Here is a 50,975-nt window from a genome sequence, read left to right as displayed (position 1 = left end):
CGCGGCGCTTCTTCCCGTCCAGCTCGTCCCACCACTCGTCCGACTGCGGATCCCCGGACGGGTCGTCCCACCAGCGGTCCTCCGGGCCCCGCCGGTTCGCGATCATCGCGGCGACCGGCGGGATGACCATGGCGACGACGCACATCCCGATGGCCACGGGCATCGAGAACAACCGCACGACGGCCCAGGCCCCGACGAAGAGCGCAATGCAGGCGCCCATCATCCAGAAGTAGACGTGCCGCCGACGCGCGTACATACGTCCAGCGTAGGCCCGCCCGGCGCCAAGTCCAGCCGGGCTTCGTCGCTTCTGGATCAGTCGGTCCGCAGCGGGCGCACCATCACCGCGTACATGGGTGAGTCGTCGGAGGGCTTGGCCTCGTCCTGCTTCACGTAGCCCCACTTCTCGTACAGGGCCTGCACCCTGGAGTGGGTGGAGTCGACGAGGAGCGTCACGAAGTCGACGTCGGCCGATTGAACCAGCGCGTCATGGATATGCCGTGCCCGGCCGGTGCCCTGCCACTGGGGCACCACCATCAGCTCGGACAGGGCGAAGATCCGCCCGCGCACGCCCCCGGGCCGATCCGTTCCCTTCCACCAGCCGCCCGGTTTGAACTTCGAACCGTACGCGTACCCGACCGGCCCACCGCTCTCCCACCCGGAAACGCACCGCCAGTCCTCACGCCCTGACCACAGGTCGACGAAGTACGAGAACCTCTCCCGCGAGTGGAATGGATCGGGATCATCCGCGTACACCTCATCGTGTATGTCCAGGAGCAGGGAACGGACATCCCGTGCGTCACCGTGCGTGTACCACTTCAGGTCCATCGGCGTGACTCCTCGATCCAGCTCACAACCTCGGGCGCCTTCGTGCCCGTGGCCTCGATGACTTGGCGCGTTCTGGCAAGCGTGTTCGTCGCGCGCTGGGACCCCGACGCCGGCAGCAGCATTTCGTAAGCCTGCCGTCCGGTTGCGCACGCCAGTGCCACCTCCCCCTGCCTTGCCTGGCACAGCGACAGGTGCGCCGTGTAGAGCGCCGTATCGCGGACCATGTCGCCGGGAATGGCGGCGAGGGTACGGTGAAGGCAGGACTCGGCCCGCTCGTGCTCCCCGAGCGCCGTCCAGACGTACGACGACAGGGCGTCGAACTCGGCCCGGCCGTAGAACGCGATCCACGCCGGCGGCCGCTCACCTCGGGTCCGTCCGAAAGCCCTCTCCGCGAGGTTCAAGGCCCGCAGCGACTCCACGGGCTGGCGCAGCCTGGCCGAGGCGTTGGCGTGCCGCATGTGCCCCAGCGATGCGTACAACGGGTCACGCCGTGCCACCGACGAGCGCTTCATCACCTCCGCACCGGCCGCCGCCTCGGCATGGTTCTCCCGCTGGCTGGAGGTGAGCATCAGATGATCCCAGACCCGGTACATGGTCTCGCTGTCGCGCGCGAGGCCGGCGAGGGTGAGAGCCGTATCCAGGTGGGCGCGGGCGCGCTGCGGCGCGCTCGCGTCAATGGCGGCGAAGGCCGCCAGGCACGTGACGTCGGATGCGAGCCTGTACATCTGACGCCGAACGCGGTCCGAGGCGCCGCCGGCGGCGAGCGAGGACTGGATGCGAGCCGCGAGCTCGACGGCCTTGTTCTCGGTCCGCCGCGCTCCGCCGCGTCGGTCATCGCGCAGCAGTTCGGTGTACTCCCGGTGAAACCGGTCGACATCGGGCTGTCCCAGCTGCGAGCGGCCGGCCGGGGTGGCAGCGGCGACGGCAGTCCCGGTCGCTGCGACAAGGAAGGTACGGCGGTGCACTGGGCCCTCCGCTTGTGCGGCAGTACGTGGTGGGTCGAACCCTAAAGCCGACACGGGGCAACCGAACACCGCTTCCAACGCAGCGCAGGTGCGACCGATCGGCCTGCGGGTGCTCCCGTTGAGCAGATTCCGCACCGTCCGCGCGGACACATCACCCGGCTTACCCCCGAGCGCTTCGAGGGCGACATTCATCTGACGTGCTAATTCGTCCTGTGTGAGGCCGAGTTCGCCCATCCGGGCTTTGAGGATGACGTTCGCTCCCATGCCACGGAACGTAGCCAGGTCCGTACTGGCCGAACCAGCCGCCGGGTAATACGGACGCAAAGTCTTCCGGTTGGCTGCGAGCAGGTCGACGGCAACCCTTCCTGTCCGCCGCCGCCACAAGGTCGTTGACTTGTCATGCGCCCCCGGAGGGCGAAGGACCCCCCGGGCGGCTCCCGCCGATGCGCGGGCCGCGCCGTGCCCCGTCCGAACTGCGGCCCGCTATTGCCCCGTCCGAGAGGAGCGACCACGTGACAACCTCCGAACTGCCACGCAGGAACCCTGGTGCCAGCGGCCGTACGTACACGCCGCCGGAGCCCCGGCCGGGTGCGCCGAGCCGAGCTCTGCGGGTACGGGCGGCCAGCGGCTGGGAGAAGTTCATGCGCCGCAACGAGACCTGGCGGGAGACGAAGACGTGAACCCTGTCGGCCACGACGGATACGAGGAGCACCCGCTCCTGAACACAAGCGTCCGCGACGTCGCCTCGCGCGGGGAGGGTGTTCTCGTCGCCGTCACGCACGAGCTCCACAGCCACGGCACGGTCCGGGTCGCGCACATCCGGCCCGAGAGTGGCGTCGAGTGGACGACCTCAGCCGACAACATCCAGACCGCTCACCTCTGAGCCGGTGTCCACGGATCGCCTTCCGCACTCCACCGGCGCGGACGGAGAAGACCGAAGGGCCGCACCTCAAGTTCCGAGCGGCGTCCAACCCCCAGAAAAGGTGCGGCCCTTCGGCCGGTAGGCGGGGCTTCACGCTGCGCCGGACTCCGGCGGCCGGAGGCCGGCGCAGCGGCGCGAAGCCCGTGAGGCGCCCCCGCGCCGAGCGGTGCGAGGGGCGCGTCGGGAAATCAGACCGCGATCGCGACCTCCGCGAGGCCGCCCTTCTGGGCCACGACCTGGCGGTCGGCGGTGCCGCCGGGGACCAGGGCGCGGACGGTCCACGTGCCCTCGGCCGCGTAGAAGCGGAACTGGCCGGTGGCGGAGGTCGGGACCTCGGCCGTGAACTCGCCGGTCGAGTCCAGGAGGCGTACGTAACCGGTGACGGGCTCGCCGTCCTTGGTCACGAAGCCCTGGATGGTGGTCTCACCGGGCTTGATCGTCGAGGCGTCGGGGCCGCCGGGCTGGGCTCCACACATGTCTTGAGTCCTTACGTCCGTTTGCGTCCGGGTGGTCTTACTTGTTGGCGCCGAGCTCGATCGGCACACCCACGAGGGAGCCGTACTCGGTCCACGAGCCGTCGTAGTTCTTGACGTTCTCGACGCCGAGCAGCTCGTGCAGCACGAACCAGGTCAGCGCGGAGCGCTCACCGATACGGCAGTACGCGATGGTGTCCTTCGCCAGGTCGACCTGCTCGTCCTCGTAGAGGGCCTTGAGCTCGTCGTCCGACTTGAAGGTGCCGTCGTCGTTGGCGTTCTTCGACCACGGGATGTTGCGGGCGCTCGGCACGTGGCCGGGGCGCTGCGACTGCTCCTGCGGGAGGTGCGCCGGGGCCAGCAGCTTGCCGCTGAACTCGTCGGGCGAACGGACGTCCACCAGGTTCTGGGCGCCGATCGCGGCCACGACATCGTCGCGGAACGCGCGGATGGAGGAGTCCTGGGCCTTGGCCTTGTACTCGGTGGCCGGGCGGGCCGGAACCTCGGCGACGAGGTCGCGGGAGTCGAGCTCCCACTTCTTGCGGCCGCCGTCGAGGAGCTTCACGTCCTGGTGGCCGTAGAGCTTGAAGTACCAATAGGCGTAGGAGGCGAACCAGTTGTTGTTGCCGCCGTAGAGGACGACCGTGGTGTCGTTCGCGATGCCCTTCGCCGAGAGGAGCTTCTCGAAGCCCTCCTGGTCGATGAAGTCGCGGCGGACCGGGTCCTGCAGGTCCTTGGTCCAGTCGATCCGGATCGCGTTGCGGATGTGGTTCTTCTCGTACGCCGAGGTGTCCTCGTCGACCTCGACGACGGCCACCTGCGGGTTGTCGAGGTTCGCCTCGACCCAGTCTGCGTCGACCAGGACGTCGCTGCGGCTCATGTGTTTCTCCTCCGGGGCAGTGTTCGGCGGTGTGATGCGGTGCTGCGGGTGTCGCACGGGGTGGTGCGGGTACGCGTCGGTGCGTGGTGCGTACGGCTACACAGGGTGGCCCCGACCGGAGGTCGAAGGGCCTGAGGAATACGGGACTCGGACGTCCCGCTCAGACGGAGCGACAGAGCATGGCGGCGATGCGGCACAGGTCTACTGCCCGCCGCTTCGTGAGATCCGCCTGTCGCTTCATGCCCACGATCGTAGGGACGGACAGGTGGCCGTGTCACCGGTGTGTCGTATTTTGAGACGCGATCGTCCGAGATGTGGGACGGGGTCGAGGGTGAAGGGGGTGGCGAGGGTGTTGTGGATGGGTGGTGGCGTGGTGTTTCTACGGGTCGGACGCGGGTGTCTCACCATGTGGCCGTACAGGTGTCCAGGCGACGTCGTCGGCCTCCCGCCCGCCCCACAGTGGTCCGCGCCGCCTCCAGGCTCCCGCCGTACGGGGCCCGCACGCCTCGGGGCTCCCGCCGTACGCGGCCCACGCGCCTCCGGGCTCCCGGCCGTACGGGTGCCACCGGTGCCGTCAGCCCCCAGGGACGCCCGTGCCCGTCCGTGCCCGACCGAGCCCGTCAAGCCCGCCCGGGCCCGTCCCTGCCCGTCAGCCCGCCAGGGCCACGTCCGTGCCCGTTACCGCGATCGCCACGCCGTCCTCGCGGGCCTCGACCTTCTGTAGCTCCAGGCCGGGCGGCAGGCCGCCGATCTCGCGGTCGAAGTCGGTCCGCCGGCGGATCAGGGACTCCAGGCCCGGGATCCCCTCGCCCGGCACCGCGTCGGCCCGGACCCTGATCGTGTCGCCGTCGACCAGCGTCACCGACGAGACCACGCTGCGCGTCACCGTGCGGCCGAGGATCTCGATCCCGCCGGTGACCTTCACCTTGCCGTCGCCGCCGTAGGCGATCTTCACGTCACGGTCCGCGGCCGCCGTCAGGTCCGCGTACGAGATCAGCGCCGTCCCCGTCGCCGAGCGGGCCCGGGCGCTCGTGAACGCGTCGTTCACCGTCACGTCCCGCAGCGCCGCGGACATCTCGCTGATCCGGATCTTCCGGTCGCCCGCCGTGGCCTCGACGCCGGTCAGCACCACCTCGACCTCGTCGAGCCGCTTGCCCATGACCTGGGTCAGGAAGGGGAAACCCTTGATGTCGACGTCCGTCGAGGCGGCCCGCGCGGGGCCAAGGCGCACCCGGTCGGCGGCCTCGGACTCGGCGTACGAGACGGCGAGCCGGTCCACGCCCACGAAGATCCCGCCGAGCACGACGGCCACAATCAGCAATACGCGCAGTGCTCGCACGGTCTGCTCGCCCCCCAACAAGAATGACTCCGGCCCCCCGACACGAAGATCGACGTGTCCTGGGGCCGGATGGTTCCCGAGCGCCTGTTCCAAGGGGCGAAGGCCCGTCAGGCGAGCGCCCGCCCCAGGAGGTAGACGGCCGGGGCGGCGAGGGTCAACGGGAGGGCCACACCGGCGGTCATGTGCACGAAGCGCGACGGGTAGTCGTAGCTCGCGGCCCGCAGGCCGACCAGCGCGCCCACCCCGGCCCCGAGGCCGAGCAGGGCCCCGGAGGAGCCCAGGTCGGTGAGGGCGCCGGCCGCGATCCCGGCGCCCGCGGCGGCGAGAAGGGCCACGACGACCGAGGCCGGGCCCGGCAGCGGCAGTGCGCGTGCGACGACGGCCGCGGCGACCGCGAGGCCGCCGACGACCACGGCGTCCGGCGCGGCGCCGAGGTGGCCCGCCGCGACGATCGTCAGCGCGGCCGAGGTGACCGTCGCCATCAGCCCGTACATCCGCTCGTCGGGATCCGCGTGGCTGCGCAGCTGGAGGACGAGCGTGAGCAGCACCCAGACGCCGAGCGTGCCCATGATCGCGGCGGGCGCGTTCTCCCGGCCGGCCGCGAGCAGCGCGACGTCGGCGGCCAGGCCGCCGGCGAAGGCCAGGGCGATGCCCTGCCGAGCCGGCCACATGCCGTTGAGCCGGAACCAGCCGGCGGCGGTGACGGCCTGGAGCAGCACGAGCGGGACGAGCAGCCCGTACGGACCGAGGGCCGCGCCCCCGGCGAGCAGGACACCGAGAGCGGCGGTGAGCGCGGCCGGCTGGAGCCCGGGCGCGATGATCGGCGACCGGCCCTCCGCCCGCGCCCGCTGGGCGTCCGTCAGTCGCGTGTGACCGGAGGTGGTGGGCGACGTCCACTCGGGCCCGGCGGGCGCCGCCACCGGGGCCGCGGGGGTCTCGTACGCCTCCGGCGGCAGCGGATACGCCGGCTGCGGCGGCAGGTACGCCGCGTCCGCCGCGAGCGGCTGGGGCTGAGCCTGGACCACCGGCTGGTACTGCGTGTCCCAGGTCTGGCCCTCCCACGTCTGCGTGACGTGAGGGTCCTCGTACCCGTACGACTGCTGCCCCTGCGCCTGCCCCTGCCCGTACTGCTGCTGGTGCTGCCGCTGGTGCTGCCCGGCGTACGGGTCGTACGGGCCCTGCTGCTCGTACGGCTGTTGCTGATCGCTGCTCATGCTGTGCGGTTCACCCTCCTGCGAACGGCGGGAGCACCTCGACCGTGCCGCCCTCGGCAAGGCGTACGGTCTCATGCGCGCGGGTCCCGACGGGGTCACCGTCGATGAGGAACGAACACCGCTGGAGTACGCGGACCAGCTCGCCCGGGTGCTTCGCGCGGGCGGCGTCCAGCGCCTCGGCCAGGTTCTCGGCGGTGTACGGCTCCTCGGCGACACCGGCGGCGGCCTTGGCCGCGGCCCAGTAGCGGATGGTTCCCGCTGCCATAGCGGCGCTCCCTTCGTTCGTGTGCGCGCCGCTGTCCATCATGGGCTATCCGCGCGTGAGCCAGTCGCCCAGACGGCGCAGCAGCTCCTCGCCCGCCGCGTTCTCGGCGTGCCCCATGCCGCGCTCCAGCCACAGCTCGCAGCCGGCCGCCGCGGCCAGCATCCGCGGGTGGTCGAGCGGGAAGTACGGGTCGCGGTCACCGTGCACGATCAGCAGCGGGGTCGGCGCGATCAGCGGGGCCGCCTCGACCGGCGACAGCGGTACGGGGTCCCAGTCCCGGTTGTCGATGCGCGTCCGCAGGCCGTAGCGGCCGACCAGGCGGCCCATCGGGCGGGTGATCACCCAGTGGACGCGGCGCATCGGGGGCGTACCGCGGTAGTACCAGCGCGCCGGGGCGCTCACCGCCGCGACGGCGTCCGCGTGACCGCCGGTGTCCCGCTCCAGGGCCGCGTGGCGCAGGACGATCGAGCCGCCCATGGAGAAGCCGACCGTCGCCACGCGCGCGTGGCCGAGCTCACGGGCCCAGCGCACCGCCGCCGCGAGGTCGAGGACCTCCCGGTCGCCGACGGTGGAGCGGCCACCCGATCGGCCGTGTCCCCGGAAGGAGAAGGTGACGACGGCGGCGTGTGCGGAGAGTGTGCGGGCGGCGCGGCGCACGGCGGGCCGGTCGGCCGACCCGGTGAACCCGTGGGCCAGGACGACGGCCGTATCGGTGACCCCGCGCGTACAGGGTTCGTAAACAGCTTCGATACGGACACCGTCGTCGGTGACCAAAGTGGCACGCTGGGAGCCGGAAGTGATCGAGGAGACATCCACGATGTGAAATCGGCCCTCTGCCTCGGAACTCATGTGAGCTATTCTGCTTGGCAGAGGATCCGGGCGATGCAGCCCCCGGGTCCTTTTGCGTTTCCGGACCGTTGTTACGGACGGATGAACAAAAGCTCTCAGGGCGCGAGAGCCGGTAGTGAGACCGAGCAGTGAGCAAGTGCCGCAGTAGTCCTCGCAGGGACCGAGGAGGAACCGACGTCATGGACGAGCGAACCGAGCACGACCGACCGACGACCCAGGCGGCCCAGCCGACCCAGTCGACTCAGCCGATCCAGTCGACCCCGTGGGCGGCAGGTGGGGTGCGATGAGTTCTCTGCTGCTCCTCACCAACGCCCTCCAGCCGTCGACCGAGGTGCTCCCCGCACTCGGCCTGCTGCTGCACAACGTGCGGGTGGCCCCCGCCGAGGGCCCGGCCCTCGTGGACACCCCCGGCGCGGACGTCATCCTCGTCGACGGCCGGCGCGACCTCCCCCAGGTCCGCAGCCTCTGTCAGCTGCTGCGCTCCACCGGGCCCGGCTGCCCGCTGATCCTCGTCGTCACGGAGGGCGGCCTGGCGGCCGTCACCGCCGACTGGGGCATCGACGACGTACTGCTCGACACCGCAGGTCCCGCCGAGGTCGAGGCGCGGCTGCGGCTCGCCATGGGGCGGCAGCAGATCGTGTCCGACGACTCCCCCATGGAGATCCGCAACGGCGATCTCTCGGTGGACGAGGCGACGTACAGCGCCAAGCTGAAGGGCCGGGTCCTGGACCTGACCTTCAAGGAGTTCGAGCTCCTGAAGTACCTCGCGCAGCACCCGGGCCGGGTCTTCACCCGCGCCCAGCTCCTCCAGGAGGTCTGGGGGTACGACTACTTCGGTGGCACCCGTACGGTCGACGTCCACGTACGGCGACTTCGCGCCAAGCTCGGACCCGAGCACGAGTCGCTGATCGGCACCGTCCGTAACGTCGGCTACCGCTTCGTCACCCCCGAGAAGGTGGAGCGGGCGGCAGCGGAGGAGCGGGCGAAGGAAGAGGCCCGGGTCAAGGCCACCACGCGGGACATCACCCCCTCGGAGGACAGGAACGTGGCAGAGGCCACAGCGCGACCTGCCGGTAGGTAGGTCACCCCGCGTAGACTGCCGCGCGTGGCCAAGGTGACGCGGGATGACGTAGCGCGACTGGCGGGTACTTCGACCGCGGTCGTGAGTTACGTCATCAACAACGGACCCCGGCCGGTCGCCCCGGCCACGCGCGAGCGTGTCCTCGCCGCCATCAAGGAGCTGGGCTACCGCCCCGACCGGGTGGCCCAGGCGATGGCGTCCCGCCGTACGGATCTCATAGGCATGATCGTCCCGGACGCGCGCCAGCCGTTCTTCGGCGAGATGGCGCACGCTGTCGAACAGGCGGCCGCCGAGCGCGGCAAGATGGTCCTGGTCGGCAATTCGGACTACCGGGACGAGCGCGAGGTGCACTACCTCCGCGCCTTCCTCGGGATGCGGGTCTCCGGGCTGATCCTGGTCAGCCAGGGCATGAGCGAGCGGGCCGCGACCGAGATCGAGGCCTGGGACGCGCGCGTGGTGCTGCTGCACGAGCGGCCCGAGGCACTGGACGACGTGGCCGTCGTCACGGACGACATCGGCGGCGCGCAGCTCGCCACCCGGCACCTCCTGGAGCACGGGCACGACTATGTGGCGTGTCTCGGCGGCGTGCCGAACACCCCGGCGGTCGGCGACCCGGTCGCGGACCACGTGGAGGGCTGGCGGCGGGCGATGCTGGAGTCCGGGCGGTCGGTCGAGGGCCGGCTCTTCGAGGCTCCGTACAACCGCTACGACGCGTACCAGGTCGCCCTGAAGCTGCTCTCCGGCCCGGACAGGCCGCCGGCCATCTTCTGCTCCACCGACGACCAGGCCTTCGGCGTGCTGCGGGCGGCCCGCGAGCTGCGGATCGACGTGCCGACGGAGCTGGCGGTGGCGGGCTTCGACGACGTGAAGGAGGCGGCGCTGACGGACCCGCCGCTGACGACGATCTCCTCGGACCGCCCGGCGATGGCCCGGGCGGCGGTCGATCTCGTCCTGGACGACTCGCTGCGGGTGGCGGGGTCGAAGCGCGAGCGGGTGAAGCAGTTCCCGTCGGCGCTGGTGGTCCGCCGGTCCTGCGGCTGCCACGGCTAAGGCTTTATATAGGGCATACGGGCTTCTGTCGGGCTTCTCAGGTCGTCCTCAGCGTGCTCTCATCTACGGCTCCGAGAGTCGTAGCCATGACGGACTACCCGCAGCAGCCGCAGCAGCCGTACTACCCGCCGCAGCCCCCGCGTCCCCCGTACGACCCCACGCAGCCGGTCACGACCGACCCGGGTACGACGATCTGGCCGTCCGGCGGTCACGTACCTCCGACCCCCGTCGCTCCCCCGCCCGCGCCCCGTCGGCGAGCCAAGCGAGGGGTCGGTCTCCTCGCCGCCGTCGCGATCGCCGCGGCGGCGATCGGTGGCGGTACCGCCACGCTGCTGCAGCAGCAGCTCACGGACGAGGGCACCCCTACGGCTCGCGGCGTCAGCGGTACGAACGTCTCCACGAGCAGCAAGGGGACGGTCGCCGGGGTGGCCGAGGCGGTCTCGCCGTCGATCGTCGAAATCTCGGCGACCTCGAACTCCGGCAAGTCCACCGGTTCCGGTGTGATCATCACGGGCGACGGCGAGATCGTCACCAACAACCACGTGATCTCCGGGGCCTCCTCGATCAGCGTGCAGCTGTCGAACGGCAGGTCCTACGAGGCGAAGGTCGTCGGCACCGACCCCGACAAGGACCTCGCCCTGATCAAGCTGGAGGGCGCGTCCGGGCTGGAGGCGGCCACGCTCGGGAACTCCGACAACGTGAAGGTCGGCGACGAGGTCGTGGCGATCGGCTCCCCCGAGGGCCTGACCGGCACCGTCACCAGCGGCATCGTCTCCGCGCTCGACCGCGATGTGACGGTCGCCAAGGACGAGAGCCAGGGCGGCCAGGGCCAGGACCGGCAGCAGCCGCAGTACGACCCGCGGCAGGGCTGGCCCTTCGAGTTCGGTGGGCAGGAGTTCAACGGCGACACCGGCACGTCGAAGACGACGTACAAGGCGCTCCAGACGGACGCCTCGCTCAACCCGGGGAATTCCGGCGGCGCGCTGATCAATATGAACGGCGAGATCATCGGGATCAATTCGGCGATGTATTCGCCGAGTTCTTCGAACGGTTCTTCGGCCGGCAGCGTCGGCCTCGGATTCGCCATCCCGGTGAACACCCTCAAGGCCGATCTGGACAGCCTCCGGGACGGCGGTTCGAACTGAACGCGTGCGAGGCTGGGCCCATGACTGGCCCGGAGAACGCAGGCGACCGCATCCTCATCGTCGACGACGAGCCCGCCGTACGCGAGGCGCTGCGCCGCAGCCTCGCCTTCGAGGGGTACGGGACGGCGGAGGCCGTCGACGGGGTCGACGCGCTCGCCCGCGTGGAGTCGTACGCCCCCGATCTGGTCGTGCTCGACGTGCAGATGCCCCGGATGGACGGGCTGACGGCGGCGCGCCGGATCCGGGCGTCCGGCTCGACCGTGCCGATCCTGATGCTGACCGCGCGGGACACCGTCGGCGACCGGGTGACGGGGCTCGACGCGGGCGCCGACGACTATCTGGTGAAGCCGTTCGAGCTGGACGAGCTGTTCGCCCGGATCCGGGCGCTGCTGCGGCGCCGCTCGTACGCGAGCGCCGCCGGGGCGCCGGCCGAGGACGGTGACGTGCTGAGCTTCGGGGACCTGCGGATGGACCTGGCGACGCGCGAGGTGACGCGGGCCGGGCGGGCGGTGGAGCTGACGCGCACCGAGTTCACGCTGCTTGAGATGTTCCTGGCGCACCCGCGCCAGGTGCTGACCCGTGAGCAGATCCTGAAGGCGGTCTGGGGCTTCGACTTCGAGCCGAGCTCGAACTCGCTCGACGTGTACGTGATGTATCTGCGGCGGAAGACGGAGGCGGGCGGCGAACCCCGCCTGGTGCACACGGTGCGGGGCGTGGGGTACGTCCTGCGCGGCGGAGGTCCGGAGTGAGTGGTCCTGTCACCTGGTTCCGGTCGCGGCCGCTGCGGTCCCGGCTTGCACTGCTCACGGCGACGGCGGTCGCGGTGGCGGTCGCGGCGGTCTCGCTGGCCTGCTGGTTCGTGACGCGGGCGCAGCTGGAGGCGGAGCTGGACTCCTCGCTGCGCAGCAGCCGGCTGGACGCGCGGTCGGTGCAGGCGCTGCTCGCGACGTGCCAGGACCAGAGCGATCGGCCGGTCCCGACGGCCGGCTCGTACACGGTGCAGATCGTCCTGGCGAACGGGACGGTCTGCTCGTCCGGGGCGTCCCCGGTGCCCGCGCAGGAGAGCGACCTGGCGGTGGCGCGCGGCCAGTTGCCGTACACGCTGCACACGACGAACGCCGACGACGGCACCGAGATGCGGGTGTACACGTACGCCGCGCAGGAGGGTCCGATCGCGCTCGCGGTGTCGGTGGCCCGGCCGCTGTCCGAGGTCGACAACTCGATGGCCACGCTGCGCTGGGTGCTGCTCCTGGTCTCCGGGATCGGGGTCGTCGGGGCGGGCGCGGCCGGGCTGTGGGTGGCGCGGACCGGGCTCGAACCGGTGAACCGGCTGACGGGCGCGGTGGAGCACGTGGCTGCGACGGAGGATCTGACGGTGCGGATCCCGGCCGAGGGCGAGGACGAGATCGCGCGGCTCTCGCGCTCCTTCAACGCGATGACGGCCGCGCTGGCCGTGTCCCGGGACCGGCAGGCGCAGCTGATCGCGGACGCGGGGCACGAGCTGCGGACGCCGCTGACCTCACTCCGTACCAACATCGAGCTGCTCGCCCGCAGCGAGGAGACGGGGCGTGCGCTGCCGCCGGAGGACCGGCGGGCGCTGATGGCCTCGGTGAAGGCGCAGATGACGGAGCTGGCGGCGCTGATCGGCGACCTCCAGGAGCTGGCCCGCCCGGACGCGGCGCAGCCGGGACCCCTGGAAGTCGTACCGCTCCACACGATCCTGCGCTCGGCGCTGGACCGGGCGCGGCTGCGCGGTCCGGAGCTGACGTTCGTCACGGACCTGGCGCCCTGGTACGTCCGGGCGGAGCCGGCGGCCCTGGAGCGGGCCCTGGTGAACGTCCTGGACAACGCGGTGAAGTTCTCGCCGGCCCGGGGCACGGTCGAGGTGACCCTGATGCGCGGCGAGCTGACGGTCCGCGACCACGGCCCGGGCATCGCCCCCGAGGAACTCCCGCACGTCTTCGACCGCTTCTGGCGCTCCCCCTCGGCCCGCAGCCTGCCGGGCTCGGGCCTTGGCCTGTCGATCGTGGCCCGCACGGTCCAGCAGGCGGGCGGCACGGTGACCCTGAATGCGGCGAAGGACGGCGGCACGACGGCGGTCCTACGACTGCCGGGCGCGCCGACGCCCCCGCCCCCGTCAGTTGTGGCGGATGAGGGACTCGACCAGGCCTGAGCGGGTGTTGGGGTAGTCCATCACCGTGATTCCGAGGCCCTTCCAGCCGTTCGCCGTGCCGTCGAGGAAGCTGTGGACGCGCGGGTTGAGGTTGTCGGAGTTCCAGCGCGGCGGCAGGGATGCGGACGTGCTGACGAAGTTGATGTACAGCTTGCCCGGCTGCTCGACGGCCTTGCGGAAGTGGGCCTCGATCTGGGGGTACTTGGCGTTCGGCAGGGCGTTCCAGTCGTCCTGGAGCGCGATGGCCCCGCCGTCCCACCACTTGAGGCCGGGCAGGCCGCCGTTGTCGGCGATGAGGACGACCTTGCCGCGGGCCTCGCCGAGGGAGGGGACCGAGTCGCCGATACGGAAGAGGGAGCGCCAGCCCCGGTTGTCGAGGTAGTCGTTGAAGATCGCGCCGAAGGTGGCGTCGGAGTCCGACGAGTACTCCTGCTTGACCCGCATGAGGACGGTCTCGGAGGGGCGCGCGGACAGGAAGTCGCGGCAGGCGACCAGGACGTCGCCGAACATCATGTTCTGGTAGGACGCGCCGTGGTGGATGGCGAAGGAGCCGCCGGTGACCCGGCAGCGGACGTCGAGGAAGCGGATTCCGGCGGCGAGCTGCTGCGCGATGGTCGTGTTCTGGCACTCGGACCAGGGGCCGCCGAAGCGGGCGCCCGAGTCGTGCGTGCCGGGGATGGTGAGCCGCTGGAGCGGGGTGGAATCGCCGTGGCCGGCCATCCAGTCCTGGGTCGTGAGCGCCCGCGCGGGCGGGGCTCCGACCAGCAGGACGGCGCCGGCCGCCGCGGCACCCGTGAGGAATCGTCGTCGGTCCATGACCCGGAGTATGACGGGTACGCGTCAAACAACACCAGGGGTTCCGGGTTACGCGAAAGGGGCGGCGGACCGTCGAAACGATCCGCCGCCCCCACCCGGTTCTGCGTGACTACTTCACGACCGTGATCCGGCCCGTCGCCGGCGGGGCCAGCGGCGCGCTCGCGGAGGAGTGCGCCCCCAGGTAGCCGGTGAACAGGTCCAGGTCGGACGCGCCGACCAGCTTGTTCTTGTGCTCCTTCAGGACGGGGAAGCCGTCACCGCCACCGGCCAGGAACTCGTTCATCGCGACCCGATAGGTCTTCGCCGGGTCGATCGCGTCGCCGTTCAGCTTCACCGAGGACGTCACGATCCGGTCGGCGCCGGTCTTCGTCATGTCCAGCGTGTACGTGAAGCCCTTCGACACCTGGAGGATCTTCGGCGCCGCCTGGTTCGGGCCGCTGACCTGCTGCTGGAGCGCCGTGATGAGCTGCGCTCCGGTCAGGTCGACCGCCGTCATCATGTTGGTGAACGGCTGGACCGTGTACGCCTCGCCGTAGGTCACCACACCGTCGCCCTCACCGGCCGACGCCTTGTGCACCAGCGGCGCGCGCACGCCACCCGGGTTCATCAGCGCCAGCTGCGCGCCGCCCTTGTCGGCCGGGGCCATGCCCTCCAGCTGCGCGTCGGCGATCAGGTTGCCGAGCGGCCTCTCGGGCGCGTCGATGGGGTTGTCGACGTCACCGGAGATGTAACCGACGGGACGGCTCGCGATCGGGGCGGCCAGCGTCTTCCAGCGGTCGATCAGCCGGGTCATGTCCTGGGCCTTCGGCACGTCACGGGTGACGACGTGGTTCGCGGAGGAGACGGCCGTACGGACGATGTCCTTCGAGCGACGGTCGTACGTGAGCGTCGTGTCGGTGTACAGCTTGCCGAACGAGGCCGCCGAGGTGACCGTACGCGGCTTGCCCGACGGGTCCGGGATCGTGCACGCGTACGCCTGGTGCGTGTGGCCGGTGACCAGCGCGTCGACCTGCGGGCTGACCTTCTTCGCGATGTCCACGATCGGGCCCGAGATGCCGTCGCCGGGACCCGGGCTGTCGCAGTTGTAGTTGTACGAGCCCGAGGCGGGCATGCCGCCTTCGTGCAGCAGCGCGACGATCGACTTGACGCCCTTGCGCTCCAGGACCTTGGTGTACTTGTTGATCGTCTCGATCTCGTCGCCGAACTTCAGGCCCTTGATGCCCTCGGCGGAGACGACGCCGCCGGTGCCCTCCAGGGTCACGCCGATGAAGCCGACCTTGACCCCGTTGCGCTCCCAGATGAAGTACGGGTCGAGCATCGGGCGGCCGGACTTCTCGTCGGTCACGTTGGCCGCGAGGTAGGGGAAGTTCGCCCCCTTGAAGCGCTTGCCCTCCTCGAAGCAGCCGGCGGTCGGGTGGCAGCCGCCGTTCTGCATCCGGGCCAGCTCGCGGGCGCCCTCGTCGAACTCGTGGTTGCCGACCGAGCTCACGTCGAGCTTCAGCCGGTTCATCGCCTCGACGGTCGGCTCGTCCTGGAAGAGCCCGGAGACCAGCGGGGAGGCGCCGATCATGTCGCCCGCGGCGGCGGTGACGGAGTACGGGTTGTCCTGACGCGCCTGGCGCAGGTGCGTGGCCAGGTACTCGACGCCACCGGCGTCGATCGTCTTCGTCGTGCCGTCCTCGTTGGTGTGGGTGACCCGGCCCGCCGAGCCGGTCGGCGGCTCCAGGTTGCCGTGCAGGTCGTTGAAGGAGAGCAGCTGCACGTCGGCATAGCGCCCGTACCCGTGTCCCTGGCCGTCGCGGTCGCCCTTGGTGCCCGAGGCGCCCGCGGGCAGCGCGACGACGAGCGCGCCGACGGTGGCGAGCCCCGCGCCGACGGCGAGTATCCGCCCCGCTGTCCTCTTCTTCTTCGGTGTCGCTGCCATCGTTCCCCTTGTCCCCGCGCCCCTCAGGGGCGCCAACTCGACTGCTGACCAGCCAGCGCAGCCTAGAGTCAACGCGCGTAGCGCAACAGGGGGTGCCGGGTTACAACTAGGTTGATTCCGTAGGCTCGGGAGCATGACTCCTGACGCGGCACCGGCCATCGAACCCGGCCGGCAGATCCACACTCTCGACGAGCTCTCGCCCGAGCAGGTGAGTGACGTCCTCGACCTGCTGGAGGCGGCCGACCGCACCGACGGCGTCCACGCCGTGTCCGAGCAGGGCCGGCTCTATCTGCGGCACGGCAGTCGCGAGGGCGTACGGCACTTCCTGCTCACCGTCGGCTCGAACCTCTACGGCTACGCGCAGCTGGAGGACACCGACCCGGTGGAGGCCCCGGCGGCCGAGCTGGTGGTCCACCCCTCGCACCGCGGCCGGGGCCACGGGCGGGCGCTCGGCAGCGCGCTGCTCGCCGCCTCGGGCAAGCGGCTGCGGGTGTGGGCGCACGGCGGGAAGTCGGCGGCCCGGCACCTGGCCCAGGTGCTCGGGCTGACCCTGTTCCGCGAACTGCGCCAGCTGCGCCGCCCCTTGGTGCCGCTCGACGTCGCCGAGCCCGTACTGCCCGAGGGTGTCACCGTCCGTACGTTCGTGCCCGGCCAGGACGACGCGGCGTGGCTGGCGGTCAACGCGGCGGCCTTCGCCCACCACCCCGAGCAGGGCTCGCTCACCCAGCGCGACCTGGACGACCGGATGTCCGAGCCGTGGTTCGACCCGAAGGGATTCTTCCTCGCGGAGAAGGACGGGCGGCTCGTCGGCTTCCACTGGACCAAGACCCACGCGGAGGACCAGCTCGGCGAGGTGTACGTGCTCGGGATCCTGCCCGACGCGCAGGGCGGCGGCCTCGGCAAGGCGCTGACGGCGATCGGCCTGCGGTACCTGGCGGCGCAGGGGCTGCCGACGGCGATGCTGTACGTGGACGGGGACAACACGGCGGCGCTGCGGGTGTACGAGGGGATGGGCTTCGCCACGCACGAGGTGGACCTGATGTACCGCACGGAGTCGTGAACTAGCCGGTAGAGAGGGGGCGGTTGACATCGCCCCCTCTCTTGCACCACCCTTTCACTACTTGATTAGTGAAAGGGTGGTGAAGGGGAACATGCTCGAGTACCGGATCGACCGGCGCAGCGGGGTCGCCACCTACCTCCAGATCGTCCAGCAGACCGAACAGGCCCTCCGGATGGGCCTGTTGGAGCCCGGCGACCAGCTGCCGACCGCGCGCGAGGTGGTCGAGACGACGGCCATCAACCCGAACACGGTCCTCAAGGCCTACCGCGAGCTGGAGCGCGCCGGCCTCGTCGAGGCCCGCCGTGGCCTGGGCACGTTCGTCCGCGCGACGCTCGGAGCCGCCCCCGCCGAGTCGCCCCTGCGGGGCGAACTCGCCGACTGGGCGCGCCGGGCCCGCGCGGACGGCCTGGAGCGCGAGGACGTGGCCGCGCTCTTCACTTCCGTACTGAAGGAATTCTTCGAGGGGGACGCATGACCAGTGGTACGGCCCTGAGCACCGAGGGCCTCGGCAAGCGGTACGGCGGGCGGGGCGGCGGCGGGTGGGCCTTGCGGGACTGTACGTTCGCGCTCCCCACCGGCCGGGTCTGCGCGCTCGTCGGCCCCAACGGCGCGGGCAAGTCGACCCTCCTGGCCCTCGCGGCGGGCCTGCTCAAGCCCACCGAGGGCACGATCCAGGCCCCCGCCCGCGAGCGCCTCGCGTACGTCGCCCAGGACAAGCCGCTCTACCCGCAGCTCACGGTCGCCGACACGCTCAGGATGGGCCGCGAGCTCAACCCCGACAGCTGGGACGGGTCCGTCGCGGACCGGATCATCAAGGCCGGCCCCCTGGACCCCCGGGCCCGGATCCGCACCCTGTCGGGCGGCCAGCGCACCCGCGTCGCCCTCGCCCTGGCCCTCGGCAAGCGCCCGGAACTCCTGCTCCTGGACGAGCCGATGGCCGACCTCGACCCGCTGGCCCGCCACGAACTCATGGGCCTGCTGATGGCGGACGCCGCCGAGCGCGGTACGACGGTCGTGATGTCCTCGCACATCCTCACCGAGCTGGACGGCGCCTGCGACCACCTGCTCCTCGTGGACGACGGCCACGTCCGCCTCGACGGCGCGATCGACGACCTGCTCGCCGCGCACGTGCTGCTCCGCGGCCCGGTCGCCGACCTGGCCCCGCACACGGTCGTCGACTCCCGCACGACGGGCCGCCAGCTGACGGCCCTGGTCCGCCGGGAGGGCCGCGTCGAGGGCCCGTGGGAAGCCACGCAACCCACCCTGGAGGACCTCCTCCTCGCCCACCTCCGCGCCGCGAAAACCCCCGAAGGAGCCTCCGCGTGACCACGATCAGCCTGAAGGGCCCGTACTGGGTGACGGTCCGCCAGCACCGGCGGGTGCTGATCCTCGCGGCCGCCGCCGTGGCACTGAGCCTGGTGTCCATGGCCTGGCTCCGTTACTGGGACTCCCGCACGGTCGGCCTCGACCGGGACCACGGTCACGCGCTGCTGCGCGCCGGCATGGACTGGGCCGCCACCGGGTTCCTCTTCGTGCCGCTGCTCGTCGGCGGTTTCGTGGCGGGCCCGTTGATCGCCCGCGAGCTGGAATCGGGGACGTACAAGCTCGCCCTGACCCAGTCCGTCACGCCGAGCCGCTGGCTGGCGTCGAAGCTGCTGGTGGCGGGCGCGGTGACGCTCGCCGGCACGCTCGTGCTGGTCGGCACGTTCCGGCTCGGCTGGGGCAACGTCGGGAGCAGCTACCGGTTCCAGTGGTACGACCAGGGCGTCTTCGAGGCCTCCGGGCCCGTCCTCGTCGCCTACGGCCTGCTCGCCCTGGCCGTCGGCGCCGTGCTCGGCCAGCTGATCCGCCGTACCGTCGTCGCCATGGCCGCGGCCGGCGCCGTCACCGGTGTCGTCCTGCTGGTCCTGAGCACGCTCCGCTGGGACTGGCTGGCCGTCCGGACCGCCACCGCACCGTTCACGTCGGGCAACAGCGCCATGGCCCTCGTGCCCGCGGACGCGCGGCTGGCGGACACCGGGCTGCTCACCAGCTCCGGCGAACGCCTGGAGGGCTGGTTCTGCGCCGAGCCCTTCGACCCCGCCCTCTGCCGGGACGACGTGACCGTCGCCAGCTACTTCGCGGACTACCAGCCGGCCTCGTACTACTGGCCCCTCCAGCTCATCGAGACCGGCATCGTGCTGGCCCTGGCCGCCCTCGCCCTCCTCGCCGCCTTCCGGATCCTCCGCACCCGCCACGGATAACCGCCCCCGCGCGCCCCGCCCCCATAGCCGGGGCGCGCCCCGAGGCCGTACCGTACGGATTCGGCCACGGAAATCGGCCGCCGCAGCCCTCCAGGGGCCCCGCCTCCCGATTCCCGCCACGCCCACGAGTGAACCCACCACCCACACCGGCCCACGACGCCACCGGCACAGGTTGCCCACGGACGCCCGCACGTCATGTCGTCGTCACCGGCCATTCAGATGCGCTTGCGACGCTCACGCAATGAAGCCCGCCGTGCCTCCTCCCGCCCAGGCGCTCCCGAAAGGGAGGCTGCCCGTGCCCACGGCCCGCTCCGACGCGCCCGACCGGCCGTTCGCGCGGAAGAATGGGGCCATGAGCAAGCAGCCCGCCGAGGTCCCGGTCCAGCCGTCCGCCACGTCCGCCGCCACGCCGTCCGCGTCCGCGTCACCGGCCGCGAAGAACGCCAAGGCGTCCGCCAGGACGACCGGGAAGAAGTCCGCGACCGGCACCGACAAGGGCGGACCGGCCGGCCAGCCCACCGTCGGCTCCATAGCCGCACACCGCCCGCACACGGTCAACACCGCCGGCGAGGGCTCCAAGCTCGACCCCGACCTGGACTCCGACCTCGACGCGTACGAGGACGACGGCACCACCGGCGAGCTCCCCCAGGGCCGCTTCCTCGACCGCGAGCGCAGCTGGCTCGCGTTCAACGAGCGCGTGCTCGAACTGGCCGAGGACCCGACCACACCCCTCCTCGAACGGGCTAACTTCCTCGCGATCTTCGCGTCGAACCTCGACGAGTTCTTCATGGTCCGGGTGGCCGGTCTCAAGCGCCGCATCGCCACCGGCGTCGCCACCCGCTCCGCCTCCGGCCTGCAGCCCCGCGAGGTCCTGGAGCTGATCTGGACCCGCTCGCGCGAGCTCATGGCCCGGCACGCCGCCTGCTACCAGCAGGACGTCGCCCCGGCCCTGGCCGACGAGGGCATCCACCTGATCCGCTGGCCCGAGCTGACCGAGAAGGAGCAGGCGCGCCTCTTCACCCTGTTCCGCCAGCAGATCTTCCCGGTCCTCACGCCGCTCGCCGTGGACCCCGCGCACCCCTTCCCGTACATCTCCGGCCTCTCCCTGAACCTGGCCGTCGTCGTGCGCAACCCGGTCAGCGGCCACCGCCACTTCGCCCGCGTCAAGGTCCCGCCCCTGCTCTCCCGCTTCCTGGAGGCCTCCCCGCAGCGCTACGTCCCGCTGGAGGACGTCATCGCCGCGCACCTGGAGGAGCTCTTCCCCGGCATGGAGGTGCTGGCCCACCACATGTTCCGGGTGACCCGGAACGAGGACCTGGAGGTCGAGGAGGACGACGCGGAGAACCTGCTCCAGGCACTGGAGAAGGAGCTGCTGCGCCGCCGCTTCGGCCCGCCGGTCCGGCTGGAGGTCGAGGAGTCCATCGACCCGTACGTCCTCGACCTGCTCGTGCGCGAGCTGAAGGTCTCCGACGCCGAGGTCTACCCGCTGCCCGGCCCGCTCGACCTCACCGGCCTCTTCGGCATCGCCGGCCTCGACCGGCCCGAGCTGAAGTACCCGAAGTTCGTCGCCGGCACCCACCGGGACCTCGCCGAGGTCGAGTCCGCCTCCGCGCCCGACATCTTCATGGCGCTGCGCGAGCGGGACGTCCTGCTGCACCACCCGTACGACTCCTTCTCCACCTCCGTCCAGGCCTTCCTGGAGCAGGCGGCCGCCGACCCGGACGTCCTCGCGATCAAGCAGACGCTGTACCGGACCTCCGGCAAGTCCCCGATAGTCGACGCCCTGATCGACGCCGCCGAGAGCGGCAAGCAGGTCCTCGTCCTCGTCGAGATCAAGGCCCGCTTCGACGAGCAGGCCAACATCAAGTGGGCGCGGAAGCTGGAGGAGGCCGGCTGCCACGTCGTCTACGGCCTCGTCGGCCTGAAGACGCACTGCAAGCTGTCGCTGGTGGTCCGGCAGGAGGGCGACGTCCTGCGCCGGTACTCGCACGTCGGCACCGGCAACTACCACCCCAAGACGGCCCGGCTCTACGAGGACCTCGGCCTGCTCACCGCCGACCCGCAGGTCGGCGCCGACCTCTCCGACCTGTTCAACCGGCTGTCCGGCTACTCCCGCCGCGAGACCTACCGCCGGCTGCTCACCGCGCCGAAGTCGCTGCGCGACGGGCTGGTCTCCCGGATCCACAAGGAGATCGCCCACCACCAGGCGGGCCGGCCGGCGTACGTACGGATCAAGGTCAACTCGATGGTCGACGAGGCCGTCATCGACGCCTGCTACCGGGCCTCGCAGGCGGGCGTCCCGGTCGACATCTGGGTCCGCGGCATCTGCGCGATCCGTCCGGGCGTCGCCGGACTCTCCGAGAACATCAGGGTCCGCTCGATCCTCGGCCGCTTCCTGGAGCACTCCCGGATCTTCGCCTTCGGCAACGGCGGCGAGCCCGAGGTCTGGCTCGGCAGCGCCGACATGATGCACCGGAACCTCGACCGCCGTATCGAGGCCCTGGTCCGGGTCGCCGACCCGGCCCACCGGGCGGCAATGACCCGGCTCCTGGAGACCGGAATGTCCGACACCACCTCCTCCTGGCACCTCGGCCCGGACGGGAACTGGACGCGGCACGCGACCGACCCCGAGGGCCAGCCGCTGCGGCACGTCCAGGAGATGCTCATCGACGCGCGGAGGCGCCGGCGTGCACAACCCTGATCACCTTTCGGCCACCGCGGGCGTCACCGCGGGCGTCTCGGCGGGAGAGGTCCTCTCCCCCTACCTCCAGGCGCGGGCCGGGGACTTCCTGCGCGCCCTGCGCCTGCACACGGAGGCCGGAGCGGACACGACCGGTTCCGAGGAGGCCGCCCGCGCGCTGCGGGCCGCCGCCCGGCGCATCGGCGGAACGCTGCACACCTTCCGGCCGCTCCTGGACGCCCCCTGGGCCGACCAGCTGCGTACGGAGCTGGCCTGGCTCTCCGGGACGCTCGCCCTGGAGCACGCCTGCACCGCACGGCTCATCCGGCTGGTGGACGCGCTGTCCCGGCTGTCGAGCGCCGGCGGGAGCGGCGGGCCCGTGCCCGCCGCGCGCGGCGCCGAGAGCTCCGGCCTGACGGTCGGCGCCGCCCGGGCCGGCGCCCTGCTTGAGCGCCAGCTCACGCTGGCCCGGACCCGTGCCCACTCGGCGGCCCTCCAGGCCCTCGGCTCCTCCCGCTTCCACGCGGTCGCGGACGCCGTCGCGCTGCTGGCCTCCGAGGTACCGCTCGGGCCCGCGGGGGCGGCCCAGGCGACGGAGGTCCTCGACGCGCCGGCCGCGGTCGTCGAGCGCCGCCTGCTCGACGCGGTGGCCGTCCTGCCGCTGGCCCGCGCGGCCCACCCGTACAACGCCGACGCCCTCGCGCTGGCGGCCGGCGAGACCCAGGACGCGCCCTGGCACCAGACCCGGCTGCTGCTGCGGCTGCACCGGTACGCCTGCGAGGTGCTCCAGGGCGACGCCCCCTCGGACCCGGTACTGGACGAGGCCGGCCGGGCCCTGAACCGCCACCGCGACGCCTCCGAGGCCGCCGCGGCCGCCGCGGGGGCGGCCCGCACACCCCGGATCGCCCCGGCGACGGCGTACGCGCTCGGCGTCCTCCACGCGGACCAGCGCCACGAGGTCGAGGCCGCCCGCTTCGCCTTCCAGCGCGCCTGGCAACACGCGACGGCCCCGGTCCCGTGAACGAGCCCCCGGTCCTCGCGGCGGGCTGCGTCCTGTGGCGGCCCGCCTCCTCGGGCCGGGGCATCGAGGTGGCCTTGATCCACCGGCCGAAGTGGGCAGATTGGTCGCTCCCTAAGGGCAAGCTGAAGCGCGGGGAAGGAGCCCGGGACGCAGCCATCCGCGAGGTGCTGGAGGAGACCGGCATGACGTGCGACCTGGGCCCTGAGCTGCCCACGCTCCGGTACCAGGTCCAGGGACGCCCCAAAGAGGTCCGCTACTGGGCAGCCAAGACCACCGGCGGCGCGTTCGAACCGAATCGAGAAGTGGACCAGATGATCTGGCTCCCGCCTGCGGCCGCCCGGCATCGGCTCACCCGGAGCCAAGACAGGCCCCTCGTCGCCGCTCTCCTGCGCGTGCTGGGCATGTCCGGCGAATCAGCACGAGAGCGCCACCCCTGACCGGACCGTCACCGTGCATCTGGCGCCGACGGCAGGCTTGACGTTCAGGTCAACCGCGACCGGCGGTCGCCAAACGTCCCCCGGGCCGAGACAGCCACTGCGCATCCGCCCTGCCTGCCTGCCGCTACGAAACTCGGGGCAGCTCATCTCGCCACGAGACCTTGAGGAGGCTGGGGTCGAAAGGGGCCTTGCTGCTGACACCTCGCGGGATGGGCAGAACAACGACCGGCGCGAGTACTTGGACGATCGCTTCGCGCTTCTCGTCCAGCTCCATTCGCTCCCACTTCTCTCTGCTCCAGCCGCGAAGCAGGTTCTTCCTGGCCTCATCCTTCAGGTGCTCCCGCTCATCACCCTCCAAGGCTTCGATGGTCCGGTTCAGCCGCGCGAGGAGGCGGGACACGTCATGCCACTCCACTGCGCCCGAAGCGACGGACGCCTCGACGTCCCCTCGCTGCTTACGCAAGTTCGTCAGTTTTCCCCTGCCACGCCAAGGAGTGGTTTCGACCTGGGTGCCGGCGAAGTGCTCGTCGAGGTAGTCGAGCACCTTGCCTTCCAGGAACTCGTCCACTGGTGCCACCCGTCGACCGATGCCCTTGCAGTTGGCATCCCCACACCGGTAGTAATCCCCGTACTTGGCGTTCTTTCCCGTGGACCTGTTACCGGAGAGCTTCGCTCGGCAGACCTCTCCGAGATCGTTGATCCGCCCGCACCGCAGGATTCCGGAGAACAGATAGGTCCGGGTCCGCAGCTCCTCCACCAGCGGACTCGCTTCCGGGCCACTCTTCATCCCCCGGTGCAGGCGGTTCGCCTGGACCCCGATCATGATGCTCTTCCAGGTCTCATAGTCGACACCGTCGGTCTCTTCGTCCGCGTGATCCCACTCACCGATCACGGGCTCGCCCGTCCTTGCCTCCGTCACGAGCTGACCGCCGAGAATGCGGCCTCCCCACCACGCCGGATTGGTGACCACCCCCTTGACCCCTTGCTCAGTCCAGCGTCCGCCCCTCGCCGTCGTCACACCGTTCTTGTTCAGCTCGCCGGTGATGCCGCGCCACGACCTACCGTCAGCACGCGCCTTGATCATGGCGATCAGGTGCGGCCACTCCTCTTCGTTGCGGTGCTTGTTGACGAGCCGGTACGGCTGCTTGGACGCCCCCATCCAGCCGAAGCGGCGAGGTCCGCCGTAGACCCTGCCTTCCTCGGCTCGGTCTGCCGCACTCCGTGTGGTACGCCTGCGCTGTCTATTGGCCTCGGATTCGCCAGGCGCCAACGAGACGAGTTCCACCAGCGCGCTCTCCTCGTCGTTGACCAGGTCCACGGAGTCTTGGCCTTCGATGAAGACCCCGTCACCAGCCATCACCAACGCGTCCTGGAAGGCGACGAAGTCGCGGGCCAGCCGGTACACCCGGTCTCGCTCAACAGCGATGCAGCCCCGGACCGCCAATCCTGTCTCCCCCTCCTGGCCGTACGTCATGTCGCGGCACATCTGCAGGAACGCGGGGCGTTCGACATCGCGCTTGGCGGCGGTGATGTTGTTGTCCTCGTAGTGAAGGACAACCGCGCAGCCATGCAGTCCCGCGTTCCTCGTGTTGTGCCGGTGCTGGCGGGCGACGCCGATGCCATCGCCGTCCAGCCGGTCGGCGGAGATACGTGCATACGAGATCAGGGGGATGCGCCCATCCAACCACTCTTCAGCCTTGCCTCCGCCGTCGAGCCATGCCTGAAGGTCGGGGGCACGGTACGTACGGGAGAACGTCTTGGATTGCCTCGCCGGGCTCCGTGTGTCGATCACGCTTCGAGACTACGTCCACCGCTATAACAAGTTATAGAAAACTAGAAACACCCCAAGGGAAACTTGCAGGGCGCGCGCTCCGCGAAGACACTCTCCGGGCACGGTGAACGCCTCCGGGGACGCCCGCAGCCGTCCCCACCCCAAGGCCCCGCACGCGCGCCGGCGGCCCACCCCAGGCCCCGCCCCGAGGCCCCCACCCAGGCACCCGCACCCGGCCTTCCGGCACGGTTCACTTTCCGTTCACCCGCCCCCGTCGGCCGCTTCACCTGTTCTGCCTAATTTCGGCTGTACAAGGTGCGCAAGCACAGCGCTGCACCCACAACCCCGACACACGCCGCCGTAAAACGTTCAGGACACCCGGTCCGCGGCTGGCGGCTTCTGGAAGGAACACCCGAAAGTGAAGCTTTCGCGCATGAACGGGCTTCGCGCCTCCGCGATCGGTGCCCTCGTCGTCTCCGGCGCCCTCGTCCTCTCGGCGTGTGGCTCGGACAACAACACCGGCACCACGCCGGACGGCGAGAAGACCTCGGCCGCCGCGTCGAACATCAAGTGCGACGGCGCCAAGGGCCAGCTTCTCGCTGCGGGCTCCTCCGCGCAGAAGAACGCCATGGACCTCTGGGTCAAGAACTTCCAGGCCGCGTGTGAGGGCGTCGAGGTCAACTACCAGGCCATCGGCTCCGGCGGCGGTATCACCAAGTTCAACCAGGGCCAGGTCGCGTTCGCCGGCTCCGACTCCGCGCTGAAGGAGGAGGAGGTCGCCGCCTCGGCGAAGATCTGCAAGACCGGCAAGGGCATCAACCTGCCGATGGTCGGTGGCCCCGTCGCCATCGGTTACAAGCTGGACGGCGTGGACAACCTGGTCCTGGACGCCTCCACGATCGCCAAGATCTTCAACACCGACATCAAGAAGTGGAACGACCCGGCGATCGCCAAGCTGAACCCGGGCGCCAAGCTTCCTGACACCAACATCCAGGCGTTCCACCGCTCCGACGAGTCGGGCACCACCCAGAACCTGGGCAAGTACCTCTCCACCGCCGCCCCGGCCGACTGGAAGCACGACCCGAAGACGAAGTCGTGGCCCGCCCCGGGTGGTCAGGCCGCCAACGGCTCCTCCGGTGTCGCCACCGCGGTCAAGGACGCCGAGGGCGCCATCGGCTACTTCGAGCTCTCCTACGCGACCGCCAACAAGATTTCCACCGTCAAGGTGAACACCGGTGCCGCCACCCCGGTCGAGGCCACCCCGGAGAACGCCTCCAAGGCGATCGCCGCCGCGAAGGTCAAGGGCACCGGCTCCGACATGGCCCTCTCCCTCGACTACGCAACCAAGGCCGAGGGCGCCTACCCGATCATCCTCGTCACCTACGAGATCGCCTGCGACAAGGGCAACAAGGCGGAGACCCTGCCGACCCTGAAGGCGTTCCTCAACTACACCGTCTCCGAGGAGGGCCAGAAGGTCCTCTCCGACGCCGGTTACGCCCCGCTCCCGGCCGACATCGCGACCAAGGTCCGCGAGATCGTCCCCACCCTGTCCTGATCCCCGGCCGGGCCCGGTCCGTCGCCTTCACGTGACGGACCGGCCCCGGCATCCGGTGCACCGCCGCCAGGAGCCGTACGCACGTACCGGCTCCGCAGACCGGAGAGACCCGATGGTTACGACAACCACACCACCCATACGAAACAGCCGCCGCGCCAAGAACGCGACGCGCGCGGGAGACCGCGTCTTCCTCGGACTGTCCAAGGGATCCGGCATCACCCTCCTGGTGATCATGGCCGCGATCGCGGGCTTCCTCACCTACCGCGCAGTCCTCGCGATCTCCAAGGACTCCACGAACTTCTTCACCACCTTCGAGTGGAACCCGGCCGGCGTCCCGCCGGTGTTCGGCATCGCGGTCCTCGCCTTCGGCACGATCGTCTCGTCGATCATCGCGATGGCCATCGCCGTGCCGGTCGCGATCGGTATCGCGCTCTTCATCTCGCACTACGCGCCGCGCAAGCTGGCCAAGCCGCTCGCGTACGTGGTCGACCTGCTCGCCGCCGTCCCCAGCATCATCTACGGCCTGTGGGGCGCGATCTTCCTGGTCCCGTACCTCGACGGCCTGAACAAGTGGCTCGACGAGTACCTGGGCTGGACGTACATCTTCGACAAGGCCAGCGACGGCGTCGCCCGCAACCTCTTCACCGTGGGCATCCTGCTGGCGATCATGATCCTCCCGATCATCACCAACGTGACCCGTGAGGTCTTCCTCCAGGTCCCGCAGATGCAGGAGGAGGCCGCCCTCGCCCTCGGCGCCACGCGCTGGGAGGTCATCCGGATGTCGGTCATCCCGTTCGGCCGCTCGGGCATCATCTCCGCCTCGATGCTGGGCCTCGGCCGCGCGCTCGGCGAGACGATGGCCGTCGCCGTCGTGCTCTCGCCCAGCTTCGTCCTCTCGGGCCACCTGCTCGACCCGGGCGGCGGCACATTCGCCCAGAACATCGCGGCGAAGTTCAACGAGGCCGACGCCTTCGGCCGGGACGCCCTGATCGCCTCCGGTCTGGTCCTCTTCGTCATCACGCTGCTGGTCAACGGCGCCGCCCGGTGGATCATCGGTCGCCGCAAGGAGTACTCGGGGGCCAACGCATGAGCCACAACGCCATACAGGATCGTCCGCCCGTCACCGTCACGGTGAAGCGCGATCCGCTCAGCCACTCCCGGCTCCCCAAGTGGACCCCGTTCGCCACCGCCATAGGGTCGATCGCCGCGGCCGTCGGTCTCGGCCTCGCGGCCGGCTGGCACAGCCGCATCCAGTGGGGCCTGATCGCCGCGCTGTTCTTCGTCCTCGGGACGTACGCGATCACCTCCAAGGTCGAGGGCAGCCGTCAGGCCAAGGACCGGGTCGCCACCAGCCTCGTCTGGGTCTGCTTCGTCCTGGCCGTCATCCCGCTGCTCTCCCTCGCCTGGGTCACGATCAGCAAGGGCCTGGAAGTCCTCGACCCGTACTTCCTCTCCCACTCGATGAACGGCGTCCTCGACGCCGAGGCCGGCGGCGGTATCTACCACGCGCTGCTCGGCACCATCGAGCAGGTCGCCATCGCGACCCTGATCGCCGCGCCGATCGGCCTGCTGACCGCGGTCTACCTCGTCGAGTACGGCGGCGGGAAGCTCGCCAAGGCGGTCACCTTCTTCGTCGACGTCATGACGGGCATCCCGTCGATCGTCGCGGGCCTCTTCATCCTCGCCACCTGGAATCTGATGCTGGGCTTCGGGCCCTCCGGATTCGCCGGCGCGATGGCCCTTGCGATCCTGATGATGCCGGTCGTCGTCCGCTCCACCGAGGAGATGCTCAAGCTCGTCCCGAACGAGCTGCGCGAGGCCTCCCTCGCGCTCGGCATCCCGAAGTGGCGCACGATCCTGAAGGTGGTTCTGCCCACCGCGATCGGCGGTATCACCACGGGCGTCATGCTCGCGGTCGCCCGCATCACCGGTGAGACGGCCCCGATCCTGCTCCTCGTGTTCGGTACGAAGCTGATCAACCCGAACCCCTTCGAAGGCGCCCAGTCCTCCCTGCCGCTCTACGTGTACGAGCAGTACGCGGTCGGCACCGACGCCGCAGTGTCCCGCGCCTGGGCCGCCGCGCTCGTCCTGATCGCCTTCGTCATGATCCTCAACATGGTGGCCCGCGGCATCGCCCGCTGGAAGGCCCCCAAGACCAGCCGCTGACGCGGCGACCCTGGAAGTGAATTGATATGGCCAAGCGAATCGACGTCAGCGGCCTCTCCGCGTACTACGGCGCCCACAAGGCGATCGACGACATCTCCATGACGGTCGAGCCCCGCTCGGTGACGGCCTTCATCGGCCCCTCCGGCTGCGGCAAGTCCACGTTCCTGCGCACCCTCAACCGCATGCACGAGGTCACCCCCGGTGGCCGCGTCGAGGGCAAGGTCCTCCTGGACGACCAGGATCTCTACGGCACCGGGGTCGACCCGGTCGCCGTCCGCCGTACGGTCGGCATGGTGTTCCAGCGCCCGAACCCGTTCCCCACCATGTCGATCTTCGACAACGTGGCGGCGGGCCTGCGCCTGAACGGCAGCTACAAGAAGTCCGAGCTCAGCGACATCGTCGAGCGCTCCCTCAAGGGTGCGAACCTCTGGAACGAGGTCAAGGACCGCCTGAACAAGCCGGGCTCCGGCCTCTCCGGCGGTCAGCAGCAGCGTCTGTGCATCGCCCGCGCCATCGCGGTCGAGCCCGACGTCCTGCTGATGGACGAGCCCTGCTCGGCCCTCGACCCGATCTCGACGCTGGCGATCGAGGACCTGATCGGCGAGCTGAAGGAGCGCTTCACGATCGTCATCGTGACGCACAACATGCAGCAGGCCGCCCGTGTCTCGGACCGCACGGCGTTCTTCAACCTGGCGGCCGTCGGCCAGCCGGGCAAGCTCATCGAGCTGGACGACACGGAGCGCATCTTCTCCAACCCGAGCGTCCAGGCGACCGAGGACTACATCTCCGGCCGCTTCGGATAAAACCGCTCCCATACACATCCAGCCCGTGTGTACCCACCACCGGGGGCAACCACCAACGCCCCCGGCACAGGGCCACCACGTGACTGGGTAACGCGTCCTGCGGTGCTGCATGGCGGTGCCACCGCATGACGAAGGGCCCGGCTCTCCTCTGGAGAGCCGGGCCCAACCATTTGTACGACCCCGTTGTGGGCAACTGTTCCGCAGGGCGGAACGGGTGGGCACAACCCCGGAGACCGGCGCCTGTTCAGGCCCGTCCACCCCAAGGACCAGGCTCCGAACCGGAACCCGTCACCCGAAGAACAGCTGCACCACGTAGAAGCTGAGCGCGGCGACGATCGCCGCGGCCGGCATCGTGATGAACCACCCGAGGATGATGTTCTTCGCGACCCCCCACCGCACCGCGTTCACGCGCTTGGTGGCGCCGACACCCATGATCGCCGACGTGATCACATGCGTAGTCGAGATCGGCGCGTGGAACAGAAACGCCGACCCGAACATGATCGACGCCCCCGTCGTCTCCGCCGCGAACCCCTGCGGCGGATCCAGCTCGATGATCTTCCGCCCCAGCGTCCGCATGATCCGCCAGCCACCCGCGTACGTACCCAGCGAGAGCATCACGGCGCACGCGATCTTCACCCAGACCGGAATGTCGTCGCCCGACTGCTGCACATCGGCGATGACCAGCGCCATCACCACGATGCCCATCGTCTTCTGGGCGTCCTGCAGACCGTGACCGAGCGCCATGCCCGCCGCCGACACCGTCTGGGCGATGCGGAAACCGCGCTTCGTCTTGTGCGGGTTGGACCTGCGGAACATCCACATGATCAGGCACATCACCAGGTAACCGGCGACCAGGCCGACGACCGGCGAGATGAACATCGGGATGATGACCTTGTCGAGCACGCCCGACCAGATCACCTCCGTACCGCCGGCAAGGGCCGCGCCCACCATGCCGCCGAACAGCGCGTGCGAGGAGGAGGACGGCAGACCGAAGTACCAGGTCACGAGGTTCCAGATGATCGCGCCGACGAGCGCGGCGAAGAGGATCCCCATCCCCTTGTCACCGTGCGGCGTATCGATCAGGCCCTCGCTGACGGTCTTGGCGACCCCGCTGCCGAGGAACGCTCCGGCGAGGTTCATCACCGCGGCCATCGCCAGCGCCGCCCGCGGGGTCAGCGCCCTCGTCGAGACGGATGTGGCAATGGCATTTGCCGAGTCGTGAAAGCCGTTCGTATACGTGAAGCCGAGCGCGACACCGATGGTCACGATCAGCGCGAAGGTGTCCACGAAGCCTCAGGACTCCTTGACCGCGATGGTCTCCACGGTGTTCGCCACGTGCTCGAATGCGTCGGCCGCCTCTTCGAGGACGTCCACGATCTGCTTGAGCTTGAGCACCTCGATGGCGTCGTACTTGCCGTTGAAGAGGTGGGCGAGCAGCTTGCGGTGGATCTGGTCGGCCTGGTTCTCCAGCCGGTTGATCTCGATCCAGTACTCGGTGAGGTTGTTCATCGTCCGCAGGTGCGGCATCGCCTCGGCGGTCAGCTCCGCCGCCCGCGCCAGCACCTCGATCTGCTGCTCGACACCCTTGGGGAGCTCTTCGACGTTATAGAGGACGACCAGGTCGACGGCCTCCTCCATGAAGTCCATGATGTCGTCGAGGGAGGACGCGAGGTTGTAGATGTCCTCACGGTCGAAGGGCGTGATGAACGAGGAGTTCAACTGGTGGAAGATCGCGTGGGTAGCATCGTCACCCGCGTGCTCCGCCGCCCGCATCCGTTCCGCGATCTCGGCCCGGGCGGAAGGCTCCGCTCCGAGCAGTTCCATCAGGAGCTTCGAGCCCGTGACGATGTTGTCCGCGGACGCGGCGAACATGTCGTAGAAGCTCGTCTCCCTGGGGGTCAGACGAAATCGCACGTGGGGTCCTCGGGGTGCTGGGTTTCGGTCAGGCTGATGCTAGGCGCATCATCCGGCCACGGCTAACCGGCGTCCCTTCAGTGTCGCCCATCAGGCACAGTGATCTACACGGGCCCCCGCCCGGATCGACGGGGATCGGTACCATATACCCACGAGGGGTATACACACCCTTTCTGGACAACGGGAGGACGCGATGACGACCACCGAGGCGGCCGAGGTCACCCCCGAAGCCTCCGCACCCGACGCCGCACCCGCCGCCGCGCCGGCGACCGGCCACGACCACGGCGTGCACGGCTACCACAAGCAGAAGGACGAGCACCTCAAGCGGCTGCGCCGGATCGAGGGCCAGATCCGCGGTCTGCAGCGGATGGTCGACGAGGACACGTACTGCATCGACATACTCACCCAGGTCTCGGCCTCCACGAAGGCCCTGCAGTCCTTCGCGCTCCAGCTCCTGGAGGAGCACCTGCGCCACTGCGTCGCCGACGCCGCGACCAAGGGCGGCGACGAGATCGACGCCAAGGTCGAGGAGGCCACGAAGGCCATCGCCCGGATGATGCGTACCTGAGAGCCCGGGGCCGCCGGCGACGGCGCCCCGGCCGGTCAGCAACGGTCGGCCCGCTCCGTCGCGACCCTCAGCACCTCGTCGATGCGGTCCGCGCTGAGCCGCTCCCCGTCGGCCGCCGACGCGGCGATGATCAGCTCACCGCACAGCTCGATCTCGGCGAGAGCGACGCAGTCCTGGTCAGTGGGCACTGTCGCGGTACTGGGCGGAGCCACGCGCGTTCACCTCTTCCTGCCGGCGTCGGTCTCCCAGCGTAGGGAGCGCGCCACGCACCGCGCATGACTCGTCCGGGCCATTTGGCCATGGCTCCCGGGAGGCTCCCGCCGTTCCCCGCTCCCCGCTCCCCGCTCCCCGTCGCCCGCTTCCCTACACCGTGATCTTCCCGGCGTAGATGTCGGCACGGCTCGGCAGCCGTACGACGACGGGGGTGCCGAACCCGTACAGCAGGGTCGTCGACGCGACCGCGACCGTACGCCCCTTGTTGGCGAAGGTGAACTGGTGCCGGACCTTGCGCAGCCGGCCCTCCGCGTCGAGGTACGCGTCGAAGGGCACGGCGTCCTTGGCGAACCCTTTCGCCGCCGCGGCGAGCGAGCCGCGCACCTGCGGCGAGGCGGCCCGGGCGGCCACCGCGATGTCCGCGACGCCGCGGTAGTGGCTGACTTTCACCCCTGCCAGATCGACCTCGCCGACGTAGGTCACCCGCTGCGCGCCGCGCAGCAGCTCGGCGGCGGCGGCCGGGTCGGTGGCCCCGCCGGTGACGAGGTTGCCGTCGTCGAGGGTGGTGGTGTCGACCCGTACCCACTTGTCGGCCGGGACACCCGCGCCGCGGTTCTTCATGTAGAGCGCGCCGGGGGCCAGGAGCTCGGTGATGGGCCGGTGCCCGTCCGCCCCGGCGGCGTCCTTGGGCAGGACGATCTGGAGGCTGCCGGTACGGCGCCGGAAGTCGTAGCCGCCCTCGCCCCGGATGGTGACGCGCGTCCCGCCGGTCGCCATCTCCATGCTGGTGGTCGCCTTGGCGGTGCCGGCCCGGGTGAGCACCTCGGCCGCGCCCCGTACGGTCGTGGTCGGGTCGCCGCCGGGCTTGGAGTCCTCGGGGCCGGCGCATCCGCCGGCCATCAGTGCCGCGGCGACGGCCCACGCCCCGCCCCTGCGCCCGTACCGCTGCACCACCATCGCCTGCCAACCCCCAACGCCGTACCGCTGCTTGTCCGGGACCCGCCCGATCCGCATAACGACGGCTTGGGCGACCCGTCACGCGCAGTACCGTGGATGCGTGCACGACCACGCCCGACATCACGCGACCACGACGGAACGCGGCTCTTTCGCCATCGCCCGGTGCAGCTGCGGATGGAAGGGTCCGGCGCGAAGATCGCGGGACAAGGCGAGGACGGACGCGACGGCCCACACGGAGTCGGCGCGGGAGTCGGCGTAGGCCGCTGGCGCATGGGAGCTACGGCTCAGGCCGCCAGGTCACACGCCTCTACGGCTCAGGCCGCCAGGTCACACGCCTCTACGGCTCAGGCCGCCAGGTCCTTCTCGCCGGGGCCCGAACCGATCCGGGGTTCGGGGATGTCGAGGGTCTCGGGCAGGGCGGACCGGTCGGCGGCGCTGCGGGAGCGGACCAGACGCGCCCCTCGGCGGGAGCGGGCGATCGCGGCGACGACCGGGGTCAGCAGGGCGTGGGCGACGGGGGCGAGGAGCAGGGCCACCGCCGTACCGAGGGCGAAGCCGCCGATGACGTCGGTCGGGTAGTGCACGCCCATGTAGACGCGGCAGAAGCCTTCGGCGAAGGCGAGCGCGATGGCGACGAGGCCGAACCTGCGGTGGGCGACGAAGACCCCGACGCCGATGGCCATCGCGAGCGTGGCGTGGTCGCTGACGAAGGAGAAGTCGGTCTTGCCGGCGACGAGGACGTCGAGGCCCTGGTGTTCGTTGAACGGCCGGGGGCGCTCGACGAAGCCGCGGATGGGGATGTTGACGAGGAGCGCGACGCCGGCGGCGAGCGGGGCCCAGACGAGCGCGGCGACGGCGGAGACGGAGTCGGTGAGGGTGCCCCGGCGGCGGACGCTCCACCAGCACCAGAGCGCGACGAGGACGAGGGCGAGCATGATCCCGTACTCGCCGACGAAGCCCATGACACGGTCGAACCAGGGCGGGGCGTCCCGCGCCAGCCCGTTGATGTCGTAGAGCAGGCTGACATCGGCGTTCGAACCGTCCGATGCGAGTCCAGCCACTGCTGCCCCTTGCCTTGTCACGTGAGTCGAACGAACTGCCTGACGCGGGCGTTCCGTTCTTCCTCGATGATCGCCCTGACGTTACCGAAGAGTGACACGTCGTCGCAGCTCAGGGCCTGTGCTTAACGCAGAGTTCCGGCCAACGGCCGGTCTCCGCCAGGTCTCCGGCCGACGCGGCGTCAGGTCTGCGGAAGATGGGTCGGAAGCGCCGCCGCGCCGTCCTTCGTCACCCGGGTCGCACCAAAGTAGTCCGGCGTGTCGATCTTGTCGAAGCGAATGACGGCGCCGGTGCGCGGGGCGTCGATCATGTAGCCGCCGCCGACGTAGATGCCGACGTGCCTGATGGCGCGGGAGTTCGTCAGGTCGTCGGAGAAGAAGACCAGGTCACCGGGGAGCAGTTCGTCGCGGGAGGGGTGGGGGCCCGCGTTGTACTGGTCGTTGGCGACGCGCGGGAGCTGGATCCCGACGGACTCGTACGCGGCCTGGGTCAGCCCGGAGCAGTCGAATCGGCCATTTTGAGCCGCGGTTCCTGTGCCGCCCCAGAGATAGGGGGTGCCGAGCTTCTGCTGCGCGTAGTAGATGGCGCCCGCGGCCTGCCGGGAGGGCTCGACGCGGCCGACGGGCCGGGCGAAGCTCTTCTCCAGGGAACGGATGATCCTGACGTAGTTCTGGGTCTCGCTGATCCGGGGCACGCCACCGGACTTGATGACCCGGTAGGCGCCCGCGTTGTACGCGGCGAGCATGTTGTCCGTCGCATCCCCGGGCACGTCCTTCACGTAGCCGGCGAGCTCGCAGTCGTAGGAGGCGGCGGACGGGATCGCGTCCTTGGGGTCCCACACGTCCCGGTCGCCGTCGCCGTCCCCGTCGATGCCGTGGCCGGACCAGGTACCGGGGATGAACTGGGCGATGCCCATGGCGTCGGCGGGCGAGACGGCCCTCGGGTTCCAGCCGCTCTCCTGGTAGAGCTGGGCGGCGAGCAGGGCCGGGTTGATGGCGGGGCAGAGGTTCCCCCACTGCTGCACAAGGCCCTGGTACGCGGCGGGCACGGCCCCCTTGGCCAGTGCCACGGTGCCGTTCTTGCCGCTCCCGGCGCCCCCGAGGATCCCGGCGGCGGCGGAGTACGTACCGACGACGAGCAGCGCGACGAAGCTGAGGCAGGCGCCGACGACACCGCCGGCCACCAGCCACGCCTTGCCCGCCCTGCGCGCCCTACGCACCGTCAACCACCCTTGGTGTCTTGGCAGTCCATCGAGCGACAAGTCTAGGCGCGCCACCCGTCGGAGGGGTGGGCGGGCCGTTACCCGTTTCGGATAAAGTCCTGCAACCCCGGACGACATTCGGGGCGTCTCCCGTCACGTCGTACAGCGGGATCCGGATACACAGGGGGAAGACCATGAAGCACGTGAGAACGGCAAGACTGACCGTCGCGGGCCTGGCCGCGACACACTGACCGCGGTCCTGCTGACGGGCTGCGGCCCGGACGACGGCGGGGCCGGCGGCGCCCCGGGGGGCCCTGGCCCGACCGAGAGCACGCGCCCCGACGCCGATCGGAGCGCGACCCCGACCTCCCACCCGACCTCCCGCCCGACCCCGCGCCCCACCTCGGCCACGCCGACCGCCCGGCCCATCGCCGCCGCGCTGACGTGCGATCAGCTCCGGAACGCCCCGGTGCAGACCGCCCTCGTCAAGCTGCCCGACTACCCGCGCGACTCGATGCGGCTGACGGACGGCCATTGGGAGGGTGAGGACGGGGTGCGGGTCGACCTCCAGCCCCAGTGCGCGATCGGCCACATCGTCGGGGACGGTGCGGCCGACGCCGTGGGCGTCGTGAAGGTCACCCCGCAGGGCACGGCCCGCTTTTACACCCTGGTCGTCTGGCGCAACGGCCATGGCACCCCGGTCCCCTTCGCCACGGAGTCCCTCGGCGACCGCACCCCGGTGGTCTCCGTCACGGTGACCGGCCCCGCCGTGACAGTGGTCTACCGGACGCGCCGCGAGTCGGACCCGTCGGCGGTCAACACCCTGACCCGTACGGCCGTCTACCGCGTGGCCGGCGCGGGCCTGCACGAGGTCAGTCACGTCGACACCCCGTACGCCGGGGGCTGACCGCCCGGGTCGGGGGCGGGTCGGCGTCACTCCTGCCGGGCCGCCCCGTACACCGGAAGTCCCTCCGTGGACAGGCGGAGCGAAAGCGGCTCGGGCAGTGGGACCTCCTCGCCGTACTTGCCACGCCGCACGTCCTGGTACGCGCCTCCTTCGGGCCGGGTGTGCAGCGCCCAGGTGCCGTGACGGGGGTCGATGACGAGGAGGGCCTTGACGTTGGCGACGGCGTACCAGTCGTTCTTCTGGGAGATGTCCCGCGCCTTCTCTGAGGCGGAGACGACCTCGACGGCGAGTTCGACGTCGAGCGGGTCGATCAGCCAGTCGTCGGACTCCAGGAAGTCGGCGGTACAGACGGAAAGATCAGGCGTCACATAGTCGTCGGGATCACCGGGCATCTCGATGGACGCCATCTCCACGGCGATGAGCGACTTGGGCAGCCGGGGCCTGATCGCTTCCTCAAGCCGGTAGACCACTGCCGCGTGCTTGCCACGCGGCGTCGGGGACATCACGAGATTTCCTCCCACGATCTGCACGCGCAGACCCGTTGTCTGTTCGATCTGCTCGGCGATCTCGCGCAACCGTCCAGGGCGAACGCGCAGGGTGTGAAGCTCGGACATGTGCGGCCTCCGTACCTGCGGCTCGGGCTCCTGAGGCGCGCGAGTGGGGCCAGGGGGAGGTCCTGTGTCCCGCTCGGCGGCCTCTCCACCGTACTGCCAGGGATATGTGTGGGCCTCGGACATCACGGCCTCCTGTCACGACTCCGACCGGTTCGAATACGTACAGTCACGATAGGTCACCCCACTGACACTCCACCCAGAGCAGCTTGCCGCCGCTCCCGTGCACCCCACCCTGGAGTTCGCACGCGCCCCAGCTGTCGGCGCAGAGCTGCACGAGGAGCAGTCCCCGCCCGCGCTCGGCCTCACAGTCGGGCGGCTGGGCCAGCGGCCCCCGGAAAGGCGGCGGGATGACCGGGTTGGCGTCCCAGACGCTGACCCGCAGCCGATCGGGACCCTGGAGTGTGCGGAGGCGGAGGGTGTACGGCTCCGAGGAGTACCGGTGCGCGTTGGTGACGAGCTCGCTCGCCAGCAGCTCAGCGGTATCGGCGAGCCCGCTCATGCCGTGCGCGGCGAGGACGGTACGGAGGGTCCGGCGGGCGACACCGGGGGCGCGGGGGTCGTTCGGGAGTGTGAGCGTGTAGGCCCAGGGGGCGGCGGGCGGGGATACGGTTGCCGTCATGGAAGTCTCCGGTCGGAGAGGGAAGTTGGATGACGCCGTGGCGGGTGCCTGGTGACGAGGCCGCTCCGTCGAGCGGGGTGCTTCCAGGCGGGTGGCCTGCGTCACACACTAGGGTCAGCCGCAAAGGAACTTTGCGGCTATTCGAGAAATCACATGCTTTAACCCTCGTGTGGGTTACGCGTCGAACACGCCTTGGCCGAGGAGGAGTTGCATGAGCGCAAGGCCCACCCCCACCGCCCGCCGCGTCCGCCTCGCCTCCGAGCTGCGCAAACTGCGCGAACGGGCCGGCCTGACCGCCACCGAGGCGGCAAAGGAGCTGGGCACCAGCTCGGGCCAACTGAGCAACGTCGAAACGGCCCGCTTCGGCGTGAGCGCGGAGCGCATCCGCGCGATGGCCCGGGCATACTCCTGCACGGACCAGGAACTCGTCACCGCTCTGGCCGCCATGACTGGCGACCGGACACGGGGGTGGTGGGAGCAGTACCGGGAGGTGCTGCCGACGGGCATGCTCGACCTCGCGGAGCTGGAGCACCATGCCGTGGCCCTCCGCACTGCGTACACAGCCCATATTCCGGGCCTGCTCCAGACCCTTGATCACGCCCGCGAAATCTTCCGGCAGAGCATCCCCGCGCTGACGCCCCCCGAGATCGAACACAGGGCGTCCCACCGAATCAAGCGCCAAGGTGTGCTCTACCGGCCGGACCCGACCCCGTACCGGACGATCATCCACGAGGCCGCACTCCGGATGAAAGTCGGCGGACCCACCGTGGCACGCGAGCAACTTCGGTACCTGTTGGACATGAGCGAGCGCGCGCACATCACGATTCTCGTCATCCCGTTCGATGTGGGCGCTTTCCCGGGCTCAGGCCAGTCCGTCGGCTACGCGTCCGGCCCCGTACCGCAGCTCGACACCGTCCACCTCGACCAGTCACACGGGCCCGTCCTCCTGGACGCGGAGGCCCAGCTGGCCAAGTACCGCCAGCTACTGGACCGCATGGAAGACGTGGCTCTGGACCAGGAGAAGGCCCGGGATCACATCCACCACATCGCCCAACACCTTTGAAGGAACGCGCCCATGTCCCTCACTTGGCAGAAGTCCTCGTACTGCTCCGAAGGTGACGCTTGCGTGCACGTCGCCACCGCCCCCGACGGCCACATCAGACTCACCGAGAGCGCGGACCCCACCGGCTCCATACTCACCGTCACCCCCGACCGCTTCCGCGCCCTGCTCGACGCCCTGAAGGCGGGCGACACCGCAGTAGGTATCACGGTGGCTCATGGGCCGGGAGACGCTGTACACCTCCGGGCGGACGGCACCGTCACGACCGACGCGCGGAAGTGGGACGCGTTCGTGCGCGGCGTGCGCGACGGGGAGTTCGACCACTTCGGGTAGCGCACCGGGGAGTGAAGGGCTCACGTCCGGGCGATACGCGGCCTGAGGTGTAACAACGACAGTCATTGCCCGGAGTCACCCTGCGTGATACACAGAGTGACCATACGCTTCGTCGCATGGAAACCGGCCACGCCATCGCAGGTCAAGACGGTCGGATCGGTCACATGTGCGGTGATCGGGTAAAGAGAGCCGTCAAGCCGTCACACGCGAGCGGTTTCATCAGCGAAGATAGGGCGATGACCCATGCCATCCGGCAGGGGCGACGAACTACCCAACAGGGGCGGTGAGTTACATGTACCTGGCGGCCGAAGAGGGCGACATCACCACCATCATCGGTGGAATCGCCCCGAACTGGGGGCCTTTCGGGAGCCTGGGCAATGAAGCCAAGGTGATGATCGAGGTCGTGATGGCCGTGGCCATCCTGCTCTGCCTCGGCATCGCCATCTGGGGAGCGGCCAAGCAGCGCATCGGCGCGACCGCCCTCCGGGACACCTTCAGCGCGGAGCAGGGCAAGGGCCTGATCGTCGCCGGTCTGACCGGCGTCTTCATCATCGGCTCACTGGGAACGCTGTTCACGATCGTGTACGGGATGGCCGTCTAACCACCTGAGGTCGCGTTCCCTGATGTCCAGTCACCACACCGCGCCCGCGCGGAGACCAGCACGGCTTCTGTCGTACCCGCGAACGGTTGAGGGGGCGTACCCGTCATGAGCCTCGGCGACGACGACATGGGCGGCTCGGGCCAGACCCGCACGCGCCTCCCCGAGGGCGGCACCGGCGACCCGTACGCGACCCAACGCCGCCCGCGCGGCTCGCGCTCGCTGATCACGGGTGTGGGCGTGGTGGTCCTCCTGATCGCCGCGATCGCCTTCGCGAACAGAGGCGGCGGAGACGCCGGCACGGACAACACCTCCGGCTCCACGACCGCCGACGGCAAACAGACCCCCACGGCAGCGACGGGCGTGAGCCCGGTGACGGGCAAGAACGGCCAGATCCCGAGGGGCTTCGCGCGGGACGAGCAGGGGGCGCAGAGCGCGGCCGCCAACTTCTCGGTAGCGCTTGTTTCGGCCGACATCCTGAAGCCGGATCGCCGCGGCGAGATCGTCGCGCAGCTGTTCGTCCAGGACAAGGTCGCCGAGCTCGACGCCAGCTTCGACAAGGCCTACAGCCGGGAGTTCCTCGACAAACTCGGCCTCGACGCCAACGGCAACGCTGCTGCTGGGATGACCTATGTATCGCGCACGGCGCCGGTCGGCACCAAGGTCACGCAGTTCTCCGACAGCGCGGCGACGGTGGAAGTCTGGTGCACCGGCGTATTCGGCACGGCCGGGGTCAGCTCCACCAACCCGGTGACGAACGACTGGTTCACGATGACCCTCGCTCTCCGCTGGGCCGACAACGACTGGAAGGTGGAGAGCTTCTCGCAGAAGGAAGGGCCGGCCCCGGTGAACACCGACCGGACCGCCTCCGACGCCGACGCGATCGCCAAGGCCGTCCAGGAGTACGGAGGCTTCACGTATGCCCGCTAGCCCCCGTCGTTCGCTGCAACTGGCTGCGTTGCTGGCCGCCGTCCAGACGTCCGTCGTGCTGCTGGCCTCCCGTGCGTACGCGGCGCCGACGCCCACGCCTACGCCGCCCACCAAGGAGCAGTGCGACCTCATCGTGGGCCCCGCCCGCGACTACTGCGAGAACGGTCAAGGCTCCGGTACCGGCAACCGCGCTCCCGACCCCACCGCCGCCCTGGACCCCCTCTCCTCCCTCGCGCGCGGATGCGCCGACGCCGCCGTCGCCATCGTCGACAAGCTCTCCACCGCCGTCAAAGAGACCGCCGACGTCGACTTCACCAACCTCGAGTTCCTCGGCCGCTACGCCATCGTCTTCGCCGCCGCCACCTTCCTCACCCTCCTCCTCTGGCTCCTCGCCGTCGCCAAGCGGGCCATGCGCGGCGTCCCCCTCACCACCGCCATGTCCGAGGCCATCGGCTTCCTCTGGCTGACCGTCCTCGCCTCCGCCTTCACCCCGCTCATCCTCTACACCGTCGTCAACGCCACCGACGCCGTCACCGAAGTCATCGCCGCCGGCACCGGTCAGCAGACCGACGTCTTCTTCGGCAGCTTCAAGGAGGCCCTCCAGAAGGGCGACAGCATCGGCGGCGGGCCGATCATGCTGATCATCGTCTCGCTCGTCAGCATCCTCGCCGCCGGCGTCCTCTACCTCGAACTCTTCCTGCGCGCCGTCATGCTCTACGTCGGCGCCCTCCTCGGCGTCGTCGTCTACTCCGGCCTCGTCGACAAGAACATGTGGGGCCACGTCCGCCGCTGGGCCGGGATCATGATCGCGATCATCCTGGTCAAGCCGGTCATCGTCATCGTCCTCGGCCTCGCCGGCGCGCTCTCCTCCGGTACCGGACCCGACTCGTTCTCCGCCGTCGTCTCCGGGCTCGCGATCATCCTGCTCGCCATCTTCGCCTCCGCGATGATCTACCGCTTCGTCCCCGGCTTCGGCGACGAGATCGTCGCCTCCCGCAACAACCGCATCCACCGCGCCGGCGAGAACGCCGCCGCGGCCGTTCTCTCCTCCCCCGCCTCCCTCGTCTCCCAGGGCATCAAGACCCACAGCACCCGCGACAGCGGTGGCGGCGGAAACCAGAACAGCGGCAGCGCCCCGCGCCCCGCCAACCCGCTCTCGGGCGGCGTCGCCGCCCACAGCAGCCGCGGCACGGCAGGCGGCGCCGGGGGCAGCGGGGGCGGCGGCGGATCTGTCCCCTCCGCCGCACCCCCGCCGCGTAGCAGCAGCCCGACCGCAGGAACCCCGCACAGCAACCGCAAGAACTCAGGAGGTGGAGGGCGTTGACGACCCAGTCCCAGCCGGTCGCGCCCCGCCGTACGTATCTCATCGGCCGCGCCCGGCCGAACGCGATCGTCGGCAAGAACCGCGAGACCGGCGAGATCGCCCTCATCATCGCCGGCGCGTTCCTCGGCATGATGAGCGGACTCCTCGTCCCCGCCCTCACCCTGCGGATCGTGCTCCTCGTCGGCTTCCCCTTCCTCGCCCTCGCCGCCGTGTACGTCCCGTACAAGCACCGCACCTTCTACAAATGGTTCGAGATCAACCGCAGTTACAAGCGGTCCCTCAAGCGCGGCACCGCCTACCGCTCCGCCGCCACCGAGGCCGGCGTCCGGCTCGACGGCCGCGAGGTCGAGATCGGCCCGCCCCCCGGCATCGGCCGGATCATCTGGCTCGCAGCGCCCTTCGGCCCCGACGAGATCGCCGTCCTGCTGCACGCCGACCGCCGTACCGTCACCGCCGCCATCGAGATCGAGGGCCCCGGCGTCGGCCTGCGCGACAGCGAGGACCAGGAAGCGCTGGTGGACCGTTTCGGCACGCTGCTCAAGCACGTCGCCAACGGAGACGGCTTCGTCACCCGCCTGCAGATGCTCGCCCGTACGCTCCCCGCCGACCCCGACGCCCACGCCAAGGACGTCGCCCAGCGCGGCGACACCCAGTCCCCCGGCTGGCTCCAGGAATCGTACGAGCAGCTCCAGTCGATGGTCTCCACCTCCAGCGAGCAGCACCGCGCCTACCTCGTGGCCTGCATGCACTACACCCGCGAACTCGCCGCCGAGGCCAACGCCATGGCCCGCGCCGCCCGCCACACCTCCGGCGCCCGCAAGCTCGACCGCGACGCCGGCCTCGCCGTCGTCATGGCCCGCGAGCTCACCGACATCTGCGCCCGACTCGCCGAGGCAGACATCCGCGTACGGCAGCCCCTCGGCCAGTCCCGGGCCGCCTCCCTCGTGCACTCCATGTACGACCCGGACCACCCCATCGACCACATCCAGGCGATGACGAAACGAAACGCTTGGCCGGCCGAGCTCGACGCCATGGAGCCCACCTACCTCCAGGCCAAGACCCGCGAGTCCTCCACCCGCGCCCCCTGGTGCCACGCCACCGCCTGGGTGAAGGAGTGGCCGATGACCCCCGTCGGCGTCAACTTCCTCGCGCCGCTCCTCGTCCACACCCCCGACGTGATCCGTACGGTCGCGGTGACGATGGACCTCGAACCCACCGAGGTCGCCATCGAGCGGATGCTCACCGAGAAGACCAACGACGAGGCCGAGGCCTCCCGCCAGGCCAAGATGAACCGCACGGTCGACCCGCGCGACATCGCCGCGCACGGCCGGCTCGACCAGCGCGGCGAAGACCTCGCCAGCGGCGCCGCGGGCGTCAACCTGGTCGGGTACATCACCGTGTCGTCGCGCTCGCCCGAAGCCCTGGCCAGGGACAAGCGCACGATCAGGGCCTCCGCCGGCAAGTCGTATCTGAAGCTGGAGTGGTGCGACCGCGAGCACCACCGGGCCTTTGTGAACACCTTGCCGTTCGCGACCGGCATCCGCCGCTAGCCACCCGCCACTAGCCGCCAGCCACGCCAGCCGCTAAGGGGCCCGTGCACATGCGAGATCCACTCTCCGCCCTCACCGAAGCCTTCACCTCCTTCCTCTTCGGGAAGGTGGAGACGACCCGCCTGCCCGTCCGCACCTCGACCGGCCAGGCCCAGGCCGTCTACCTGCCCACGGCCGCCCCCGGCCTCGGCGACTCGGGCGTGATCATCGGCCGTGAGGTCTACAGCGGCAAGGGCTACATCTACGACCCCTTCCAGCTGTACGGCCAGCAGCTCCCGGCCCCCCACTGGCTGGTCCTCGGCGAGTCCGGCAACGGCAAGTCGGCCCTGGAGAAGACGTACGTCCTGCGCCAACTGCGCTTCCGCGACCGGCAGGTCGTCGTCCTCGACGCCCAGGGCGAGGACGGCGTCGGCGAATGGAACCTCATCGCGCAGGAGCTGGGGATAACCCCCATCCGCCTCGACCCGATGGTCGCCGTCGACGCCGGCATCCGGCTCAACCCGCTCGACCCGTCGATCACCACGACCGGGCAGCTGGCCCTGCTCCGTACGATCATCGAGGTCGCGATGGGCCACGGCCTCGACGAGCGCTCCGGCTTCGCGCTCAAGGTCGCCCACGCGTACGTCACCGACCACATCACCGACCGCCAGCCCATCCTCACCGACATCGTCGAGCAGCTCCGCCACCCGGAGGCGGAGTCGGCGGAGGCGATGAACGTCGACATAGACGATGTACGCGCCTGGGGTCTGGACGTCGCGCTCGTCCTGGACCGGCTGGTCGACGGCGACCTGCGCGGCATGTTCGACGGGCCGACGACCGTCGGCATCGACCTCGACGCGCCGCTCATCGTCTTCGACCTGTCCCACATCGACCGCAACTCCATCGCCATGCCGATCCTGATGGCGATCGTCGGCGTGTGGCTGGAGCACACCTGGATCCGCCCCGACCGGAAGAAGCGCATCTTCCTGGTCGAGGAGGCCTGGCACATCATCAACAGCCCGTTCGTGGCGCAGCTGTTCCAGCGGCTGCTCAAGTTCGGCCGGCGGCTCGGCCTGTCCTTCGTCGCGGTCGTCCACCACCTCTCGGACGTCGTCGACGGCGCGGCGGCCCGGGAGGCCGCGGCGATCCTCAAGATGGCCTCCACCCGCACCATTTATGCCCAGAAAGCCGACGAGGCCCGGGCTACGGGACGGGTGCTCGGCCTGCCACGGTGGGCCGTCGAGATCATCCCGACGCTCACCCCGGGCATCGCCGTCTGGGACGTCAACGGCAATGTGCAGGTGGTCAAACACCTCATCACCGAGAAGGAACGGCCGCTCGTCTACACCGACCGCGCGATGACCGAGTCGTCCTCGCCCGTCGACCCCGAACTGGAATGGGAGACGGAACAGCGCGCCGCCCTCATGGAGCAGCAGCTGAACGACCCCTCACGGTCGGGAGTGGCGTGAGATGGGGAAGCAGTCTCCCGAGCGGCAGCAAGGAGGGGTCCCGGACGGGCTGGTGCTCGCCCTGGTCGGCATCCCCGTCGGCCTGACGGTGCTCGTGTGGACCGCGACCGGCCTCGCCGCCCTGCTCTCGAAGGGCGCCTGGCCGGACGGGGTCACCTTCACCCACACCCCCACCGCCGTCCGCGCCCTGATCGGCCGCCCGCAGGACCTGGCGGGCGCGTGGCCGGACGTCCCGGCGGGTGAGCTGTCGGGGTACGGACTGTTCTGGGGCCTGCTCATCGGCGAGCTGATGGTGCTGGTGGTGCTCGTGGTGTTCCTGGTGGGGACGCTGGCGCGGTGGAGGACGGTACGGGCGGGGAAGCGGGGAGGCGCGTACGGGACGGGGTTGTACGGGACAGGGGCGCGGAACTCCGCGCGTACGGCGGCCGTTAAAGCGACGGAGGTCGCAGAACGGGTCGCCACGCCCGCCTACGCACCACCCTCGGAGCACCCGCCCGCGCCCAGGAAGCCCCTGGACCCGGACGTGGACCAGGACCTGGCCGAGCCGGTGGCCCCCGTGGCAACGCCGACAACTCCAGCCACTCCGGTAGCCACCGGCGTCGTCTACGGCACCCCCGCCACACGCCGCCCCGCCGCCCTCCAGGCCCTCCAGGACGCGGAGGGCCCGGCCCTCGTCGTCACCTCGGACCCGACGCTCTGGGCCGAGACCAAGGACGCCCGCGGCAAGCTCGGCCCCGTCCTCGTCTACGACCCCGGCCACCTCTGCGACACCCCCGCCCGCCTCCACTGGTCGCCGTCCGCCGGCTGCGAGGACCCGGCCAGGGCCCAGGAACGGGCGGTCGCCCTCCTCGCCCCCGTACGCCCGCCGTCCCGCCTGGACGCCGCCGTCGCGGACACCGCGGAAACGCTCCTGCGCTGCTGGCTGCACGCCGCCGCCCTGGACGACCGCCCCTTCAAGCAGGTCCACCGCTGGGCCCAGGGCACCGGCGCCCACGAACCCGTACGGATCCTCCGTACGCACCCCAAAGCCGCCTCCGGCCACGCCGGCCTCCTGGAGTCCGCGCTCACCGGGCACCCGGAACGGCGCGAGATCGCACAGGAGTTGACCGCCCGGGCGCTCGCCGCGCTCGCGTCGATCCACATCAGGGACGCGTGCACCCCGAATCGAACTGATTCGCTGACGCTGGAATCTTTCGTCGCCGAAGGGGGCACGCTCTATGTGGTCGGTGAACCCATCGAGGACCCGCGCACCCGCCCCGGCGCGATGCCTCTGCTCACCGCCCTCGCCGCAAGCGTGGTCGAGCACGGCCGCCGCATGGCCGCACGGTCATCCGACGGTCGGCTCGACCCACCACTGACCCTCGTCCTCGACGACGCCGCCGCGGTGGCCCCGCTCCCCCAGCTCCCGGACCTCCTGACCACGGGCCAGGACACGGGCCTCCCCACCCTGGCCCTCCTCCGCTCCCACGAACAGGCCCGCGCCCGCTGGCCGGAGGAACTCCTCACGCGGTGACGCCCTACCCGGTCCACCTCGTACGTCCCCGCGGCGAACTGTTCCAGCGCGAGACCCGAGCCACCAGGACCCCAGGTGCCGGCACGTCGAAGCTAGGCCACCGGCCTGAGGTACTCGTACTCCACCTCAAGCGCCCCGCCGTCCCCCTCCAACGCCACGGTCTCCCCGCTCGCCACGAACCCGAACCGCCGGTAGAACGCGGCGGCCCGCGCGTTGTCCTCGTGGACGTACAGCCGCACCCGCCGGATCAACGGCTCCGGCAGCGACCAGGACCACTCCACCCCCGCCCGGAACAGCGCGTCGATCGCCCCCGTACCGCGCGCCTCGGGCCGCACGTACACCCCCACGATGTGCGTCTGATCGGTCTTCGCCGGCCCCCCGAACCGCACCTCGTCCGCCGGCCGCTCCACGAGCACCGTGATCGTGCCCGCCCAGCTCCCGTCCGCGGCCTCCGCCACGAACTGCCGGACGCCCGTCCCGCTCTCCGACGCCCCCTCCGACGCCCCCTCGGCCCGCTCCCGCCAGAAGGAATCGGGCCGCTTCACCGCCTCCTCGTACGTGTCGAGGAAGGCGATCTCCGCCACCGGGTCCTGGAGGGACGCGAGCCGGATCTCGCGGGCCCGCTCCCACTCGTCGGCACGGATCGTACGTATCAGATAGCTCATGCCCCCGATCTTCGGCGCACCCCACCAGCCCCGACAACCGCATTACCGTCCGTCGTACCCCGGTACTACGCCCCACCCCCCACTCCCCGCCCACGGTCGGACGATCCCCCACCCCCCGCTCCGTAGCGTCGTGGACATGATCCGAGCTGACGAACTCACCAAGCGGTACGGGGACAGGACCGTCGTCCAGGACCTCAGCTTCACCGTCCACCCCGGCACCGTCACCGGCTTCCTCGGCCCCAACGGCGCCGGAAAGTCCACCACCCTCCGCATGCTCCTCGGCCTCGACGCCCCCACGCGCGGCCGCGCGACGATCAACGGCCGCCCCTACGCCGCCCACCCCGCGCCCCTCACCCAGGTCGGCGCGCTCCTGGAGGCCCGCTCGCTGCACCCCGGCCGCTCGGCCTACCACCACCTCGTGGCGCTCGCCCACACCCACGGCATTCCCCGCTCCCGCGTCGAACACGTCCTCGGCCTGACCGGCCTCACCGAGGTCGCCGGCCGCCGGGTCAAGGGCTTCTCGCTGGGCATGGGCCAGCGGCTCGGCATCGCCGCCGCGCTCCTCGGCGACCCGCGGACGATCGTCCTCGACGAACCCGTGAACGGCCTCGACCCGGAGGGCGTGCGATGGATCCGTACGCTGCTCAAGTCCCTCGCCGCCGAAGGCCGTACGGTCCTCGTCTCCTCCCACCTGATGAGCGAGATGGCCCTGACGGCCGACCACCTGATCGTCATCGGCAAGGGCCGCCTCCTCGCCGACACGACCGTCGACGCGCTCGTACGGGAGTCGGGCGGCGCCTCGGTCAAGGTCGTCACCCCGGAACCGGCGCGACTGCGCGGCCTGCTCCCCGAAGCGGGTGTCACGACGGAGGAGCCGGACACCCTCCGCATCACCGGCATCGACGCGGCCGAAATCGGCCGGACGGCGGCCACCCATGGCGTACCGCTCTACGAACTCACCCCGCAGACCGTCTCCCTGGAGCAGGCGTTCATGGACCTCACCCACGACTCGGTCGAATACCAAGGAGCAGCAGCCGCATGACCACCCCCGCGATCACCCCGGCCCGCGTCCTCCACTCGGAATGGCACAAGCTGTGGACGGTCCGCTCCACCTGGATCACCGTCCTCGCCTCGGTCGGGTTCCTCCTCGGCGTCGGCATCCTCATGGGCGCCACGTACACGTCCGACGGCGGCGACTCCGACGTCGACACCGTCATCCTCACGCTCTACGGCTCCCAGCTCGGCGCCATCTGCCTCGCCGTCCTCGGCATCCTGGTCACGGCGGGCGAGTACTCCACCGGCCTGATCAGAGCCTCCCTGATCGCCGTACCGCGCCGGCTCCCCGTCCTGTGGGCGAAGGCCACCGTCTTCACAGGGGTCGTCCTCACCGTCTCCTTCGTCGCCGCCCTGGTCACCTTCCTCACGGCGCAGCTCTTCCTCTCCGACACCGACCAGGCCGCCTCCCTCGCCGACGAAGGCGTCCTCGCCGCCATCGCCGGCACCGCCGCCGGCGTCACGCTCCTCGGCCTCATCGCCCTCGGCCTCGGCGCCGCGCTCCGCTCGGTCCCGGGTGGCATCGGCGCCTTCATCGGCGGCGTGATGGTCCTGCCGGAGGTCCTCGGGATGCTCCCGTACGACGCCGTCGACACGGCGATCCGGTACTTCCCCACCCAGGCGGCCGGCGCCCTCGGCTCCGCCACCCCGATGGAGACCGCGGCCTCCCCGGGCGCCGCCCTGCTGGCCCTGTGCCTGTGGGCGGCGGCCACCCTGATCGTCCCGGCGCTGTTGCTGAAGCGCCGCGACGTATGAGGATGAGCGAGTGACGACGGACGAACAGGAGCCGCTCAGCCGCTACATCCAGCGCCAGACCCAGCGGGTACGGACCTTCGACGCTCACCGCCCCTGGGTCTGGGACGGGCTGCTCACCGCCTTCTGGACGGCGGCGGCCCTGATCGACGCGGCGGGCGGCTGGCGAAACACGGCCCGGGACCCCTCGGTCCCGGTCTGGCTGATCACGGCCATGAGCCTGACCCTCTCCCTCCCCCTGCTGTGGCGCCGCCGCCACCCCCTCTCCGCCTTGACGGTGATGGCCTGCGCGTCGCTCATCAGCAACTGGAGCGGCGCGTTCCTCCAGGCCGCGCTCCTCCAGATGATCGTCGTCTTCCACATCGCGCTACGCCTGCCCCTACGACGCACGCTCCCGTGGACGCTCGCCCTCCTCACCCCACCCCTGGTGGTGGGCACGATCCGCTACCCCCAGGACAGTTGGGACCAGCAGATCGTCCCGACCCTGTGGGCGTACGGAATGGTCGCCCTGCTCGGCATCGCGGTCCGCTCCCGCAAGGACTACACCGCCGCCCTCGTCGACCGGGCCCGCCGCCTCGAAGTAGAGCGCGACCAGCAGACCCAGCTCGCCGCGGCCGCCGAACGCACCAGGATCGCCCGCGAGATGCACGACATCATCGGTCACAACCTCTCCGTCATCACCGGCCTGGCAGACGGCGGCCGGTACGCGGCGGCCAAGAACCCCGAACGCGCCGCCGAGGCCCTCGACGCCATCGGTACGACGAGCCGCCAGGCCCTTGCCGAACTCCGCCGCCTCCTGCGCGGCGAGGCGGTGCGCGACCCCCAGCCCACCCTGGCCGACCTGGAGACCCTGATCGCCGGCGTACGCAAGGCAGGCCTGCCGATCCACGTGAAATCCGAGGCGAACACGGAAGGTCTGGAGGCAGGAGCCCAACTGACGGTCTACCGGGTGGTCCAGGAGGCCCTGACGAACACGCTCAAGCACGCGGGCGCAGGCGCGGAGTCAACGGTCGTCCTGGCCTCCACCCGGGAGGAGTTGACGGTGGAAGTAACAGACACAGCCCGTACAACGCGGAACGCACTACCCATCGGCAAGGGCCAGGGAGTCACAGGAATGCGCGAGCGGGCCAAGCTCTACGACGGCACACTCGAAGCCGGCCCGCTGCCCGAGGGCGGCGGCTGGCGCGTACGACTCCGACTCCCCCTGGAGGACTCCCCCTCGTGACGACGGTGCTGATCGCGGACGACCAGGCGATGCAACGCTTCGGCTTCCGCATGCTGTTGGAGAGCCAGGACGACATGACGGTCGTCGGCGAGGCGCCGAACGGCACCGAGGCGATCCGCCTGGTGGACCGGCACCGCCCGGACGTCGTGCTGATGGACATCCGGATGCCGGGCCTCGACGGCATCGAGGCCACGCGCCGCATCGTCGCGACCGGCGCCCGCACCCGCGTCCTGATCGTCACCACGTTCGACCTGGACGAGTACGCCTACGAGGGCCTGCGCGCCGGCGCCAGCGGATTCCTGGTCAAGGACGCCCAACCGGAGGAGCTGCTCTCGGGCATCCGCGCGGTGGCGAGCGGCGACGCGGTGGTGGCCCCCAGCCTGACCCGCCGCCTCCTGGACGCGTACATCCACCACCTCCCGCCCATGACGTCAGCCGCCCCACCCAGCCCGGACTCCCGCCTGGCATCCCTCACGGACCGCGAACGCGAGATCCTCACGGTCATCGCCCAGGGATGGACGAACACGGAGATCGCCGAACGCCTCCACCTTGCGGAATCAACGGTGAAGACCCATGTAAGCCGAATCCTCGCCAAAACAGGCGCGAGGGACCGCGTCCAGGCAGTGATCCTGGCCTACGACACCCGCCTGGTCACCCCGGACCGGTAGCGGGCGGGGCGAATTGGCCCCTGAACGCAGAAAAGCCCCGCACCATAAGGTGCGGGGCTTTCCCACAATGATTGTTCGGCGGCGTCCTACTCTCCCACAGGGTCCCCCCTGCAGTACCATCGGCGCTGAAAGGCTTAGCTTCCGGG

The 50,975-nt window shown here is 70.5% G+C and carries 53 protein-coding genes; 32 read left to right on the top strand and 21 right to left on the bottom strand.

Translation table 11 applies throughout. The features are described from left to right. From Q5762_RS34190 to Q5762_RS34180, 3 genes are all read right to left on the bottom strand, one after another. Positions 1 to 256, bottom strand: a 256-nt coding sequence (locus Q5762_RS34190; RefSeq protein WP_315896200.1) for a DUF3099 domain-containing protein, incomplete at its 3' end; no start/stop codon positions are given. 56 nt (positions 257 to 312) lie between these two features. Next, positions 313 to 825, bottom strand: coding sequence for a GNAT family N-acetyltransferase (locus Q5762_RS34185; protein WP_315896199.1), 513 nt, complete (start codon positions 823 to 825; stop codon positions 313 to 315). Next, positions 816 to 2,054, bottom strand: coding sequence for a helix-turn-helix transcriptional regulator (locus Q5762_RS34180; protein WP_315896198.1), 1,239 nt, complete (start codon positions 2,052 to 2,054; stop codon positions 816 to 818). The genes Q5762_RS34185 and Q5762_RS34180 overlap by 10 nt, the downstream gene beginning before the upstream one ends. A gap of 248 nt (positions 2,055 to 2,302) precedes the next feature. Here Q5762_RS34180 and Q5762_RS34175 point away from each other — a divergent pair, with 248 nt between their 5' ends. Together Q5762_RS34175 and Q5762_RS34170 are read left to right on the top strand one after the other, a co-directional pair. Beyond that, entirely contained in the window at positions 2,303 to 2,470 is a 168-nt protein-coding gene (locus Q5762_RS34175) for a hypothetical protein (protein ID WP_315896197.1), read from the top strand. Continuing rightward, positions 2,467 to 2,673, top strand: a complete 207-nt coding sequence (locus Q5762_RS34170; protein WP_315896196.1) for a hypothetical protein — start codon at positions 2,467 to 2,469, stop codon at positions 2,671 to 2,673. Before Q5762_RS34175 ends, Q5762_RS34170 begins: the two co-directional genes overlap by 4 nt. Positions 2,674 to 2,900: 227 nt before the next feature. Here the strand turns inward: Q5762_RS34170 and Q5762_RS34165 are convergent, their stop codons facing one another. The 6 genes from Q5762_RS34165 to Q5762_RS34140 all read right to left on the bottom strand — a co-directional run bounded on the left by Q5762_RS34165 (position 2,901) and on the right by Q5762_RS34140 (position 7,732). Next, positions 2,901 to 3,188, bottom strand: a complete 288-nt coding sequence (locus Q5762_RS34165; protein WP_017242395.1) for a DUF1416 domain-containing protein — start codon at positions 3,186 to 3,188, stop codon at positions 2,901 to 2,903. A 37-nt stretch (positions 3,189 to 3,225) separates the two neighbouring features. Further along, on the bottom strand, positions 3,226 to 4,065 hold the full coding sequence (locus Q5762_RS34160; protein WP_315896195.1) for a sulfurtransferase: 840 nt from the start codon (positions 4,063 to 4,065) through the stop codon (positions 3,226 to 3,228). A gap of 649 nt (positions 4,066 to 4,714) precedes the next feature. Then, complete coding sequence (locus Q5762_RS34155; RefSeq protein WP_315896194.1) at positions 4,715 to 5,404, bottom strand: DUF2993 domain-containing protein; 690 nt, start codon at positions 5,402 to 5,404, stop codon at positions 4,715 to 4,717. Between the two features lie 107 nt (positions 5,405 to 5,511). Then, complete coding sequence (locus Q5762_RS34150; protein ID WP_315896193.1) at positions 5,512 to 6,618, bottom strand: hypothetical protein; 1,107 nt, start codon at positions 6,616 to 6,618, stop codon at positions 5,512 to 5,514. Positions 6,619 to 6,628: 10 nt separating this feature from the next. After that, positions 6,629 to 6,883, bottom strand: coding sequence for a MoaD/ThiS family protein (locus tag Q5762_RS34145; RefSeq protein WP_315896192.1), 255 nt, complete (start codon positions 6,881 to 6,883; stop codon positions 6,629 to 6,631). Between the two features lie 45 nt (positions 6,884 to 6,928). Further along, positions 6,929 to 7,732, bottom strand: coding sequence for an alpha/beta fold hydrolase (locus tag Q5762_RS34140; protein ID WP_315896191.1), 804 nt, complete (start codon positions 7,730 to 7,732; stop codon positions 6,929 to 6,931). Positions 7,733 to 8,015: 283 nt separating this feature from the next. Here Q5762_RS34140 and Q5762_RS34135 point away from each other — a divergent pair, with 283 nt between their 5' ends. The 5 genes from Q5762_RS34135 (at position 8,016) to Q5762_RS34115 (ending at position 13,181) form a co-directional block, all read left to right on the top strand. Further along, on the top strand, positions 8,016 to 8,813 hold the full coding sequence (locus Q5762_RS34135) for a response regulator transcription factor (RefSeq protein ID WP_315896190.1): 798 nt from the start codon (positions 8,016 to 8,018) through the stop codon (positions 8,811 to 8,813). Positions 8,814 to 8,837: 24 nt separating this feature from the next. Next, positions 8,838 to 9,863, top strand: coding sequence for a LacI family DNA-binding transcriptional regulator (locus tag Q5762_RS34130; RefSeq protein WP_315896189.1), 1,026 nt, complete (start codon positions 8,838 to 8,840; stop codon positions 9,861 to 9,863). A gap of 86 nt (positions 9,864 to 9,949) precedes the next feature. Further along, a complete protein-coding gene (locus Q5762_RS34125) occupies positions 9,950 to 11,008 on the top strand; it encodes a trypsin-like peptidase domain-containing protein (protein WP_315896188.1) in 1,059 nt (352 codons plus the stop codon). 20 nt (positions 11,009 to 11,028) lie between these two features. Continuing rightward, positions 11,029 to 11,757 (top strand): response regulator transcription factor, encoded by a 729-nt coding sequence (locus tag Q5762_RS34120; RefSeq protein WP_315896187.1) that lies wholly within the window; start codon positions 11,029 to 11,031, stop codon positions 11,755 to 11,757. Beyond that, positions 11,754 to 13,181 (top strand): HAMP domain-containing sensor histidine kinase, encoded by a 1,428-nt coding sequence (locus Q5762_RS34115; protein ID WP_315896186.1) that lies wholly within the window; start codon positions 11,754 to 11,756, stop codon positions 13,179 to 13,181. Before Q5762_RS34120 ends, Q5762_RS34115 begins: the two co-directional genes overlap by 4 nt. On the opposite strand, the gene Q5762_RS34110 is transcribed toward Q5762_RS34115, so the two are convergent. After that, positions 13,146 to 13,997 carry a phosphatidylinositol-specific phospholipase C gene (locus Q5762_RS34110; protein WP_315896185.1) on the bottom strand — a complete coding sequence of 284 codons (852 nt, stop codon included), beginning with the start codon at positions 13,995 to 13,997 and terminating at the stop codon, positions 13,146 to 13,148. The two genes, Q5762_RS34115 and Q5762_RS34110, sit on opposite strands and share 36 nt — an antisense overlap. Before the next feature lie 109 nt (positions 13,998 to 14,106). Beyond that, a complete protein-coding gene (locus Q5762_RS34105; RefSeq protein WP_315896184.1) occupies positions 14,107 to 15,921 on the bottom strand; it encodes a bifunctional metallophosphatase/5'-nucleotidase in 1,815 nt (604 codons plus the stop codon). A 133-nt stretch (positions 15,922 to 16,054) separates the two neighbouring features. Here Q5762_RS34105 and mshD point away from each other — a divergent pair, with 133 nt between their 5' ends. The 7 genes from mshD (at position 16,055) to Q5762_RS34070 (ending at position 23,362) form a co-directional block, all read left to right on the top strand. After that, on the top strand, positions 16,055 to 16,981 hold the full coding sequence (mshD, locus tag Q5762_RS34100; RefSeq protein WP_315896183.1) for a mycothiol synthase: 927 nt from the start codon (positions 16,055 to 16,057) through the stop codon (positions 16,979 to 16,981). Between the two features lie 91 nt (positions 16,982 to 17,072). Next, positions 17,073 to 17,456: a GntR family transcriptional regulator gene (locus tag Q5762_RS34095; RefSeq protein ID WP_315896182.1), complete on the top strand. Its 384-nt coding sequence runs from the start codon at positions 17,073 to 17,075 to the stop codon at positions 17,454 to 17,456. Further along, positions 17,453 to 18,307: an ABC transporter ATP-binding protein gene (locus Q5762_RS34090; RefSeq protein ID WP_315896181.1), complete on the top strand. Its 855-nt coding sequence runs from the start codon at positions 17,453 to 17,455 to the stop codon at positions 18,305 to 18,307. The genes Q5762_RS34095 and Q5762_RS34090 overlap by 4 nt, the downstream gene beginning before the upstream one ends. Then, on the top strand, positions 18,304 to 19,224 hold the full coding sequence (locus tag Q5762_RS34085) for an ABC transporter permease subunit (RefSeq protein WP_315896180.1): 921 nt from the start codon (positions 18,304 to 18,306) through the stop codon (positions 19,222 to 19,224). Before Q5762_RS34090 ends, Q5762_RS34085 begins: the two co-directional genes overlap by 4 nt. A gap of 352 nt (positions 19,225 to 19,576) precedes the next feature. Then, positions 19,577 to 21,925 carry an RNA degradosome polyphosphate kinase gene (locus tag Q5762_RS34080; RefSeq protein WP_315896179.1) on the top strand — a complete coding sequence of 783 codons (2,349 nt, stop codon included), beginning with the start codon at positions 19,577 to 19,579 and terminating at the stop codon, positions 21,923 to 21,925. Then, the gene (locus tag Q5762_RS34075) at positions 21,912 to 22,925 is read left to right on the top strand and encodes a CHAD domain-containing protein (RefSeq protein WP_315896178.1); all 1,014 of its coding nucleotides are present in this window, start codon (positions 21,912 to 21,914) and stop codon (positions 22,923 to 22,925) included. The genes Q5762_RS34080 and Q5762_RS34075 overlap by 14 nt, the downstream gene beginning before the upstream one ends. Beyond that, positions 22,922 to 23,362, top strand: a complete 441-nt coding sequence (locus tag Q5762_RS34070; RefSeq protein WP_315896177.1) for an NUDIX hydrolase — start codon at positions 22,922 to 22,924, stop codon at positions 23,360 to 23,362. The genes Q5762_RS34075 and Q5762_RS34070 overlap by 4 nt, the downstream gene beginning before the upstream one ends. 124 nt (positions 23,363 to 23,486) lie before the next feature. On the opposite strand, the gene Q5762_RS34065 is transcribed toward Q5762_RS34070, so the two are convergent. Next, positions 23,487 to 25,154, bottom strand: a complete 1,668-nt coding sequence (locus Q5762_RS34065) for a recombinase family protein (RefSeq protein ID WP_315896176.1) — start codon at positions 25,152 to 25,154, stop codon at positions 23,487 to 23,489. Positions 25,155 to 25,551: 397 nt separating this feature from the next. Here Q5762_RS34065 and pstS point away from each other — a divergent pair, with 397 nt between their 5' ends. From pstS to pstB, 4 genes are all read left to right on the top strand, one after another. After that, positions 25,552 to 26,688: a phosphate ABC transporter substrate-binding protein PstS gene (gene pstS, locus Q5762_RS34060; protein ID WP_315896175.1), complete on the top strand. Its 1,137-nt coding sequence runs from the start codon at positions 25,552 to 25,554 to the stop codon at positions 26,686 to 26,688. 112 nt (positions 26,689 to 26,800) lie between these two features. Next, the gene (gene pstC / locus Q5762_RS34055) at positions 26,801 to 27,778 is read left to right on the top strand and encodes a phosphate ABC transporter permease subunit PstC (protein WP_315896174.1); all 978 of its coding nucleotides are present in this window, start codon (positions 26,801 to 26,803) and stop codon (positions 27,776 to 27,778) included. Next, the gene (gene pstA / locus Q5762_RS34050) at positions 27,775 to 28,854 is read left to right on the top strand and encodes a phosphate ABC transporter permease PstA (protein WP_315896173.1); all 1,080 of its coding nucleotides are present in this window, start codon (positions 27,775 to 27,777) and stop codon (positions 28,852 to 28,854) included. Before pstC ends, pstA begins: the two co-directional genes overlap by 4 nt. Before the next feature lie 26 nt (positions 28,855 to 28,880). Next, the gene (gene pstB / locus Q5762_RS34045; protein ID WP_315896172.1) at positions 28,881 to 29,657 is read left to right on the top strand and encodes a phosphate ABC transporter ATP-binding protein PstB; all 777 of its coding nucleotides are present in this window, start codon (positions 28,881 to 28,883) and stop codon (positions 29,655 to 29,657) included. Positions 29,658 to 29,945: 288 nt separating this feature from the next. Here pstB and Q5762_RS34040 read toward each other — a convergent pair whose 3' ends face one another. Together Q5762_RS34040 and Q5762_RS34035 are read right to left on the bottom strand one after the other, a co-directional pair. Beyond that, a complete protein-coding gene (locus Q5762_RS34040) occupies positions 29,946 to 30,944 on the bottom strand; it encodes an anion permease (protein WP_315896171.1) in 999 nt (332 codons plus the stop codon). Positions 30,945 to 30,950: 6 nt separating this feature from the next. Then, entirely contained in the window at positions 30,951 to 31,571 is a 621-nt protein-coding gene (locus tag Q5762_RS34035; RefSeq protein ID WP_315896170.1) for a DUF47 family protein, read from the bottom strand. A gap of 193 nt (positions 31,572 to 31,764) precedes the next feature. Here Q5762_RS34035 and Q5762_RS34030 point away from each other — a divergent pair, with 193 nt between their 5' ends. After that, positions 31,765 to 32,139, top strand: coding sequence for a metal-sensitive transcriptional regulator (locus tag Q5762_RS34030; protein WP_315896169.1), 375 nt, complete (start codon positions 31,765 to 31,767; stop codon positions 32,137 to 32,139). 35 nt (positions 32,140 to 32,174) lie between these two features. On the opposite strand, the gene Q5762_RS34025 is transcribed toward Q5762_RS34030, so the two are convergent. From Q5762_RS34025 to Q5762_RS34010, 4 genes are all read right to left on the bottom strand, one after another. Next, complete coding sequence (locus Q5762_RS34025) at positions 32,175 to 32,351, bottom strand: hypothetical protein (protein ID WP_315896168.1); 177 nt, start codon at positions 32,349 to 32,351, stop codon at positions 32,175 to 32,177. Positions 32,352 to 32,502: 151 nt separating this feature from the next. Further along, positions 32,503 to 33,309: a hypothetical protein gene (locus Q5762_RS34020; RefSeq protein ID WP_315896201.1), complete on the bottom strand. Its 807-nt coding sequence runs from the start codon at positions 33,307 to 33,309 to the stop codon at positions 32,503 to 32,505. A gap of 344 nt (positions 33,310 to 33,653) precedes the next feature. Further along, positions 33,654 to 34,370, bottom strand: coding sequence for a phosphatase PAP2 family protein (locus tag Q5762_RS34015; protein WP_315896167.1), 717 nt, complete (start codon positions 34,368 to 34,370; stop codon positions 33,654 to 33,656). Positions 34,371 to 34,549: 179 nt separating this feature from the next. Then, positions 34,550 to 35,587 carry an NlpC/P60 family protein gene (locus Q5762_RS34010; RefSeq protein WP_399495359.1) on the bottom strand — a complete coding sequence of 346 codons (1,038 nt, stop codon included), beginning with the start codon at positions 35,585 to 35,587 and terminating at the stop codon, positions 34,550 to 34,552. Between the two features lie 451 nt (positions 35,588 to 36,038). Here Q5762_RS34010 and Q5762_RS34005 point away from each other — a divergent pair, with 451 nt between their 5' ends. Next, positions 36,039 to 36,476 (top strand): hypothetical protein, encoded by a 438-nt coding sequence (locus Q5762_RS34005; RefSeq protein WP_315896165.1) that lies wholly within the window; start codon positions 36,039 to 36,041, stop codon positions 36,474 to 36,476. A gap of 26 nt (positions 36,477 to 36,502) precedes the next feature. Here Q5762_RS34005 and Q5762_RS34000 read toward each other — a convergent pair whose 3' ends face one another. Together Q5762_RS34000 and Q5762_RS33995 are read right to left on the bottom strand one after the other, a co-directional pair. Beyond that, entirely contained in the window at positions 36,503 to 37,090 is a 588-nt protein-coding gene (locus Q5762_RS34000) for a Uma2 family endonuclease (RefSeq protein WP_315896164.1), read from the bottom strand. Positions 37,091 to 37,256: 166 nt separating this feature from the next. Continuing rightward, a complete protein-coding gene (locus Q5762_RS33995) occupies positions 37,257 to 37,709 on the bottom strand; it encodes an ATP-binding protein (RefSeq protein WP_315896163.1) in 453 nt (150 codons plus the stop codon). Positions 37,710 to 37,920: 211 nt separating this feature from the next. On the opposite strand from Q5762_RS33995, the gene Q5762_RS33990 reads away from it, so the two are divergent. The 8 genes from Q5762_RS33990 (at position 37,921) to Q5762_RS33955 (ending at position 46,465) form a co-directional block, all read left to right on the top strand. Then, positions 37,921 to 38,772, top strand: a complete 852-nt coding sequence (locus tag Q5762_RS33990; RefSeq protein WP_315896162.1) for a helix-turn-helix transcriptional regulator — start codon at positions 37,921 to 37,923, stop codon at positions 38,770 to 38,772. Positions 38,773 to 38,784: 12 nt separating this feature from the next. Then, positions 38,785 to 39,102 carry a DUF397 domain-containing protein gene (locus Q5762_RS33985; RefSeq protein ID WP_315896161.1) on the top strand — a complete coding sequence of 106 codons (318 nt, stop codon included), beginning with the start codon at positions 38,785 to 38,787 and terminating at the stop codon, positions 39,100 to 39,102. Between the two features lie 292 nt (positions 39,103 to 39,394). Continuing rightward, positions 39,395 to 39,703, top strand: coding sequence for a hypothetical protein (locus Q5762_RS33980; protein ID WP_260230621.1), 309 nt, complete (start codon positions 39,395 to 39,397; stop codon positions 39,701 to 39,703). A 105-nt stretch (positions 39,704 to 39,808) separates the two neighbouring features. After that, positions 39,809 to 40,630: a hypothetical protein gene (locus Q5762_RS33975; protein ID WP_315896160.1), complete on the top strand. Its 822-nt coding sequence runs from the start codon at positions 39,809 to 39,811 to the stop codon at positions 40,628 to 40,630. Further along, complete coding sequence (locus tag Q5762_RS33970; protein WP_315896159.1) at positions 40,620 to 41,954, top strand: hypothetical protein; 1,335 nt, start codon at positions 40,620 to 40,622, stop codon at positions 41,952 to 41,954. Before Q5762_RS33975 ends, Q5762_RS33970 begins: the two co-directional genes overlap by 11 nt. Further along, positions 41,951 to 43,504, top strand: a complete 1,554-nt coding sequence (locus Q5762_RS33965; RefSeq protein ID WP_315896158.1) for an SCO6880 family protein — start codon at positions 41,951 to 41,953, stop codon at positions 43,502 to 43,504. Before Q5762_RS33970 ends, Q5762_RS33965 begins: the two co-directional genes overlap by 4 nt. 50 nt (positions 43,505 to 43,554) lie before the next feature. Continuing rightward, the gene (locus Q5762_RS33960; protein WP_315896157.1) at positions 43,555 to 44,952 is read left to right on the top strand and encodes an ATP-binding protein; all 1,398 of its coding nucleotides are present in this window, start codon (positions 43,555 to 43,557) and stop codon (positions 44,950 to 44,952) included. Between the two features lies 1 nt (position 44,953). Then, complete coding sequence (locus Q5762_RS33955; protein ID WP_315896156.1) at positions 44,954 to 46,465, top strand: type VI secretion protein; 1,512 nt, start codon at positions 44,954 to 44,956, stop codon at positions 46,463 to 46,465. A 92-nt stretch (positions 46,466 to 46,557) separates the two neighbouring features. Here Q5762_RS33955 and Q5762_RS33950 read toward each other — a convergent pair whose 3' ends face one another. Beyond that, positions 46,558 to 47,130, bottom strand: a complete 573-nt coding sequence (locus tag Q5762_RS33950) for a GNAT family N-acetyltransferase (RefSeq protein ID WP_315896155.1) — start codon at positions 47,128 to 47,130, stop codon at positions 46,558 to 46,560. A gap of 136 nt (positions 47,131 to 47,266) precedes the next feature. Here Q5762_RS33950 and Q5762_RS33945 point away from each other — a divergent pair, with 136 nt between their 5' ends. From Q5762_RS33945 to Q5762_RS33930, 4 genes are read left to right on the top strand one after another with little or no spacing between them, the layout of a single operon-like run. Beyond that, positions 47,267 to 48,172 carry an ATP-binding cassette domain-containing protein gene (locus Q5762_RS33945; RefSeq protein ID WP_315896154.1) on the top strand — a complete coding sequence of 302 codons (906 nt, stop codon included), beginning with the start codon at positions 47,267 to 47,269 and terminating at the stop codon, positions 48,170 to 48,172. Continuing rightward, positions 48,169 to 48,939 (top strand): ABC transporter permease, encoded by a 771-nt coding sequence (locus Q5762_RS33940; RefSeq protein ID WP_315896153.1) that lies wholly within the window; start codon positions 48,169 to 48,171, stop codon positions 48,937 to 48,939. The genes Q5762_RS33945 and Q5762_RS33940 overlap by 4 nt, the downstream gene beginning before the upstream one ends. A 10-nt stretch (positions 48,940 to 48,949) precedes the next feature. Next, entirely contained in the window at positions 48,950 to 50,161 is a 1,212-nt protein-coding gene (locus Q5762_RS33935; protein ID WP_315896152.1) for a histidine kinase, read from the top strand. Next, complete coding sequence (locus tag Q5762_RS33930; RefSeq protein ID WP_315896151.1) at positions 50,158 to 50,829, top strand: response regulator transcription factor; 672 nt, start codon at positions 50,158 to 50,160, stop codon at positions 50,827 to 50,829. The genes Q5762_RS33935 and Q5762_RS33930 overlap by 4 nt, the downstream gene beginning before the upstream one ends. Positions 50,830 to 50,975: the final 146 nt, after the last annotated feature.

The sequence above is a fragment of the Streptomyces sp. P9(2023) genome (assembly GCF_032436795.1).
In the GTDB taxonomy this organism is placed as follows: Bacteria; Actinomycetota; Actinomycetes; order Streptomycetales; family Streptomycetaceae; genus Streptomyces.
The sequence above is the reverse complement of the archived record's forward strand: the minus strand, read 5'-3'. Positions and strand labels throughout refer to the sequence as shown.

Coding starts and splice junctions, on each gene's coding strand:
- Q5762_RS33955 (WP_315896156.1), top strand. CDS start 44,954: ATGGGGAAGCAGTCTCCCGAGCGGCAGCAAGGAGGGGTCCCGGACGGG.
- Q5762_RS33960 (WP_315896157.1), top strand. CDS start 43,555: ATGCGAGATCCACTCTCCGCCCTCACCGAAGCCTTCACCTCCTTCCTC.
- Q5762_RS33945 (WP_315896154.1), top strand. CDS start 47,267: ATGATCCGAGCTGACGAACTCACCAAGCGGTACGGGGACAGGACCGTC.
- pstA (WP_315896173.1), top strand. CDS start 27,775: ATGAGCCACAACGCCATACAGGATCGTCCGCCCGTCACCGTCACGGTG.
- pstC (WP_315896174.1), top strand. CDS start 26,801: ATGGTTACGACAACCACACCACCCATACGAAACAGCCGCCGCGCCAAG.
- Q5762_RS33970 (WP_315896159.1), top strand. CDS start 40,620: ATGCCCGCTAGCCCCCGTCGTTCGCTGCAACTGGCTGCGTTGCTGGCC.
- Q5762_RS34135 (WP_315896190.1), top strand. CDS start 8,016: ATGAGTTCTCTGCTGCTCCTCACCAACGCCCTCCAGCCGTCGACCGAG.
- Q5762_RS33990 (WP_315896162.1), top strand. CDS start 37,921: ATGAGCGCAAGGCCCACCCCCACCGCCCGCCGCGTCCGCCTCGCCTCC.
- Q5762_RS34185 (WP_315896199.1), bottom strand. CDS start 825: ATGGACCTGAAGTGGTACACGCACGGTGACGCACGGGATGTCCGTTCC.
- Q5762_RS34150 (WP_315896193.1), bottom strand. CDS start 6,618: ATGAGCAGCGATCAGCAACAGCCGTACGAGCAGCAGGGCCCGTACGAC.
- Q5762_RS33985 (WP_315896161.1), top strand. CDS start 38,785: ATGTCCCTCACTTGGCAGAAGTCCTCGTACTGCTCCGAAGGTGACGCT.
- Q5762_RS33940 (WP_315896153.1), top strand. CDS start 48,169: ATGACCACCCCCGCGATCACCCCGGCCCGCGTCCTCCACTCGGAATGG.
- Q5762_RS34095 (WP_315896182.1), top strand. CDS start 17,073: ATGCTCGAGTACCGGATCGACCGGCGCAGCGGGGTCGCCACCTACCTC.
- Q5762_RS33980 (WP_260230621.1), top strand. CDS start 39,395: ATGTACCTGGCGGCCGAAGAGGGCGACATCACCACCATCATCGGTGGA.
- Q5762_RS34160 (WP_315896195.1), bottom strand. CDS start 4,065: ATGAGCCGCAGCGACGTCCTGGTCGACGCAGACTGGGTCGAGGCGAAC.
- Q5762_RS34180 (WP_315896198.1), bottom strand. CDS start 2,054: ATGGGAGCGAACGTCATCCTCAAAGCCCGGATGGGCGAACTCGGCCTC.
- mshD (WP_315896183.1), top strand. CDS start 16,055: ATGACTCCTGACGCGGCACCGGCCATCGAACCCGGCCGGCAGATCCAC.
- Q5762_RS34030 (WP_315896169.1), top strand. CDS start 31,765: ATGACGACCACCGAGGCGGCCGAGGTCACCCCCGAAGCCTCCGCACCC.
- Q5762_RS34080 (WP_315896179.1), top strand. CDS start 19,577: ATGAGCAAGCAGCCCGCCGAGGTCCCGGTCCAGCCGTCCGCCACGTCC.
- Q5762_RS34125 (WP_315896188.1), top strand. CDS start 9,950: ATGACGGACTACCCGCAGCAGCCGCAGCAGCCGTACTACCCGCCGCAG.
- Q5762_RS34020 (WP_315896201.1), bottom strand. CDS start 33,309: ATGGTGGTGCAGCGGTACGGGCGCAGGGGCGGGGCGTGGGCCGTCGCC.
- Q5762_RS33950 (WP_315896155.1), bottom strand. CDS start 47,130: ATGAGCTATCTGATACGTACGATCCGTGCCGACGAGTGGGAGCGGGCC.
- Q5762_RS34105 (WP_315896184.1), bottom strand. CDS start 15,921: ATGGCAGCGACACCGAAGAAGAAGAGGACAGCGGGGCGGATACTCGCC.
- Q5762_RS34120 (WP_315896187.1), top strand. CDS start 11,029: ATGACTGGCCCGGAGAACGCAGGCGACCGCATCCTCATCGTCGACGAC.
- Q5762_RS34000 (WP_315896164.1), bottom strand. CDS start 37,090: ATGTCCGAGCTTCACACCCTGCGCGTTCGCCCTGGACGGTTGCGCGAG.
- Q5762_RS33975 (WP_315896160.1), top strand. CDS start 39,809: ATGAGCCTCGGCGACGACGACATGGGCGGCTCGGGCCAGACCCGCACG.
- pstB (WP_315896172.1), top strand. CDS start 28,881: ATGGCCAAGCGAATCGACGTCAGCGGCCTCTCCGCGTACTACGGCGCC.
- Q5762_RS34145 (WP_315896192.1), bottom strand. CDS start 6,883: ATGGCAGCGGGAACCATCCGCTACTGGGCCGCGGCCAAGGCCGCCGCC.
- Q5762_RS34140 (WP_315896191.1), bottom strand. CDS start 7,732: ATGAGTTCCGAGGCAGAGGGCCGATTTCACATCGTGGATGTCTCCTCG.
- Q5762_RS33995 (WP_315896163.1), bottom strand. CDS start 37,709: ATGACGGCAACCGTATCCCCGCCCGCCGCCCCCTGGGCCTACACGCTC.
- Q5762_RS34110 (WP_315896185.1), bottom strand. CDS start 13,997: ATGGACCGACGACGATTCCTCACGGGTGCCGCGGCGGCCGGCGCCGTC.
- Q5762_RS34090 (WP_315896181.1), top strand. CDS start 17,453: ATGACCAGTGGTACGGCCCTGAGCACCGAGGGCCTCGGCAAGCGGTAC.
- Q5762_RS34165 (WP_017242395.1), bottom strand. CDS start 3,188: ATGTGTGGAGCCCAGCCCGGCGGCCCCGACGCCTCGACGATCAAGCCC.